Source organism: Empedobacter sp. UBA3239, from assembly GCF_002362875.1.
GTDB lineage: Bacteria > Bacteroidota > Bacteroidia > Flavobacteriales > Weeksellaceae > Empedobacter > Empedobacter falsenii_B.
On the sequence record NZ_DEVJ01000042.1, the window covers coordinates 1 to 57,671 of the forward strand.

The following is a 57,671-nucleotide window of genomic DNA, read 5'->3' on the forward strand; positions in this document are numbered from 1 at the left end:
CGTATTCATCATATGCTTTTTTCCTCTTATAAAATGTGATCTTTTTAACGCCAAAAAATTTATATGCTATAGAGTTATTTCCATATTCTTTGGCATATTTTAGAACTTGTAGTTTTTTACTATAAGTTAAATATGCTGCTATTTCTTTTGTCTTTTTAATCATCATAAAGCTATATTAGTTTTTTACTAATTTAGTCTACGAGGATATGACGTACCCACAATTATACAAAATAAAAAAGGCTCCTAATGGAGCCTTATCTATTTTATTATAGTATGTTATTTCTTTACAGCATCACCTTGTCCACTTCCTGTAACGGTAGCCAAAATGTATTTAAAATAATTACCAATAGACATGGTTTGATACATTTCAGCATCTAACTCGGCTAACTTTTTAGGTGTAGACATATCTACATTATTAATTTGTCCTAAACCAGTAATTCCTGGTAAATAATTAAACACACCTCTTTTCTCACGCTCTGCAATTAATTCTGTTTGATTAAATAAACATGGACGTGCACCAACTAAGCTCATGTCTCCTAAAAATACGTTGATCAATTGAGGTAATTCATCTAATTTAGATTTACGTAAGAATGTTCCAAACTTCGTTACTTGAGCTTGAGAGGCCAAATGTGATGCAACCGATTTGGTATTTACGTCCATTGTTCTAAATTTGATTAGTTTAAATGGTTTTTTACTTTTTCCTACACGTTCTTGTACAAAAATAGGTGAACCCGTATCGAATAAACCGATAATGTATAATATAACTCCTATTGGCCATAAAAATAATAATCCAAAAAATGAAAATAATATATCGAATAATCTTGTCATAATTGTTAGTTATTTGTTAATAATGATTGGTTATTGGTAAAATGCTTATTAGTTACTAATTACTGGTTACTAGTTACTAATTACTGGTTACTAGTCACTCCTCTCTAATTACTCCTCGCAAGTCACTAGCCTCTAGTTCTTATTTTTTATAAATTTTATAAGACCATTTAACATTTTAGCTATTTGTTCTTGCTTTGAAATGAATTGATCTAATTGATTTTTAGTGATAAATTTTAAATTAAAAGCGATTATTAACTGTGTTTCTAATTCTGCTGAACTACCTAATGCAATATATAAAAACTGTATAAATTCTTTATCCGATTGGCGTGCTGCTCCTTCTGCAATATTACTTGGTATAGATACAGAAGCCCTTCTCATTTGACTCGTTAAACCAAATTTTTCTTCTTCAGGAAATTGTTTTGTTACCACGTATATCTCTATAACAAAATCAATCGATAGCCTCCAAACCTCTAAATCTTTATGTTTTTTCATTGATTAATAGTTATTTGTTAATGGTGATTAGTTAATAGTGATTGGTTACTAATTACTTGTCACTGGTGATTGGTTACTAGTAACTACTCCTCCCTAATTACTCCTTACTAGTCACTAATCACTAGCTCCCAGTCTTAAAGCTTTTAATTGTTTTTTGTATCCCTTCCTCAGCCGTTAAAGGTAATTTATCAATCCCTAATGCTAATTTAATTTTTTGGTTAGAGACTACGTAACTCTCAGTTAATTTCTTTACTCGCTCTGAATTTAAAGGAAAGTTAATGACATCCCCACATTTTGCTATTCCTTGAATTAAACCTTTAGGAATTGGTAAAAACTTAGCCTTACGATCTAATGCTTTATTTATGGCTACAATTAATTGGTTTGTTGATAAATATTGATCATCAGCAAAATTATAGATACCAGAAACCACTTCTTTCTTGATTAACATTTCATGCACCAAATACGATAAATTATCAATACTTAGAAATGAACGATTATTTTCGAAATTTACTAAAGGCCATGGAATACCTTTTTCTACGACTTTGTATAAAAGGTTCAAATTTCCTTTGTTACCCTGTCCATGAATCATACATGGACGAATGATGAATAAACGCTTACCTGCTGGTAATTGCTGAGCTAATAAATACTTCTCCGCTTCGTATTTCGATTTTCCGTAAAGTGTTAATGGATTTGGAATAATGTCTTCTTTTACAACCCCATCGGCTGTATCTGCTACTGCCTTTACTGAACTAAAATAAAAGAAATCTTTTACCTCAGATTTTAAAAATTCTTGAAATAACTGAATCGTTAAATCGCGATTTATTTTAAAATATTCAGCTTCTTCAACTGTATTTTCTAAATCATGGGCTTTACCTGCTAAATGAATGATGGCATCTGTAATTGGATTAAATTGATGTACCCAATCTCCTCTTAATGATAAAGATAAAATCGTTATATTTTTTTCTTGTAAATAAACACCTAAATTAGTTCCTACAAAACCTGACGCACCTGTTATTGTTATTTTCATTTATTAATATCCTAGTTTAATATTTATAGTGTCCCAAATTAATTTTTGCTCAAAGTCATTAAGAACAAATTTACGTCCTTCTTCACCGTGATATCTCACTAAATCTCTATCGTTATAATACTTTAATATTGACTCTTCTATACTTTCAGATGTATTTTCTATAAATGTACCTGTTATATTTTCTTTTATTGCTTCTTCACACCCTGTTGCTTTAGTTATTATAACGGGTAACTGCATTGAAGACGCTTCTAAAGATACCGTAGGAAACCCCTCACGGTAAGTTGCTAATATAAATACATCCATTAGCTTAAAATATATTGATGCATCTGGTACATAATCTGTAAAAATAATATTCGGATCGTTTAAAATAGTATTTTTAGTTTCAGCTGTAACACTATCTTTTTCTTCAAATGGACCTACCAATAATAATTTAATATTCTTATTTTGTTTGATATTTTTCCATGCATTAATCAAATCATCAATGCCTTTATCATGTACTATACGTCCAACATATCCAACAATAAAATCTTCTTCTTTAATCTTTAATTTACTTTTTAAAGCCTGTATTTGATTTATATCATAGTTCTCAGGATTAAAACGATTTAATGCATCTATTCCATTACATGTCCCTTTTCTTAAAATTAGATTTTTACGACTGGTATTTAATCTATCTTTTAATGCAATATTTTCAACACCATAACTCACATTTACCACTTGATGTGCAAGACCACCGCTTAAACGTTCAATATTTTTTAAGATAGTTCTTTTAATCCCCTTAGAAGTTTCATATGCAATACCATGACGGTAATAAATACGATGGGGAACATTAGCTATAAATGCAGCAAGCATACCTACCATACCTCCTTTTGGCGTATGCGCTACAACGTAACCAAATTTCTCTTTACGGATATATTTTATCAGTTTATAAATGGCGACTAAATCTTTTAACGGATTTATACTCCTCGTAATTTCAACACTAAAAGGTGTATAGCCAAATTCTTTACTCCATTGTTTTAATTCTAATGATTCTGAACAAGCTAGATGATAATTATTACCCGTTTTTTTATTTAAATAATTAAATTGTTGCCCAAAAAAATGTTTGATAACAAAAGAGATGGTTACAATGTGTAATACTTTTTTATTTTGCATTATAAAAAGTTATTAATTTTTCAACCATAATATTAATATCATATTTTTTAGATTTTTCTAAGCAATTATTTATTGTCTGTTGATATAAATTTGAATCATTTAAATCTAAAATTTTAGAACTTAAATCCTCTACATTACTTGGTTCGAAAAGTAGACCACCACCTTCAACCACTTGTGCTAAACCTTGCACATTAGAAGCAATTAATGGTATTCCACTTGCCATTGCTTCTACAGCGACTAATCCAAACCCTTCCCAATGTGAACTCAGTATAGCAATGTCACACATTTTCATTAAAGGATATACATCATTACGAAGACCTAAAAATGTTACACGATCTTGTAACTCTAATGTTTCAACTAAATCTTCTAAAATTGGTCGTCTAATCCCATTACCGACTAAAAGTAACTTATAATCTTCTGGCAATAACTTTAAAGCTTTAATGACTGTATCTTGATCTTTTTGTTCTCTAAAACCAGCAACCATGATTAATAATTTATCTTCTTGTTTAAAATTAAATGTATCGCGATCATGTTTTACACTTTTAATTACGGTACTTAAATTCACTCCATTTTCTATGACTAAAAGCTTATCATCATTTAAATTCAGTTTTTCTTTTAAAGTAGTCTTAACCTCATTTGTAATACAAATTACGTTATCATAACACGCATAAATTAAATTTTCTATTAATCTAAACTTCTTGTTCTCCAAACGTCGATTCGATGTATTATGTTCCGTAAAAAATAACTTTACTTTTTTAAAGCAAAATAAACGTGCAATAGCTGCAAAATATTGAGCAGGAAATAAATGCACATGAACGACATCATATTTATAGAAATATGGAATTAATTTTAGAATATAAAAAGGATTATAAAATGAATCTCCTAAAGTATTAATCGTACAACAATTTATAGCTTCTAACTCTTTATACAAATGTGTTTTTTCTCCATTTAGTAAAACCACATCAACTTGATACCCTTTTGTTACTAAAAGGGGGACTGTTTCTCGTATAAGCTTTTCAGCACCACCTACACCTAAACTATCTATAATTTGTAATATTCTCAATTTTTATCCTTAATTAAAAAAATTAAACTTAAAGGCAAACCAATTATAGAATATAAACAGTTAACTGATTTCCAATTTTGATAAAAACTATCTTGGTTATATTTTGCAAATCGCCAATAATTAATATTAGCTCTTATTTTATAAAATAAACTAATTGGCATGTTCTGTAATTCTTTGTAAAATAAAACCGAACCTTTCGGAAATTTTTTACGTAATTTAAAACTGTTATCTGACAGTCCTCCCTCTAAATATTCAGCGATATAACAAATCTCTGGAAACCATAACATTTTATATTTTAAACCTATTCTGTTCCAAACTAATCCCTCTGTTAAAAAGCGTTCTTCATCAATTTTAGGAAACGGATATTGTTTCATCACTTTTGTTTTAACGATTTCTGCCATATCGCCTTTAATTTTATATTTGAATCGAAAAGCAAAAACATTAGCTAAGATTGGAGCATTAAAATTATTTGAACCGATCGGAGTTACTTTATCATACCCCTTTCTTAGTGATAAACCAGCTATTGATGAATCATCCTTTATTTTAACATAATTTTGCGTAATAAATTGAATTGCATTCTCTAACAGATAATCATCGCTATCTACAATAAAAAAAAGTTCTCCTTTAGCCAGTTCAACGCCTTTATTTATTGCAATGTGTTTCCCTGCATTATTTTGTTTGTAATAGGTTATAGAGATTAATTTTTCTTTAATAAATTCTCTAACCGTTTCTTCCGTATTATCTATAGATCCATCATCTACTATAATCCATTCAAACGATTTATTAGTTTGATTACTCAAACTTATATATAATCTTTCTAATAATTGAGCTCTATTATAAGCAGGAGTGAAAATTGAAATAACTGACATTAAAAAACAAATTTATTATTTATATACTTTGCTGGTAAATTATAATTTATGACTTTAGCATAATTGCCAACAGCAGTTGCATTTGTAGGAATATTTTTTGTGACAACACTTCCTACTCCAATAGTAATATTATCGCCAATTACAGCTGCTTCTCCTTCATTCGCTCCTATACTTGTGTATTCTGACATATTCACATTATTCCCAATAATTGTAGTTGGATTAATAACAATTGGTCCTGAATGTCCTATATAGAAACCATATCCTATTTTAGTTTTATGACTTATATCAATTTTATATTTTATTCTTTTAATATTTAGAATAACAAAACTTATTTTACTAATAATAAAATTACTATGCTGACATAGTCTAAAATAAACCATATAATTCCCCCCCCTATTAAAAAAATATTGTATTATAAAATTTTTAAGACTAATAGACTTTGTATATCTATATAAGTCTGAATGAATATATTTAATTATTTCTTTAGTATTCATATAATTATTTTAAAATAAAAAACTTTCATAAGGTAAATATCCTTCTCCATTGTCAAATACTAATAATTCTCTTATAAAAACTACTAAACAATAAAGAAATACAAGTAATAATATAAATAATCTATCTCTTTGCTTATAGACACTGATTAAATTTATAATCATTAAAATATATCCTATAATAAAATAACCTTTTACTCTGGCTATAATATTAAAATTATAGAATGCAAATGTTAAACAGTAGAATACTAAGAAAAGAATAAAAATTGTATTAAAATATTTTGTATTACTCTCTATAATCGTTCTTTTTGAAAGAATAATATAATATATAGGAATCATTTCAATAAAATTAAGAACGTTTATTCCTGAGCTACTATTTTCTACATAATTATTTAATTTATCAGAAAACACTTCACCTGGTAGATAATCCGAGATTAAAGTACCGAATAACAAGCCTAAATTTGAAACACCTATAAAAAATGAAGCAATTAATACTAAAACTGCTACTTTATTTGTTATCTTTATTTGGCTTACGTAATAAATAATAATAAAAACTAAAGCACTCGTATGAAATTGACTTGCTAGAATACATAGAAGTAGAAATGGAATCAATTGTCTTTTATCAACAAAACGTAATGCATACCAACAGATTACCATTGCTATTATTTGTCTTTGAGCAGTAAAAAAATAGTATAAATAACCTTTTGCTAAAAAGATTAATACAAATAGAAAATAATATTTCGAATACCTTTTTATTGATAATGACAATAGAAATGAAGTAATAATACCTAATACAAGGAGAAATTCATTAAAACTTAGACCAAGTTCTTTAAAAAAAAAACTTAATACTAAATATCCTTTTTCAAAACTTATTAGATAGAACTCTTCTGTCGTAAAAATACTTGATAGCTCAGTAGGTAAATGCTCAAATGCTAATCTATAAAAATGAGTATCATACCCTCCTAAAGATATAACTCTGCTTCCTGAAAAAATACCAAGCAAAATCATTACTATTACTATTCCATACTTATAATTCTTTTTGAAATAAATATTGTCAAATGCTAATGCTCCTATTGTAAAATATAAAAGGATATAGGGTGTCATTATTATATAGAATTAAAAAAAACTATCCACTTACTATTAATCACATCTTTATGAAAATATTTTACTTTTTGATGTGCATTTTGACTCATTATTAATCTTAATTCTTCATCTTGTATTAATAACTTTATTTTAGCAGCCATTTCATAAATATTAAAATCTTCAATCAAAAAACCATCCACATTATTTGTAATAATATCTGATGGTCCAGATTTACAATTAAAACTAATACAAGGTAAACCATGTGCCATTGCCTCTACTAAAACCATCCCAAATCCTTCAAATCTAGAACTAAGCACGTAAAATGCTGCATTACGGTAATACTCTTGAATATTTGAAGTACTTGGATTAATTTTAATATTTTTAATCTTATGCTGCTCGATAAAATTATCTAGAGAGTCTTTATCTCCATAATCATCCCCTACTATATTTAAAGTCCAGTCAGGATATTCGTTATTTATTTTACTAAAAGCTTCTACTAATAAATCAAATCCTTTTTGAGAAGTTATACGTCCAATAGCTAAAATATTCTTTGTTTTATTTTCATTATATTTTTCAGATTCAAATGGAACAGCATTTGGAATACAAACACAATTTTTGGGATTATATTTTTCCTTTATAATTATCGTTTCTTCCTTCGTCAGCATTACCACATTAACCTTATTATAGAATAATTTTCTTAAATATAAAGACAGCTTATTCATTACCGTTACTGAAAAGTGTTCACAAGATACAATTTCTAAATGTTTTGGTTTGGCTAAATATAAAATATAAGCAGCTAAATAATTTGTACTAATCGCCACAGTATCTTTTGGAAAATTATAAATAGAAAATAATTTTTTTGTACTTTTTAATAATTTATAGTAGTATACAAATTTATTCTCATTATTCTTAACATTTAAATTAATAATATTAATATTAAATTTTTCTAAGTTAAAAACAGGATCTTTTTTTTCAGAAAATAGCACTAATGTAACATTAGCTTTTTTACTTGTTAAAAATTCTATCAGATTAATTAACACCCTTTCCGTACCTGCTAATATATCAAAATGATCGTGATATATTATATAATTTTTTCTTTTTAATTCCATTATTATTAAATAATTTTCAATCTATATTTTACATATAATTTAAGATATAGATTAGCTAATAGGAACATTTTATATTGTAATAATTTTACATAAACACGTTTTATTACATTACTATTATTCATATTACTTAAATCGTATGTATTAGTAAACTTTTTTAAATATTGTAATCTATTTGCTTTATATAAATTTATATTTCTTGGATCGTATATCGTATAAAGTGTTAATGTCATAAATAAAGAAAGACTATTTTTAATTTCATTAATACTTTTTATATCTGTTTTATAAAATTCGCCTATATCCTTATATGTTTTTAAAAGATTGCTTAAAGATTTTTCCATTTCCTCATACGTATAATTTTTAAAAGAAGCAGATTCTTTATGTATTAAGTAAAAATATTTATGCTCTTTAATAAATTTTAGTTTATCTATATGTTTATAATATTCAAGAAAAAAAATTAAATCTTCACCAAATTTAATATCAGATTTAAATTGTAATTGATACTTTTTTATCAGATTTAAATTATAAAGTTTACAAAAAGGAAAACCATTATTTAGAATATTATTCTGAAAAATTTCCCCTAAATCTTTAGTCTTATATTCCTTGTATTTATAATTATCTGTAATTATACTTTTATTATTTTCTACACGTACTAAATCCTGTATTAATAAGGTATTCTGATTTAATTTTTCTTTTAAAAAACTAGATATATACTCCTTATCAATATAATCATCGGCATCAATAAATAATATATATTCTCCTGTAGCTATATTAATCCCATTATTTCTTGTTTTACTAACCCCTTGATTAGCTTGGTTAATAATAATTACACGATGATCTAACTTTTTGTATTTATTGCAAATAGTTAAAGAATTATCTTTTGACCCATCATTAATTAAAATTAATTCTATATTCTCATATGCTTGACTAAGTATAGATGTAATACACTTTTTAATATATTTTTCAGCATTGTAAATTGGAATTACAATTGAAATTTTTATTGAGTTACTCATTTATAAATTTCTTAAAATATTCTAACGAAATATTTTTTTCTTTATTAAGCAAATTATTAACCTTGTTGTAATCTATAGGCTCGCTTAATTTAGAAATTATTTGTGTTTCATCAATTTTATAAAATAAACGATCTTCTAGATCTAATTGCTTTAACAAAGATTGAAATCTTGACATCCCTCTTTTTTTATTTCCTAATGCAATAAACGGCTTGTTAAAAATAATAGAGAATACCATTCCATGAAAAGAGTCTGTAATTACATATTTAGCTGAATAAAAAGATTGTAACCAATCTGGTAAAGATTCAGCTTTTAATCCATCATACTTTTTATAATTTTTGTAGTTTACTTTAAATAGAAATTCTGACGCTAATTCTATAATATTTAAATCTAAGTTTAGCTTAGTTTTAATTTGATTTAATGCTGTTATTTTTTCTGTATCATTATCTAATACATAAGCGTATATATTTTTATGTTGAATATCTTTCAGAGAAAAATTTAAAATATAATCTTCTTTATGTAATAACAATGTTGGATCTATTAAATGTTTTATATCTTTAAGATTAAAATTATCTTTACAAACATCTATACCTGAAGATTCTCTTACTGCTATACCATCAAAAGAATCTAAAGCATTGGTAACATAGGCTGTTTCATTTTTATATTTCCATGTATCAACTCCAAAAGAAGCTGCATACGCAAGCTTTTTAATATCTTTATCTAAGCTATTAAAATCTAGAAACATTAATTTCTTTATATCTCCATAGGCATAATCTAAGCGCCATACTTGGTCACTACCCGTAATCAATACATTAAATTTATTTTCTGCTAAATAATTATTAACATCTTTATATGAATGAAAAAAAGGAGACAAACTTAAATGTTGTTTAAAAAACACCTCAAATTCAATATTCACATTCTTCTTAAAATTCGAATAACGACTTAGTATTAAATCTTTTATTAATGATTTACATTTTGCTTTGATAGAAGAATGAAATTTGTAATCAATTGTTTGAACTTCACAATTAAAATTCTTAATTAAGAATGTTTGCAAAGCATAATTTTGAAGAATGCCACCATAATTATAGTTACGTAATGGAAGTGTGAATATGGCTATTTTCATTTATTAAATTTTTTATTTATCTTATTAAATAAAGCTAATAATTTTAAATGTTTGTACATTTTATTGTTATAGACATCTTTATCCCTAAATTGTTTCCAAATATTTATAGATTGTTTTCGTGTATTTCTTCTACCTAATTGGATAATTTTAACATAGATATTATTATCTTTTTTAAATCTCTTACGATAATATGCTTTTTTACCAATTAAATTATTTCTAAAATATATGGAATCTTGTCTATGCCTAAAACTAGCATTTTGTGATTCTATAACTTTTGATTTGTCTATATTTTCAACAGAAAGAACTTTATTATTTATTCCTTCTTTAATTAAATCATCTGCAAAAGTAGATCTGGTAATAATTATACTATTTCCTAAACCATCATTTTTATATTCTGGTAACCATGCATCGCCCAAAGAAATATCTGCTAATTCAGTTGCAACATCATCACAAAAGTCACACGCATTTGATTTAAATACACCTGTACCCCACATATCTCCAAGTGGACTCATCTTTTGCGTTTTAAAAATATTATCTTTATTAAATGCTCCAAAAGAATAATCTAATGCCGTAGATTTAGCATCTTTAATACGGTATTGCTGATTATAAAATTTATCTTTAATCCCTGCTGATTGACTCAAATAGTCGGTAAAGAATTTACTCTTTAGCCCACCACAAATAATCCCTAGAACAAAAGGTATTTTTTCTTTGTATTGAGGATTATAATGTTGTTTTAAACGAATCGCTTTTACAAAACAAGCTACTCCAGAAACTGCTACTTTTCCTTGTTTTTCATCAATTTCTTTAAATAAACGTTCTAAAGTAACTGGTATATAACGCGTTTTTGATATTTGTTTAATTTGATTAACTTGATTAAACCACTGGTATTGGTAAGTCCCATTGATTTCTTTTACAATAAATAAATGATCTACAATCTTTTTTTCTAATAATTGTTCAAAAATATAGGTAGCAATACCTCCAGATGATGACGTTTCTCTAAATTCATTCGCATATCCTACATATGTATTTTCAAATCGTCCAATTTTTAAATCATTCTGATTTGCTTCAGGAAATATTTGATTTGCTAATATATCTTCGTCTTTTACCTCATCCTCTGGATTTGGATTAAAAGGACATAATTTAATGGCATCCTCATTAAATGAATTATCTAAAGTTGGTACTAAAAAACCTTCCTCATTCCAAATCATTTTTGATGTATTCGATTCTGTTGTGCATAAACCACATCCAACACATAATTCATTCTTTACAATATCTTCTATTTTGTAGCTCACTTGATCAACTTATTTTTAATAATATTTTTTAATAATATATTTTCGTTTTTACTCAATCCAAAACAAAAAATGAATATAATAGTTAGAATTGATATTTCTATTGATTGAATTAGAAAGTTTATTATATCTTGTGTTACCGGATAATTAACCTTAATAAAATATTCAGCACTAAAAGATAAAAAAACAACTAACACTACTCTAAAAAAAATCGTAGTATAATATTTATTAAGATTAATATTTAATACTTTTTTTAGAAAAAACAATCTAAATTGCAATGATAAAATAGAGATTAATATACCTATAACAAATACTGAATAAGAAGAATAACCTAATTTTAATGCTAAATATCCTAAAGGTAAATTAATAAATACCAATACACCCACTACGATTTGATACCATTTTATTTGACCTGTTGCCTGTACTCCTGTCATTAAGGTTCCTGATAAACTATCAATTAAAATTCCAATCAAAGCCAACTGAACAAATGAAGTGGTATATGCTGGTACTTCGTTTAACCATAACCTTAAAATATACTCTGTATTTAATAATATAGGCATTACTAAAAAAAGCATTAAAAAAAATGAAATTTTAGACCCTTGAAAAATTAAATTTTGGGTTTGTACGATATTTCCTTGTGAATATTTTTTTATAATTTGAGGATTAAATGCCATTTGTAAATTTATCGCAAACATATTTACGGCACTTACCACTTGATTAGTTATCCCATAAGCTGCATTAATTACTGTCCCAAAAAATAAATTTAAAACTAAATTTATTCCTTGTCCCTTGGCTACTGCTGCTACATTACCAAATAGATTCCATCCTGAATAACTAATTAACTCTATAAAATAAAGTTTATCATACACAAAATGATATTTGCTTTCTTTAAATTGTTTGCGGCAATAGATTTGATAAAGCATACGAATAATAAAACTTACTACAAATGTTAAAACTGCATAATAAATTAATTTATTATTAGAAATTAGCATTAGGGTAAATACCGTTCCTAATTTTAAAAAAGCTTCTAAAATACTCATATACGCATATACCTTCATACGCTCACGTGCTATAATTAACGCATTATAAGGTACTTGTATAATACTTAATAAAAAGGTTAGAATAGAAAACTGATACACTACATTTACTGCATATGTTTTATCTACTGGAAAAACCATTTTATAATTGACATACCATAAACCTAAAGTTTCTGCTATGATTAAACCTAAAATTGCTATCCCAAAATGAACTGTTAATGTGGCACTAAATGTTTTTTGGAGTTGTTGAAAATCACCTTTCCCAATGTCATGTGCTAAATAGCGTTGAGTTGCAGAAGACATTGCTCCATTGAAAAAACCAATCATGGTTACAATTCCTCCTACTAAATTGTAGATTCCATAATCTGAAACACCTAATTCTTCTAATACAATACGCGAAGTATATAAGGTAATCCCCATTATTAGGAACATCCTTATGTACAGAAACATTGTATTTTTGGCTATTGTTTTATGAGATGACAAAATATTTTATTTTATAATTTTCATCAAATATTCGCCGTACCCACTTTTTTTCAAGGGCTCGGCTATTTTGATTAATTGCTGTTTGTTAATGTACCCCATACGGTAGGCAACCTCTTCTATCGCACCAATTTTCATTCCTTGACGCTCTTCGATAACTTGTACAAACTGCCCAGCTTGCATCAACGAATTAATCGTTCCGGTATCTAACCAAGCTGTTCCACGATTAAAAACACCAACTTTCAACTTTCCTCTTTTCAAGTATTCGGCATTGATATCTGTGATTTCTAATTCGCCACGTGGAGAAGGTTTGATATTTTTTGCAATTTCTACCACATCATTATCATAAAAATACAATCCTGGAACGGCATAATTTGACTTGGGTTCAGTTGGTTTTTCTTCAATTGAAACAACTTCATTTTGCTCGTTAAATTCAACTACTCCGTATCGTTCGGGATCGCTCACCTGATAAGCAAAAACCAAGCCACCATCTGGATCTGCTGAATCTTGTAATAATTTAGACATTCCAGAAGCGTAAAATATATTGTCACCCAAGATTAAGGCTACTTTATCATTTCCAATAAATTCTTCTCCCAAAATAAAGGCTTGTGCCAATCCATCTGGACTTGGTTGTTCTTTATACGAAAATTTACAACCAATTTGAGAGCCATCGCCTAATAATTTTTCGAAATGAGGTAAATCGTGAGGCGTAGAAATAATCAAAATCTCATTAATCCCTGCCAACATTAAGGTTGATAATGGGTAATAAATCATTGGCTTATCATAAACAGGCATCAATTGCTTACTTACCGCCAATGTTAATGGATGTAATCGCGTTCCTGAGCCTCCGGCTAATATAATTCCTTTCATGTTTTTTTTGGTTGTTAAAACGGTTAGATGGTTAGATGGTTAGATGGTTAGATGGTTATATGGTTATATGGTTATATGGTTATATGGTTATATGGTTATATGGCAAAATTAGTCTTTTTAACTTTATCACCTCCTAACCTTTTAACCTTTTAACACCTTTAATGTTATATGGTTAGATGGTTATATGGTTAGATGGTTATATGGTTATATGGTTATATGGCAAAATTAGTCTTTTTAACTTTCTCACCTCCTAACCTTTCTAACCTCTTAACCTTCTAACATCTTAACCTTAAACTCTCCAAACGACTGCGCTTCTTCATCTTTTTCAGAAATAATCATTTTATCCGAAGGGATTTGCCAATCAATATTCAATTCTTGATCTAAAGGATTAACTCCATTTTCTGATGCTTTATTGTATCCATTATCACATTTATAGAAAAAAGTTGCTGAATCAGAAATAACCGAAAAACCATGTAAAAATCCTCTTGGAATAAACAATTGTTTTTTGTTTTCTGCAGATAATTCTACTGCAACTGATTGACCATAGGTTTCAGAGTTTGGACGAACATCAACTGCAACATCTATTACCGCTCCTTCTACCACACGAACTAACTTTGCTTGCGCATGTTCTCCCGCTTGCATATGTAATCCACGAACTACACCGTAAGAAGATTTAGACTGATTATCTTGTACAAAAGTTGGCTTGTATCCCAAAATTTCTTCTATTTTATTTTCGTTATACGACTCAAAGAAATAACCTCTCGAATCTTCAAAAACAGTCGGTTCTAAAATAAAACAACCTTTTAATTTAGTTTCTGTTGCTTTCATTTAATTGTCAATATTGTTTTATAATGTTAATAAAGTTGATAAGGTTATAAAAGGTTGATAAGGTTAGATAGATATAAAAAGGTTAATCTATTCTCAATGATTTAATCAATTTAGAAAGCATACTTTTTATATAATTTATACTCTTTTGAAATTGTATTAAATTACCAATAAATCCTAATCGAAAAGCTATTTCCAGTTGCGTTTCAAGTTCACTTACTGAACCTAGCGCAATATAAAGAAAACGTATAAACTCAGCTTGACTTTGTCGACCTGCTCCTTCTGCAATATTACTTGGAATAGAGACCGCACTCCGCTTCATTTGACTTGTCAATCCGTAAAGTTCTTCTTTAGGGAAAATTTTTACAGTTTCATAAATACAGACGACTAAATCCATAGATTCTTGCCAAACTTTTAATTCTTTATGACTAGCCATATTTTTTAAAGTTTTATATGTGTGGTGGTAAAAAAGGCTTAAGTTGAAATGAGAAAATAGAGAAATGGGGAGAACTAACTTTCTTAACTTTCTTAACTTTCTTAACCTTATAACCTTCTCCTTATTTATACTGTATATCGTAATAATTTTGGTAATCGCCAGAGGTTACATTATCCAACCATTCTTTGTTGGATAAAAACCAATCAATTGTTAGACTCAAACCTTGTTCAAACGTCACACTTGGTTTCCAGCCTAATTCTTCGTTGATTTTAGTTGCATCGATGGCATAACGTAAATCATGTCCTGGACGATCTTTCACAAAGGTGATTAATTGTTCTGAAGTTCCTGCTTCTTTACCCAATTTTTCGTCCATTTGTTTACACAATTCTTTCACCAAATCGATATTTTTCCATTCGTTGAAACCTCCTACATTGTAAGAACCTCCATTTTTTCCTTCATGGAAAACTAAATCAATCGCTTTGGCATGATCGATTACAAATAACCAATCGCGCGTATATTTTCCATCTCCATAAATTGGAAGTGGATTATTATTTAAAATATTATGAATACACAACGGAATCAATTTTTCTGGAAAATGATTTGGTCCGTAATTGTTCGAACAATTCGTTATCACAATTGGTAAACCATAGGTGTCATGATAGGCTCTCACAAAATGATCCGAAGATGCTTTTGAAGCAGAATAGGGCGAATGCGGATCATAAGACGTTTCTTCCGTAAAAAAACCTTCATCTCCTAAAGCGCCAAAAACCTCATCTGTCGAAACATGATGAAAACGTTTTCCTTCAAAATTATTGTTCCAAATTGTTTTTGCAGCATTCAAAAGATTAACCGTACCAATCACATTCGTCATCACAAAATCTAACGGATTTGTAATCGAACGATCTACGTGAGATTCGGCAGCTAAATGGATGACTCCATCTGGTTGATACTGTTCAAAAATCTCTAAAATATGTTTCGCATCCGTAATATCTGCCTTTACAAATGTATAATTAGGCTGATTTTGAATATCTTTTAAATTTTCTAAATTTCCTGCATAGGTCAACGCATCAAGATTGATAATTTTTGTTTCAGGATAGTTTAAGACAAATTCTCTTACAACATGAGAACCGATAAATCCAGCTCCTCCTGTAATTAAAATAGTTTTCATAGTATTTTATAGTCGTTTATCAACTTCTTCTTTAGGCAAAGCCCCTTTTACATCATAAATCACTCCGTTTTCTTTTAAATAATCAGTTAACTGAAGATTTAAAAATTCGTCGTGTGATACTGTTAGAATGATGGCGTCGAATTGGTGAACTGGTGAATTGGTGAACTGGAAAACCTGATCCAATGTATTACAAAAAGTTATTCCGTATTCATGGTTTACCTCATCTGGGTTAGCCCAAGGGTCTAACGTTGTCACCTCTATTCCATATTCTTCTAAAGCATGAATCACATCAATTGCTTTTGAATTTCGTATATCGGGGCAATTTTCTTTAAAGGTAATTCCTAAATTGAGAATTTTTGCGCCTTTTACTTTGATATCGTTATGAATTAATAATTTTACAACCTGAGAAGCTACAAAGGCTCCCATCGAGTCATTCAATCGTCTTGCTGCTAAAATTAATTCAGAATAATATCCAATTTCTTGTGCTTTTTGAGCCAAATAAAATGGATCAACACCGATACAATGTCCACCAACCAAACCTGGTTTGAATGGTAAAAAATTCCATTTTGTTCCAGCAGCTTCCAACACATCATTGGTATCAATATCCATTAGCGAAAAAATCTTCGATAATTCGTTAATAAACGCAATATTGATATCACGTTGCGAATTTTCGATGACTTTCGATGCTTCTGCAACCTTGATTGTCGGTGCTAAATGCGTTCCTGCGACAATTACGGATTGATATAAATCATCAACAATTTTTCCAATTTCTGGCGTTGAACCTGAAGTTACTTTTAAAATTTTCTCAACCGTGTGTTTTTTATCGCCTGGATTAATTCGCTCTGGAGAATATCCCGCATAAAAATCTTGGTTAAACTTCAATCCCGAAGAATGTTCCAATACTGGAATACATTCTTCTTCTGTAACACCTGGATAAACCGTAGATTCATAAATAACAATATCATTTGGTTTCAACACTTTACCTACCGTTTCCGAAGCTTTTTTCAAAGGAGTCAAGTCTGGTCGATTATTTTTGTCTACAGGAGTTGGAACGGTTACGACATAGATATTAGCGTCTTTGATATCGTCTAAATTAGCTGAACAGAATAAACCATGGGTTGGTTGAGCTGTTGAATAGTTTAATTGATTAATTGGATTCTCAGTAACTAAAACTGATTGCAATACTTCATCAGAAACCTCTAATGTTAAGTCGCGTCCTTGGTTTAATTCAGCAATACGTTTCTGATTGATATCAAACCCGACAACAGGGTATTTTGTTGCAAATAATCGAGCCAAAGGTAAACCTACGTAACCTAGACCGATAACTGCTATTTTATGTTGTTGATTCATTTATTATAATATTTTCTGTACCATTGTACAAAGTTATACACTCCTTTGTCAACCGGATAATGAGGATTATAACCAAATTTATCTTTCAACTCTTGGACATCAGCCCATGTTTGATTGACATCTCCTGCTTGCATCGGATACATTTCTAAAATAGCTTTTTCACCTGTTGACTTTTCGATTTCTTTGATAAAATCTATTAATTGAACAGGTTTACTATTTCCTATATTGTATAATTGGTATTTTTCTTTAATATTTTTATCTTCAAGTATTTTGTCAATTCCTTGAATAATATCATCAATGTAAGTGAAATCGCGTGATAAATCACCATGATTAAAAACTTTTAAAGGTTGATGATTCAAAATAGCATCTGTAAACAAAAACATGGCCATATCTGGTCGTCCCCAAGGTCCATAAACGGTAAAAAAACGTAAACCTATGGTTTGGAAATTGTATAAATGACTATACGCATGAGCCATTAGCTCGTTTGCTTTTTTAGTAGCTGCGTATAAACTAATAGGATGATCAACGTTTTGATTTGTTGAAAAAGGAACATCTGAAGAGTTTCCGTAAATACTTGAACTACTTGCGTACAGTAATTTTTTGACGTTATAATTTCGGCAACATTCTAAAATATTTAGAAAACCGACCAAATTACTTTGTCCATAGGCATCAGGATTTTCGATACTATACCGAACACCAGCCTGAGCTGCCATATTAACAACCGCATCAAACGAATATGTTTTAAAAAGTTGAGCCAATGACTCTTTATCTTCTAAATTCATGCGATAGAAAATCATCTTTTCTTCGTATTTAGAAGAAAGAACTTTCTGCCCAAAATTTGAAGCAAATTCTTGATTGATTCCTAATTCTTTTAATCGATCATATTTTAACTGAACAGTGTAATAATCGTTAATGTTATCAATTCCAACAACTTTGATGTTTTTTTCGATTAATTTTTCAGCTAAATGGTAACCTATGAAACCAGCTACACCAGTTATGAATACTGTTTTCATTATTTCTCCTTTTCAGAAGTCGCAACTACTTTTCTTAATCCAGAACTAGAGAAGCGGTGTGTACGCTTGTTGTAGTAAATTTGAATATGATTATCTAAACAATATTGTTTTCCCGTAAAGTCGATATTTCGGTATTCTTCCCCTATAATTCTAACATTTATGGGTAAAGCACTTAACATATCAAACAAATCTTGTTCGGTTTCGTAAGGAATAATTTCGTCGACATATCGACAACCTTCCAATTGAATATAACGCTCTACGATGGATTGTGTAGGGCTATTTTTTGAAGGGTCTACACTTGCAGGATCTGTATTAAGTCCTACAATTAGGTAGTCGCATTGTCTTTTGGCTTCTTCGAGCATCATCACATGACCTGCATGAAGAAGGTCAAATATACCGAATGTAATTCCCGTTGTCATTTTATAATACTATTGTTGGAACGACAAATTTAGGGATTTATATTGAATTAATTATAAGCTTTTATGACATAAAAAAAGCACTCAAATCGAGTGCTAGGTATTTAAATTAATTCAGAATTTCTTTTTTCTAAATGCGTGTAAACATTCTTTACTTCCTGCGAATATTCTTTTTGTAGAATTAAATTCGCTGTTGGGGTATTCACAAAAATAGTATTTTGCAAACCTACAAAAGAAGTATACACATCTGTTCCAATCACCATGTTTCCATTACGATCGACATAATGGCCGTTCATCACAAAATAATCATACAAGGATTCGAAAGAACCTAAATCATTCCAAACAAATTTTGCTGGAACTACTTTTATCTTCTTGCTTCGTTCCATTACGGCATAATCGATACTATTTGATGGAATATTCATTGAAAGTTCTTCGTTCAATTCTCCGTTAATATTTTCTGCCCAAGCAATTTTTGAAGCTTCGTAAATTTCTTTTTCAAATTTCTTTAGTTCTTTCAATAAAACACGTGCTTTGAAACAAAACATTCCACTATTCCACAAAAAATTACCTTGCTCGATAAAATCTTGCGCCGTAATATGATTTGGTTTTTCGCGGAAAGAAAGTACATTATCTCCTTTGTGCTCAATATAGCCATAACCTGTTTCTGGACGAGTTGGATGCACTCCAAATGTGACGATATAGTCATTTTGTGCTAATTCGATTGCTCTATTCATCGCTTCTTGATAGGCTTCCATATCTTCAATCAAATGATCAGATGGTGTCACAATTAGAATATCATCATCCTCAACTGCTAAAGCTGCAAATGCAATTGCCGCTGCAGTATTACGTGGAACAGCCTCTACAATTTTCGTGTATTCAACATTCATTTTATCAAGTACTTCTTGACTTAAATGGTCATTATCTTTATTCCCAATCACCATTAATTTATCAGCAATTGGACGATTTCTCTGAATCGTTAACTCAAATAAAGATTGCCCATTAAACAAAGGTAAATATTGTTTGGGATGACTTTTTCGTGAAAGTGGCCAAAGTCTACTCCCAACACCACCAGATAAGATCACATTATAAATACACATAAATTCTTCTAATTCGAACTCGTAAAGATATTAAAAACTACTATATCATAGCATTCTATTATGATTTTTCTTTTAAACACAAAAAAAGCGTTCAAAAATGAACGCTTTAAAGTATTAGTATTGATTTTATTAAATCATCGAAATACGTAGTGTATTGGTAATTCCTTTCTCAAATGCTGGCATTGCATTTAGATTGATGATATAATCACCATATTCTACATAACCCGCATTTTTCGCCAAGATATTTACTTCAGTTACCGTTTGATCCGTAGATGTATCGCGAGGATCATAATTGATTGCTTTTACTCCCCATAATAGGTTCAACATACGGTTAATACGTTTACTTGGATTGAAAACCAAAATAAATGAATTTGGACGATGTGATGAAATTTGGAACGCTGTATAACCAGAATACGTCAACGTTGCAATTGCTTTCGCTCCTGTATCTTCTGCCATTTTAGCTGCATTGTAACAAACCATATCAGTTACGAAACGTTCGTTTTTGATCTTTGGTTTGTGTTCTGGTACATGTACGTGCTCATCATCTTCGACTGTTTGAAGAATCTTCGTCATTTTCTCGATAACTTGTACAGGATATTGTCCTACAGAAGTTTCTCCAGATAACATTACCGCATCTGCTCCATCAAAAACTGCGTTTGCAACGTCAGAAACTTCCGCACGAGTTGGTGTTAAACTCGAAATCATAGTTTCCATCATTTGTGTTGCAACAATAACTGGCTTACGCGCTAATTTCGCTTTGTCAATTAATTGTTTTTGCGCTTTTGGAACGATTTCAAACGGAACCTCAACTCCTAAATCTCCACGAGCAACCATTAATCCATCCGAAAATTCTAAAATATCATCGATATTTTCTAATGCTTCAGGTTTTTCAATTTTAGAGATAATTGGAATTTTTACTGTTCCATGTTCTTTGATAAAATCAGATAAATCTTTTACATCTTGTCCCGAACGAACGAAAGATAGTGCAAACCAATCGACACGATTTTCGATTGCGAATTTTGCATCTTCTTTATCTTTTTCTGTTAAAGCAGGTAAAGAAATATTGGTATTTGGTAAGTTAACTCCTTTTTTAGAACGTAGCGGACCTCCTTGAATCGTTTCTGCTTTTACAGTATCTGTTCCGTTTGTCTCGATTACTTTGAAGATTAATTTTCCGTCATCAATCAAAATATTTTCTCCCACTTGCACATCTTGCGCAAACTTTTTGTACGTCATAAAAACTTTTTCTTTCGTTCCTACAACATCCTCGTTGGTGAATGTTAAAATTTCTCCTGGATTGATTACGAAATCTTCGTGTTCCATTTTTCCAATACGCAATTTTGGACCTTGTAAATCCGCTAAAATTGCAGTATTGTAGCCATGATCGTTATTTAATTGATGAATTGTTTCAATCTTACGTTTCACATCCGCATAATCTGCGTGCGAAAAGTTGATACGGAACACATCTGTTCCTTTTCTCATCATTTCTAATAAAATCTCTGGACTATCGGTTGCCGGACCTAAAGTCGCAACAATTTTTGTCTTTTTAAGATATTGTCTATCGTAAATCATAATTTTTCCCTTTTTTTATGCACAATATTTTGTTAGAAAACCAATTGATCTGCATTGCTAATCAAATCGATATCTATTTTTTTGATCGTTTTTATAAAATCTTTTTCTACAAATGGTAGTTGAAGATATTGTAGTTCATCTTCCCAACCAGAAATTTTTACTACATAGTTGCAATCCTTGTAATTTGGCACAAGAATAACGCTCCCTTTGAAAAGATTTGATAAATCTACTTCATTTTTTTTAAAATCGTATTGATTTGGCGTATTTTTAATGATATGATAATCTATTTTATTTGCTTCATCTAACCATTGATAGGTTTCGAAAAAATAAGTATGCTCATCTAACCGAATATCCAAATCCTGAATACGCTGAAAACGCGTATCAAAAGTAGAGTTGAGATGGAAAATAAATTGTGTAGAAGTGTTAAAACTAGAATTTACGCCTATGAGATGAAAATCTATCCAATCATCATATAAGAGTAATTCTGCCATGTTTCTAAACTTTTTCTATTTTCTTTTGTAGCGAATAGTACGCACGTTTTGCTGCGCTTTCTTCCGCTTTCTTTTTAGAAGTTCCTCTCCCTTTCGAGATGACTTTATCATTGAGACGGATAACGGATACAAAAACTTGCAAATCTTCTGCATTTTGCTCCTCAAATGTATTGAATCTTATCGTATTTCTCGTTTTTTGACTCCATTCCAAAATCAACGATTTGTGACTTGTAATCGTGTGTTCCAAACGGTCTAAATCCGCATAAGGGTCAATAATTTTGACTTGAATAAATTTTTGTACGGCAGCTATACCTCCATCAACATAAATTGCACCAACCAAAGCTTCCAACATATCACCATTTACGTCTTCACCCAAATTGTTGTGATTGTTCATTGGATCCAAATAATCTAACAAGCCAAGTTGTTTGGAAACGGCATTCAATTGTTTACGCGAAACAATTTTAGAGCGCATTTTTGTCAAATAACCTTCTTGTTGATCGGGCGCTTTGTAGTATAAGTAAATTGCTGCAGAAGCACCAAGTAATGCATCTCCTAAAAACTCTAATCTTTCAAAGTTTATACTGTTTCCATTTTCATCTTTTTTCTGTGCAGATCTGTGGGTAAATGCTTCTTTAAAAACCTCAACATTGCGAGGAGTATAACCCAAAATCGACTTCAAAAATTTCAAAAAAGGATCAGATGAATTTGAATCATCACGATGATTTTTAAAAGAAAATAATTTTTTTAAGAAAGACATTACTTATACTTCTTAAATATCACACAAGCATTGTGACCACCGAAACCAAAAGTATTACTCAATGCATAATCTACATTTTTCTCTTTTGCTTTGTTAAATGTATAATCGATTTTAGGATCAAGATTCTCATCATCCGTAAAATGATTAATTGTTGGTGGAACGATACTGTTATTGATTGCTCCAATAGCCGAAATCGCTTCAACAATCCCTGCACCACCTAATAAGTGACCAGTCATAGATTTTGTTGAATTGATTTGAATATTATAAGCATGTTCTCCAAATAATTTTTGAATTGCTTTAGATTCTGCAATATCACCTAATGGTGTAGATGTTCCGTGCATATTGATATGATCCACGTCTTCTACGCTGATATTGGCATCTAATAAAGCCTCTCTCATCACATTTAATGCGCCTAATCCTTCGGGATGTGGAGCTGTAATATGGTGAGCATCTGCTGTCATTCCTGTTCCTACTAATTCTGCATAAATGGTAGCTCCACGCGCAATAGCATGTTCGTACTCTTCTAACACAATACATCCAGCTCCTTCTCCCATTACAAAACCGTCACGGTCTTTGTCGAATGGTCTTGAAGCAGTTTGTGGATCATCATTTCGTGTAGATAACGCATGTAATGCATTGAAACCTCCAATACTTGATGCTGTAATCGCAGCTTCTGAACCTCCTGTTACAATTGCTTCAGCTTTTCCAAGTCTTAATAACATATAAGCGTCAATAATTGCATTTGTTGAAGAGGCACATGCCGAAACAGTTGTATAATTAGGTCCCATAAGACCAAATTCCATTGAAATATGACCAGGCGTGATATCTGCAATCATCTTAGGGATAAAGAAAGGATTGAAACGTGGTGTTCCATTTCCTGTCGCGTAATTCGAAACTTCTTCTTCAAACGTTTTAATTCCACCGATACCAGATCCCCATATAACGCCGATACGCTCTTTGTTTACATTTGTATCTTCTAAGATTCCACTGTGTTTTATTGCCTCTCTAGCTGCAATAATTCCCAATTGGGCACAACGGTCAATTTTTCTTGCCTCTTTACGATCAAAATGATCTTCGATATTGAAGTTCTTGATCTCACAAGCAAATTGTGTCTTAAAAAGAGTTGCGTCAAAAAGCGTAATAGGCGCAGCGCCACTTACACCATTCACTAATCCATTCCAGTATTCTTGGTATGTATTTCCGATTGGTGTTAGCGCGCCTAAACCTGTTACTACTACTCTTTTTAATTCCATAAAATAGGAACTATTACTTGTTTAAGTCTTCGATGTATGTTACAGCTTGACCTACAGTTGAAATTTTTTCTGCTTGATCGTCTGGAATTTGGATATCAAATTCTTTTTCGAATTCCATGATTAATTCTACTGTGTCTAATGAATCAGCTCCTAAATCGTTAGTGAAACTTGCTTCTAGCGTAACTTCGCTTTCGTCAACTCCTAATTTATCTACGATAATCGCTTTCACTCTTGATGTAATGTCAGACATAATTTTCTAATTTTAATTGTTGTAAACTAGTGCAAAAATATAAAACTTATATTAAATACAAGCTTTTTTTTATATGCATGCATAAGAACTTGGAAATATATGGTGAAAAAACATGCACGAAAACGTTTAAGTGAATGACATAAGTCAAATTTTTTACGCTTCTTTTTATTGTAACTTTGTGCAAAGTTTTTACCTTTAATATTTTAAAATACTATAAAAATCACAAAAATGAGCATAGAATTGGCATCTTACGGAATAAAAAATTCCAAAATTAACTATCAATTATCTCCTGAAGAGCTTACAGAGAAAATGATAGAATTAGCACAGGGAGAAATTACATCTTCTGGAGCAGTAAATATGTTAACCGGAGAATTTACAGGACGTTCTCCTAAAGATCGTTTTATTGTTAAAGACGAAATCACTGCAGAAAACGTTTGGTGGGATGGAAACATCAATATTCCTTTCGATTCTGATAAATTTGACACTTTATACGATAAAGTTGTTGAGCATTTAAGCAACCGCGAAATTTATGTACGTGATGCTTTTGCTTGTGCTGACGATGCATACAAAACAAAAATTAGAGCAATTACAGAAACTCCTGCTGCAAATTTATTTATTTATAACATGTTTATTCGTCCAACAGAAGAAGAATTAAAAAACTTTGGTGATGCTGAATGGACAATTATCAATGCACCAACTTTTGTTGCAGATGCAGACGAAGATGGTACAAGACAACACAATTTCTCTATCTTAAATTTTAAACGTAAAATCGTTTTAAACGGAGGAACTGGTTATACAGGAGAAATGAAAAAAGGTATTTTTTCTGCCTTGAACTTCATCATGCCCGTATTTAGAAATACTTTACCAATGCACTGTTCTGCTAACTCAGGTGAAAACGGAGATACAGCAATGTTCTTTGGATTATCTGGTACAGGAAAAACAACTTTATCGGCAGACAAAAATAGACGTTTAATTGGTGATGATGAACACGGATGGACAGAAGACAATACAGTTTTCAATTTTGAAGGTGGTTGTTACGCAAAAGTTATCAACTTATCTCCAGAAGGTGAGCCAGAAATTTTTGCAGCGATCAAAGACGGAGCTTTATTAGAAAACTGTAAATTAATTCCAGGTACTAACGAGGTTGATTTTACAGATACATCTATCACAGAAAATACACGTGTTTCTTATCCAATTGATTATATCGAAAATATTGCAGTTCCATCTGTAGGAAAAAATCCTAAAAATATTTTCTTCTTATCGTTTGATGCTTACGGAGTTTTCCCTCCAATTGCAAAATTAAACCCAGATCAAGCAGCTTACTTGTTTATCTCTGGATATACATCTAAAGTTGCTGGTACAGAAGCTGGTGTTACAGAGCCTCAAACTACATTTTCTACATGTTTTGGTGCACCATTTATGCCATTACATCCAACAAAATATGCTGAAATGTTGAGCGATAAAGTTGAGAAAACTGGTGTAAATGTTTGGTTAATCAATACAGGTTGGAATGGTAAAAAAGAACGTATGTCGTTAAAAGATACTCGTGCAGTGATCAATGCAGCATTAAATGGAGATTTGGATAACGCAGCGTTTAAAAAGGATCCATACTTCGGATTTGAAGTTCCAGTTGCAATAGATGGTGTTTCATCAGAAAAATTAAATCCTGCAACTTCATTTGCAACAGAAGAAGCGTATGAAGAAAATGCGAAAGTATTGGCAGCTAAATTCAAAGAAAACTTCAAAAAGTTCGAAGAATTTGCGAATGCTGATTTATTAGCTGGAGGACCAACGATTTAAGGTTAAAATTAAATCATATAAATTCTGGATTGCAATTGTAATCCAGAATTTTATTTTGGAGCAAACTTTAATGTTATAAACGGAGATAAAATCAACCCTAATTGACTCGTTTTTAAAGCGCTGAAATTAACTAAAGAAACCACTTTTTTCTTAAAGCCTTTTTTATCAACATCGCAATAAAAACCGTTTTCTATCGTACAGCTAAAATTATATTTTTTTGCCAATTGATGGTAATCAGACAATGGTAATATACGTTCCATCCAACTACCAAAATCGGGTTCACAACAATTATATTGATCAACATCAACCTGCATCACAGCTTGGTTTTGTCGGTAATATTCCAAAAAATCAATCAAGTCCACATAACGCAAACCACGAGATTTAGTTGCTAATAATTCTAATTCCTTTTCTGTTAATTCTGGACCTATTTTCTTTAGATATTCCTTTCTCTTTGGACAGTACTCTTCAATTTCATCTTTCTCCATTAATTTTCTTAATCTTTTCGCTTTAATGAAATTTTTAGGATTAGAAGCTGTTGTAAATAACATTTTTATTGAAGAATTAAGCTGACTGAAATAATTAAACATTTCATCCAAATCATGAATATGTTCTATTGTATCTGTCGAAATCAAATAATCTACTTTGATATTTCTATCCTTGATAAATTGTAACAATTCTTGATAAGATCCTTCAATATAATAATCGGGACCAAAACCTATTTTTTGACTTATTTTCTGAATTGTTGAAACAGAACTCGGATTAAAATCGCAATAAATCACTTTAAATCCTTTTTGTTTTAAATACAGACTTAAAAAACCATGACCACCACCAAAGTCAACAATGTATTCACCTTTAATAGGTGCAAAATTGATCAGTTTTTGCAAAGAATAATCAAACATTTGAAAGTAATAAAATAACGTAGGTTGCATATTTTCGATATAATCTATATTATATTCATTAATTCCTAAATCCTTAAAATTAATCTGATTTATTAATTTTACTACTGATTTTATTTCTTCTGAACAAAAAGTATTTTGATATTGTTGATAAGCATTCATATTACATTTTCAAATAAAATTCTTTTGTTAAATTAATGTAATCTTCGGTATATTGATGACGTTCGACTTCGATGATTAACTCATTTTCAAGGCATTTCTTGTCATGAAAACTAAATTCTAACAACACACGTTTTGTAACTGTTGTCGAATTCCCTTTGATATAAACGACTCTAGATAGTTTTAAAGCGTTTTGAATAGCTATTTCACTAAAACTACCCATTTGATCGTATGGAATTATAAAACTCGCTAATCCGTCTTTGTGTAGTAATTCAGCAGTTTTTTTGATTAATTCTTCAAAAGTCAATGTTTCTTGCTGCCGTGCTTGTTTACGCGCGTCAAAATCAACCGTATCATTCACCACAAAAAAAGGTGGATTACTGACAATCAAATCATATTTTTTATTGGTTGAATAATCTTGAAGCGATGAATTAAAAATGGTTAATCGATCTGAAAAAGGGGCATTATCGAAATTTTCTTTTGCTTGTAAAAAAGCATCGTTATCAATTTCTATTGCATCAATCATAGAATGAGGAAAACGTTGCGCTAACATCAACGAAATTAATCCAGTTCCTGTACCAATATCTAAAATAGTATTTCCACTTTTTAAAGTAGCCCATGCACCAAGTAAAACACCATCTGTGCCTACTTTCATTGCGGTTTTGTCTTGAAAAATTTCGAATTGTTTGAATCGAAAAGGTTTTCTATTCATTGCAAGGAATCAAAATGTAGAATGTTGTACCAACAGAAATTTCAGTTTCGAAACGAATTGTTCCATCATAATCGTCAATAATTTTTTTCACCATTGGCAAACCAATTCCCATTCCACTATTCTTTGTTGTAAACTTTGGAACAAAAATAGAATCTTGTGATTCGACAGGAATTCCATTCCCGTTATCTTGAATGGTTATATGCAAAAAACCATCCACTAAAAACACATCTACTTTAACTTTCGCAATACGAGATTTCGGAATAGATTGAAACGCATTCTTTGTAATATTGGTGATAATTCGATTCAAATATTGTTTATCAAATGTCATCATGATGATGTTGGGAGAATAATTAAATTCGATAAACTCCAATGGAAAAACATATAGCGCATTTTTTATGACGTCTACCACATCAATTTTTGCATCTTTACGAGAAGGCATTTTAGCAAAATCTGAAAAAGCTTCAGCAATCGCAGAGATGGTATCAATTTGTTGCAATAAAATATTAGTTGTTCGCATCGTCTTTTCTTCAAGATTTGGATCATTTACATCAAATTTTCGCATATAATTCTGTAGCATTAATCGCATTGGTGTTAATGGATTCTTGACTTCATGCGCAACTTGTTTCGCAAAATCTCGCCATGCTTCTTCACGTTCTTGCTTAGCTAATAAATCTGATTGTTCCCGCAATCGGTACAACATATCATTATAGGAGTCGACCAGAACTTTTATTTCATCGTTACCATCATAGCGAATAGGCATATTGTTCGCAATAACTTCTGTTTCACGAATACGATCTGCAAACGACCAAAGTTTATTCAGTGTACGTTTTGTAACAAAATAAACCGCTAACGTCCCAAACAAAAGAATAACTCCAAAAGCTAATCCATAACTCCCAATTAAGGTAAACATGTCTCGTTGAAAAAAATCTTGGTTAGATTGATAAGGTAGACAGAGAATAGCAATGTTTTCATTGTAATAATTTTTGATATGACTATAAGACGAATAAAGATTGTTATCATCAGCGGTATCTTTATTCGTTACAATAAAATCATTTGACTTTTGTAGTTTGTCTAATATTTTTTGAGGCAAAACATTATAAGTCGTTGAAACCGGCTGAGTGGTTAAAATTTTATTACCACGTAAATCATAAATTACAATATCGGTTTTATTGATATCACCGATGCGAAGAAAACCATCTTCTAAAATCTCGTGAATATTATCTTTGGTTGCAATTCCAGGATAATTATCCATTTCATAATCTATCGCAGACTCTACCGCTCTAACTTTTCGTTTGAGAATATCTTCGTGATATTGTTTAGTTTGTTCATTGAAATGATTGGCAGTAATCAGCAAGATAGCACCTGCTGTAAATAACAAAATCGTTACCATATAAATGATAATACGAACGGGTAGCGATAGGTTATTTTTTTTTCTAATCATTTTTATTGTTGGAATAATCTTTTGACGTATTTTCCTAAGATATCAAATTCTAAATTCATTGTATCGCCCACTTTCACTTGATTAAGGTTTGTAAACTCCCAAGTGTAGGGAATAATTGCAACCGAAAACTGTCCAACTTTACTGTCTACAACTGTTAAACTAATTCCGTTAAGACAAATCGAACCTTTTTCTACTGTAACATTTCCAGACGATACTTCATCATATTCTACAGTAACAAAAAAGCTACCATTTTGGTTTTCTATCGAAACAACTTTTCCGGTTTGATCTACATGTCCTTGCACAATGTGACCATCGATACGCCCATTGTATTGCAAACATCGTTCTAAATTAATTAAATCTCCGTTTTTTAATGTGTTAAAATTTGTTTTTCGCAAAGTTTCCTCTATAGCAGTAACTTTATAAAGCCCATCTTTGAAATCAACAACCGTTAAACAAACTCCATTATGTGCAACACTTTGATCAATTTTTAATTCATCACAAAAATCAGCCTCAATCCATAAATGTAAATTAGATTGATCTTTTTCCGCTTTAATAAGCTTTCCTACTCCCTCTACTATTCCTGTAAACATGATGTTATTTTTTGTGAAATTAATAATTAAATTAAACTTATAAAATGAAAAAGGGATGATTTTAAAACATCATCCCTTAATTATATAAACGCTGTAATAATTTTTTACTCTACAGTAACAGATTTTGCCAAATTACGAGGCTGATCTACATTCTTACCTAATTTAACGGCAATCCAGTACGATAATAATTGTAATGGAATAGCTGTTAGGATTGGAGAGAATTCTTCTGCTGTTTCTGGAATTACTACGTAATCATCTGCCATAGCAGTTACTTGCTCATCACCATCATTCACAATTGCAATTACTTTAGCACTACGTGATTTAATTTCTTGAATATTAGAAACTACTTTTTCGTAATAACCTTTTTTCGTTGCAATAACAATAACTGGCATATTTTCGTCCAATAAGGCAATTGGTCCGTGCTTCATTTCTGCTGCTGGATAACCTTCTGCATGGATATATGAAATTTCTTTCAATTTTAATGCTCCTTCTAAAGCCGATGGATAGTTGTATCCACGTCCTAAATAAATTGCATTTCTGTTGTCTTTGTATTTTTCTGCGATTTGATCAACAACACCTTCACAGTTGTCTAAAATTTGTTGAACTAAATCTGGAATACGCTCTAATTCACGTGTTAACAATGTAAATTTCTCTGTTGATAATTCACCGTTTTGTTTTCCTAATTTTAAGGCAATCAATGCTAAAATTGTTAACTGAGCCGTAAATGCTTTTGTTGATGCAACACCAATTTCTGGTCCTGCATGCGTATAAGCACCAGCATCTGTAATACGAGCAATAGAAGAACCCACAACATTGTTGATTCCAAAAATGAATGCTCCTTTTTCTTTTGCTAATTTAAGCGCCGCCAATGTATCAGCCGTTTCTCCTGATTGAGAAATTGCAATAACCACATCGTGTTTATTGATGATTGGATTACGGTAACGGAATTCTGATGCATATTCAACTTCTACAGGAATACGAGCGAAATCTTCAATCATGTATTCTGCAACCAAACCTGCGTGATAAGAAGTTCCACAAGCAACAATGATGATACGTTTTGCATTCAAGAATTTTTCTTGATAATCCCAAATACCAGCCATTTTAATAACACCTTCGTCTACTAATAAACGTCCACGCATTGTATCACGAATAGAACGTGGTTGTTCGTTGATTTCTTTTAACATGAAATGCTCGTAACCACCTTTTTCAATCGCTTCAATATTTAATTGTAACTCTTGAACATCTAAAGAAACTGCTTCATTGTTATGGATTGTACGTACATCAACTTCTTTATCTAAAGTAATTGTGGCCATGTCACCATCTTCCAAATAAACCGCATCTTTTGTAAACTCGATAAACGGAGAAGCATCAGAAGCAACGAAAAATTCGTTATCTCCAATACCAATTGCTAATGGAGAACCTAAACGACCTACAACAATTGTATTTGCTTCTTCTTTGTCTAAAACTGCAATCGCATATGCTCCAATCACTTCATTCAAAGCTAAACGAACTGCGTCAGTTAAGTTTAAATTTTGTTCTTCTTGAAATAATTGAATAAAGTTTACTAAAACTTCTGTATCTGTATCACTATGAAAAACGTACCCTTTGTCTTTTAATAATTGTTTGATTGATTCATAATTTTCAATAATTCCGTTATGAACCAATACCAAACGTCCATTATTAGACATATGAGGATGAGAGTTTACATCATTTGGAACACCATGTGTTGCCCAACGTGTATGCCCAATTCCTAAATGAGGTGTTTTATCTAAATTTGCTGATTTATCTTCTAAATCTGAAACTTTTCCTTTTGTTTTTACCAATTCAAAATCGGTACCAGTAGAAAGAACTAAACCTGCACTATCATATCCACGATATTCTAGTCTTTTTAGTCCATTAATAATAATTGGGTACGCTTCGCGATGTCCAATATATCCTACAATTCCACACATAATATTTTATAGTATTTTAGTTAAATTCGTTAAATATAATACGCCCTATTTTTGAGAGTAATATACCAATAATTTCAATTTTTTATCCGCTACTTCCGAATTATTTCCATGTAAAACAATTCTGTATGGATTATAAGCTCTATTATTTTGATAAGGATTTGTACTATTAATCGTAGTTGCATCGCTAACAGATGTTATAAAATTACCTATTGTAATAAACATCGTTTGATCTTTAAACTCATTTCCTTTCTCTAACATGCTTTTTAGATGTTTCGTGATATCAATTGTATAATAATCCGTATCTCCTTTTACAATAGGATTAAAGTGAACTGATGTAGGGTAAGAATTATAGAATTCTAAAACGTCTGCATACAATTCATTTATAACTTTATCATCTTTTTTGTAGTTATTCCAAGCTACTAAATAAGGCGGTTTTGGAAAACTAGTTGAACCATCAATATAGAATTTTAATTTTGCTCCAAGAATCACAATATTACTTTTTGTCATCTCAGATTTTAATTCATCTAATTGCGTTTGTTTGAATTTTAATTTTGCATAATTTCCACTCATTCCGCTTAAATACAATCTTGCATCACCATTCACTTCATCAGGTTTGATTGTAGAATAAGTTGAACCTACTGCATTGTTCACAATTTGAGAAGCAATAATATTGGCATTATTTGCAGTACCAGAATTCCACTGATTTGTCATATCAAAAGCATAAGTAGCACTCAAACGTTCTTTATAATTTGTGTCTGAACTTGTTTTTGCTGTCGGATTTTTGTATGAATAATACATATTCAAGTCAATTTTATTTGGATTAAAATTGACAATAAATCCATTCGATTCTTCAACAGAAAACTCTAAACCTTTGATATTTTCACGAATAAATGTTGCGTAATCAGAAAGCAATCCTGTTTTTGCATTTTTAATAATTTTTTCGTCAAAATAATCTGGATCTAAAGAAACTTTGTAACCAGGAACAACCTCAGAAATATTAGAAGTTCCAGTTTTTAGTTTAACAACTTTTCCTGTTACTGTTTTTCCGATAGTAGCTTTTCCGATTTCTCTTGAATTAACAGAAATTGGAGATTCAAGGCCACTTAATGTTGAAAAATATTTCGTGTCTTTATATAAAACTGTATGAATGTCTTTAATTTTCAACGTCATTGTTAAATCCTTATTCCCATACAAAGAGTCAACTGCATACTTTGTTGTAATTTGGATTGTATCTGTATCTTTTGGTTTCTCTCCTGGTTTAGAAAGATTGATTGTATCTTTAGAAATTGGATCTTTAGTCGTGCTGTAATAAACTGGAATTACCAAATTCACAGAATCTACTTTAGGTTCAGTTCCAAAATCTTGATCTCCAATAGACGAAGGTCTAATTTGTGTATAAAACTTAGAAGATGTAGAACCAAAAATTGGCTCATTGTACACACCAAAAGCTCCATTTTGAAGTACAAACTTATCTGTACGAAGCGTGTCAAAATTGGCATTAAAAGCAATAACATCCAAGGATTTTACATTTCCTTCTGCCTCACCTCCAATCACGTTGTTATCTAATCCTAATGTTTCATTCTCACACGAAACAATTGCTCCCATTCCAATCATCATTGCAACAGACACAGAAAGGACATTCAAAAATTTTTTCATTAATCTAAATAGATTTTAATTAGAGTTCATTACTTCCTCAAGATAGAAGTTGTTGTAAACTTCTTTAGCTTGCTCTTTAGAACAATAGTCTAATAGAGGAATATTTTGTTGGTTGATATAGTTTTTCACATCTTCTGGAATCAAATCTTCCCCTTTCGCAACTGCATCAGCATATTCTAAAGAAGCTTGAATCATCCCTAAATGTGTAGGTTTTTCTAAATATGTTTGTACATCAGCTTCTACTTTATCAAAAGCTAATTTTTTAACTAATTCGTTATCTAATTCTCCTTCAAATCCGTTGTCAAATAAAGAAACAACAACTTTCGCATCTTGAAAGAAAGGATCGTCAGAATAATATTTTTTTAGATACAATGGTACTAAACTAGACATCCAACCCATTACGTGAACAACATCTGGTTTCCAATTTAATTTTTTTACTGTTTCTAAAACTCCTTTTGCGAAGAAAATAGAACGCTCGTCGTTATCAGAAAATAATCCATTATCTTCTCCATAAACTTCTTTACGTTTGAAATATTCTTCGTTATCGATAAAATACACTTGTAGTCTTTCTCCTGGAACAGAAGCGACTTTAATGATTAATGGTTGATCCAAATCATTAATAATCATGTTCATACCTGAAAGTCGTATTACTTCGTGTAATTGGTGTCTTCTTTCGTTAATTGCTCCAAATCTTGGCATAAAGATTCTTACATCTGCGCCACTACTTTGCATGATTTTTGGCAAATCTAATGCTTGTGAAGACATCGGATTTTCAGGAAAGTAAGGTACCATTTCTGTTGTTACATACAATATGCGCTTTCCTTCCATAATTTCTACTCTCTTTTCCTAATGAATAATAAGGCACAAATTTACAAAAAAATGTTGATATATTATTTGCTTATAGTAGCTTTGCAAGATATTAGTTTTTTTTTAACAAATCAGTGTTATGGTTATATTTAACGAAAAGGAAAAATTAACTCCCGCAATCGTCGAGTTAAAAAACCAAAACAAAACCATTGGCTTTATCCCTACAATGGGCGCTTTACACGAAGGTCACATGTCTTTGGTCAAAGCTTCTAAAGCTCAAAACGACTACACAATCGTCAGCATTTTTGTCAATCCAACACAATTTAATAATCCAGAAGATTTAGCAAAATATCCTCGAACTGAGGAAAATGATAAAGAATTGTTAATGAAAAACGGATGTGATTTTGTCTATATGCCTACTGTTGAGGATTTATATGAAACAAATGAAGGTGCAAAACATTACGATTTTGGCACAATAGACCAAGTGATGGAAGGCGCTTCTCGTCCTGGACATTTTGATGGAGTAGCTACAATTGTTTGCAAATTATTCAAAGCAGTTCAACCAACAAGAGCATATTTTGGAGAAAAAGATTTTCAGCAAATTCGTATCATTCAAGAAATGGTAAAACAAGAAAATTTAGATATCGAAATTGTTCCAATGCCAATTCACAGAGCAGATTCTGGTTTAGCATTTAGTTCAAGAAATGCACGTTTATCAACGCAACAAACTTCGGATGCACCACAAATTTATTCAATTTTATCACAAGCTGTAACGCTTAAAAAAGAAGGAAAAGATGTTCCTGAAGTAAAAGCTTTCGTCGAAAATGAATTCAAAAATTCACCTTTCGAATTAGAATATTTTGAAATCACAGATGAAGAAACCTTGTTGTCTATAGAACATTTTTCTGATGCCCAGCATATTCGTGGATTTGTCGTTGCTTATGCAGGCGATGTACGTTTAATCGATAATATTCAGTTTTAATAAAATAGATCAAATCCTTCACTCCAATCGAAAAATATTGGAACGGGTTTTGAAATTTATAAGTTCAATGTAACTTTGCAAAATTATGATGATAGAAGTATTTCACTCTAAAATACATAGAGTTAAGGTAACAGACGCAAAATTAAACTACATCGGAAGTATTACAATCGATGAAGATTTGATAGATGCTGCAAATATGGTAGTTGGTCAAAAAGTACAAATCGTGGTACAAGAGAATGGCGAACGATTTGAAACTTATATTATAAAAGGTAAACGTGGAAGTGGAGAAATTTGTTTAAATGGACCAGCAGCGCGTAAAGTACAAGTAGGTGATACTGTCATTTTAATTACGTATGCGATGATGGAATTTGAAGAAGCCAAAACCTACGAACCAACAATTGTTTTCCCTAACGAGAACAATCGTTTAGATTAAGAAATTAATTTTCAATAATTTATATGAAGAGTAAGATCAAACAATCGCTCTTCTTAATCATTGCTTCATTGTTAGCCGTTTTTTTTGTCGTGGTAACAGTGAAGCAAATTGATTTCGAACGAGTTGCAAAAGTTTTAAAACAAACCAATTATTTTTGGATTTTTGCATCTATGGCAATCAGTATTCTCACATATTGGATACGCGCCGCTCGTTGGAATCTTCTTCTAAAGCCAATGGGCTACAACACACAAACCTCATCTGGTTTTTGGGCTATTGCATTTGCATATTTTATGAATTTGACCATTCCTCGAAGTGGTGAAGTGGCTCGTGCAACAAGTTTCTATAAAATGGAAAAAGTGCCGTTTGAGAAATCTTTCGGAACAGTAGTTTTAGAGCGTGTAATTGACGTTTTATTTTTGGGATTATTTTTCAGTTTAACACTTATTTTCAATTACGAAACATTCCTCAAATTTGTTGAATTAGGAAACAAAGAAAAAGCACATCAACCAACAGCAGAACCTTCTTTCTTAAAATATTACATCGCAATTGGAGTTCTTGTTTTAGGAATTGGATTAATCGCTATTTTCTGGAAAAAAATTAGTCAATTAAAGTTTTTTGAAAAGATTAAAACGTTTCTATTTGGACTTTGGGAAGGTATAAAATCAATCTCAAAATTAGAAAAAAGAGGTTTATTCATTTTTTATTCTTTCGCACTTTGGATTTGTTATTTTTTAATGACTTTTCTTGTTTTCTTCGCTTTTCCGGACACCAAAAATTTTGGAATACCAGAAGGTTTATTCCTATTGATTGCAGGATCTCTAGGAATGATTTTACCAGTTTCAGGCGGTTTGGCTTATCCGTATATTATGTCGATTGCATTTTCGGCTGTTTATCTTGCGAAAGGTGGAGATCAGCATGAAGGACGAGCAATTGGCGATTATTTTGGATTAATTCTTTATATAGCTCAAGTTATATCGATGATTAGTTTTGGATTGATTGCTATTTATAAAATCGCACGAATTCGTCGAGATTCTACACCATAATTTCGCATATAAAAAAGTTTTATTTCTTTATCAATTCCAAATATTTAGGTGCTTGTTCCTCTAAAATTTCTGTGATTTTATCGTATTTATTTTCTTTTACGAGTTTTTCTAATTCAAAATTCGCATAACAATATCGCACATAATCGGTGACTTTATTTTTTGGAATATTCAATGTTTCGATGAAATAATTTGAGGTAAAATAATTCTCTAAATCCTTGATTTTATCTACCTTTTTGAAATATTTATCTACTTTTTTAGCTTCTTTCTTTTGTCCTGAAATCATAGCTATCCAATTAGAAGGATCCAATAATCCATTATTATTCAACATCGAAGAAGCATAAGGATCAATTTTTCTGAAACGCAAATTAGGATCAAAACCCAAGTTCAAATTATCATATAATTCATCTACTTTTCCGTGTTCTAACTTGATGTTATTCTTAAAATTTCTGTCCAACGTATTAATTCGCGCTTCAGCAAGTTCAATCGTTTCAATATTCAAATGAATCGTCAGCATTCCTTTTGCTAAAATATCCGATGTAATTTTGATTTTTCGTTCGATATAAAAATCATGTGTAATCCCCAATTCATCTCCCACAGAAGCTTTAATTGAAAACATTCCGCTCGCATTTGTAAACGTTTTCGCATTCGTCGATTCGTTTGTCACCAAAATATTGTCTACCGCATCTTGCCCAGCAACACCATCATCAATTACCACTTTTCCAGTAATCAAGGTTGTTTGCGCAAAAGAAAATGTGCTTATCAAAACAAAAAATATAACGTATAAAATTTTATTCATTCTTTTGGATTTTTGACAAATAAATAGGTGCTTGTTCTTGTAAAATCTGAGTTATTTTATCGTAATTATTTGCTTTGACCAATTTATCTAATTCAAAATTAATATAACAATACTTTACATATTCACTGACTTTATATTCTGGAATATTCAATGTTTCAATGAAATAATTTGGGGTAAAATAATTCTCCAAATCTTTTATTCTATCTTCTTTTTTGAAATATTCGTACTGATTTTTTTCTCGCTTCCGTTGACCTGAAATCGCAGTAATCCATGCCGCAGGATTCAATAATCCAAAACTTCCAATATTTGAAGTAGCATTAGGATCAATTTTTCTGAAACGCAAATTAGGATCAATTCCTAAATTCAACTGTTTGTACATTTCATCAACTTGGTCATATTTGAGCTTGATATTGTTCTTAAAATTTTTGTCTAACGTATTAATTCTCGCTTCAGCAAGTTCAATCGTTTCAATATTCAAGTGAATTGTCAGCATTCCTTTTGCTAAAATATCCGATGTAATTTTGATTTTTCGTTCAATATAAAAATCATGTGTAATCACCAATTCATCTCCCACAGATGCTTTGATCGAAAACATTCCATTTACATTTGTAAACGTTTTCGCATTCGTCGATTCGTTTGTCACCAAAATATTATCCACCGCATCTTGCCCAGCAACTCCATCATCAATCACCACTTTTCCTGTAAGCAAAGTCGTCTGTGCAAATGTGAAAACGCTCAACAAATTCAATAATAAAATGTATTTTATTCTACTCATTTTTCTTCATTTTTGCTAAATAAATAGGCGCTTGTTCCTCAATTATAAATAAAATTTCATCAAAATTATTATCTCGCAATAATTTCGGAAAATCAAAATTTGAGTAACAATAATCCAAAAACTCGTTTATTTTTCCTTCTGGTATTTTCAAATCATTCACAAAATAATACGTCGTAAAAAATTTATGCAACGCCAATAATTGATCTTCTTTCACAACTTTTATCGGAACTGGATTTTTCATTCGTTTTTTTGGACTTTTAAACACATTTAACAACCCAAGTAAATTAACTCCACCAACTTGTTTAATCGTTCTATTCACTCTTTCCTCATCATATTTAAGATTCAGTTCCGCTTTAAATTCTAGAGAAGTAAAACCCGCTTCATCATTCAGTTTTTCTTGAAATGATTTTTCTTTTCCCAAATTTTTTAGCGAATTTTTATCCAATTTCGAGATATTTGCTTCTTTCAATTCAATCACTTCAATATTTACATGAATCGTCACAAAACCTTTCGCAATCATGCTTTCCGAAACTTTCAATCTTCTTTCTTCGATTCCCGTATGCTTGATTAACAATTCATCATTCAAATTCACATTTATCGAAAATAAGCCAACATTATTCGCTTTTGTTTTGGCTTTTGTCGTTAAGTTTTCAATCAAAGTTCCTTCCAAATCAATAACTTCATCTGCATCATCCACAATAATTTTTCCTGTAATTAAAGTGCTTTGTGCTTGAAGATAACTTGATGAGATGATGAATAAAAAGAATAAAATTTTACTCATGTTCGAGTGATTTTTGATTGATAATTGAAAGATAATTTGGTGCTTGTTCTTCGAAAATTAAAGTGATTTTATCATAATTATTTGCTTTTAAAAGTGGTTCTAACTTAAATTCAACAAAGCAATAATGAATAAAATCAAGAATATTTCCTTTTGGAATTTTCAAATCATGTGCAAAATAATATTCGGTGAAATAATCTTTGAGCTGAATGATTTTATCATATTTATCAAGGTTTTTCTTTTTCAGAAAATGTTTATACGTCTGCACTTCTTTGTCCGAATATTGCTCTATCAAACCCATCACATTTTCATAACGAATGGGAACTCTTAATTTTCGAAGATATTCCGAAGCAAAATAGGCTTTCACCATATCATTTTTAAACTCTTCATTAATACCTAAACTTTTATTGATTTTTTCGCTTTGCGTTTCTTCTTTGCTAATATTTTCTTTCCAATTCTTTTTAAGCGGTTTTATTTTCGTTTCGGATAATTCTATCACTTCAACATTTAGATGAACGTCTATAAAACCCTTTCTAATCATTGATTCAGAAATCTTAAGCTGACGTTCTTCAATTCCAATTTGTTTGAAAAGTAAAACATCGTTTGGCTGAACTCGAATCGAAAAAAAACCTTTTTCATTTGATTTTGTTCGTGCATTTGACGTTAAATTTTCGATTACAAAATCATCAAGATTAACGATTTCATCCGCATTATCTACCATAATTTTCCCCGAAATTAAAGTCGATTGTGCATTGGCAGAAATACAAAAAATATAAAAAAAGCTAAGAAGTAAAGTTCTTTTCATTGGCATTTTAAAATGTGATTAAAAATAATCGAGAAAATAATTGAAAATCAATATTTAACTCAACTTTATCTAAAGTTGATAATTTGTTAAAAAAGTAAATTATTGTTAACGTTTTTGATTATTGTATTAAAATTTTTCACACTTATAACTCCATATCTTGTCGCGATAAAACATTATTTTTGTCTAAATTTGAAGCTATGGCTAAAACAAAAACTACATATTTCTGCCAAAACTGTGGCACGCAAACCGCGCAATGGATGGGACAATGCAAAAGTTGTGGCGAATGGAATACCATTGTTGAAGAAATTGTAGACAAAGGCGACGAAAAAAAATCGTGGAAAGATAAATCGGACAAAAAAGAGAAAACGTTTGCCCTGAATATTCGCGAAATAAATCCATTAGGAGAAATAAGAATTTCAACGAAAAACCAAGAATTAGACCGAGTTTTAGGAGGCGGAATTGTTCCTGGATCAGTGATTTTAGTTGGTGGAGAACCTGGTGTTGGAAAATCGACATTGATGTTGCAAGTTGCCTTAAAGTTAGATACGATTAAAATCTTGTATGTATCTGGAGAAGAATCTGTTTCGCAAGTAAAACTTCGTGCTGAACGAATCGGAATTGAATCGGATCAATGTTTTATTTTACCCGAAACCAATACGCAAAAAATATTTGCTCACGCCAAAGAAATTCAACCTCAACTGATTGTTGTCGATTCTGTACAAACGCTTCAAACCACTTATGTAGAGTCTTCTCCAGGAAGTATTTCGCAAATTCGAGAAACAACTTTTGAGCTAATTCAGTACGCAAAAGAAACCAACACACCGATTATTTTAATTGGTCATATTACGAAAGAAGGTGTGATTGCTGGACCAAAAATCTTAGAACACATGGTAGATGTTGTGTTGCAATTTGAAGGCGATCGCAACCATATTTATCGAATTTTACGTGCAAATAAAAACCGTTTTGGCTCAACTGCCGAAATTGGAATTTATGAAATGCAAGGAGCGGGTTTGCGCGAAGTCACAAATCCGTCAGAAGTATTAATTACCAAAAAAGATGAATTACTAAGCGGAAATGCAATTGCAGCAACTTTAGAAGGTGTTCGCCCGATGTTGATTGAAATTCAAGCTTTGGTTTCTACGGCAGTTTATGGAACTCCACAACGTACTGCTACTGGTTTTGATGCCAAACGATTGAATATGTTGTTGGCAGTTTTAGAAAAACGTGCTGGGTTCAGACTGAATATGAAAGATGTTTTCTTGAATATTACAGGCGGAATTCGAGTGGATGATCCTGCAATTGATTTAGCTGTTATTGCGGCAATTCTTTCGTCAAGCGAAGATTCTGCTGTTCCTGATAATTGTTGTTTTGCGGGAGAGGTTGGGTTGAGTGGAGAAATAAGAGCTGTAAATCGTGTTGAACAACGCATTACCGAAGCTGAAAAATTAGGTTTTGATGCAATTTTTGTCTCAAAATACAATAAAATAAAAGATACAGATTTTGGAATTCGAATCGTTAGAATATCTAAAGTTGAAGATTTATATCGAATGTTATTTCAATAATTTTTATGAAGAATATTTTTAAAATTAGTTTTATCAAAACTATTATTTTCAATTTTGTCTATTTTAAATTTAGTCAAGCAATTAAATTCCCTGTAATAATTAGCTCTAATTTTCGTTTAAAATCTCTCTCTGGTAAGGTTAATATTCCTGAAAATTCTTCTTTTGGGTTGATTAAACTTGGTTTTGGTGATATTTCTATTTTTGACAGAAAATTATCAAAAGGAATTTGGGAAAATAATGGAATAATAAATTTTAAAGGTCGTACAAATATTGGTCATGGTTCAAAAATTTCTGTAGGAATAGAAGGTAAATTAACTTTTGGAGAAAATTTTAATATTACTGCTGAATCATCTATTGTTTGTTATAATGAGGTCTCTTTTGGTCATAATTGTTTGTTATCATGGGACATACTTATTATGGATACTGATTTTCATAAAATTTACAACCAAAATAATGAAATGATTAATCCTGACAAATCTGTAAAAATTGGTCATGATGTTTGGGTTTGTAACAAAGTTCAAATTCTGAAAGGTGTATTAATTGCTGATGGATGTATTGTTGGAAGTAATACTGTTGTAAGTAAGTCTTTACCAATAAAAAATGCCATATACAGTGGGAATATAAATTCTCCTATTAAAGAAAATATTTCTTGGAAAATTTAACACATTGATTAATCATAATTTTCATATTTTTAGACAAATAAAAACACTCTAATTATGGATTATTCATATCAATCTAATCAAGATTTTAATCAACCACAACAATCTTCTTTTGAAGAAATTAAACCGAAACCAGAAAATAACCTTGTCTTGGCCATCATCGGAACTATTTTAGGGCTTTGTTCTCCTTGTTGCATCGGTACTATTGTAGGTATTATTGCAATTGTTTTTGCAAATCAAGTGAATACAAAACACAATATTGGCGATTATACAGGTGCTGAACAAGCAGCTAAGAATTCTAAATTATTAGCTTATGTTGCAATTGGTTTAGGCGTAATTGGTGTTATTATCAATGTTGTGATGTTAATTACAGGAGGTATGGATGCTTATATGGAGCAATATAAAAGTATTTTAGAAAGCTCTAACGGAAATTAATCATATGATAAAACGGATTTTGGTTTATGGATTAGCTACGCTTTTGCCAATTTTGGTAATCGTCTATTTTTATAGTTATTACAGCAACCAAAGTCCGTTTTCTATCAAATGTATGTTTCATGAAATAACAGGTTTATGGTGTCCTGGCTGTGGTGGTCAACGTGCTTTTTCCTTGCTTGTTAACGGGCATTTTTTACAATCGTTACGCTACAATCTTATTTTGCCTTTTGCACTTTACATTTGTGTACAATTGTATTATGCGATTGTTGAAAATATTTTTTTAGGAAAACCAATGTCAGGCAAATTACATCTTCCCGAAAGTTTTGCTAGAAATTTCTTAATCTTCCTTTTGGTTTATTCTATTTTGAGAAACATTCCTCTTTCACCTTTTATATATTTGGCACCAGAAAGTTAGAAAATATGGGATTAGATACAGTTGAATTAATCATGGAATTTGAAAATCATTTCAATATTCGTTTTAAAGATGAAGATATTCAGCAAATAAGTCGAGTTGGGGAAATTTCAAACCTAATTTGTCAAATGATTGATATTACTTCCGAAAACAAAGAAGAATTTAATTCACTTTATACTTTATTTCAGGATTATTTTGGAAATCATATTCAACTAGCAGATAAAATATCAAATTACTTACAAATAAATAACTTTCAAGATTTAAGCAATTTTTTAAATCTAAAAATTAAAAATTATTCTAATATTTTAAAATATATTTTCTTAGATTATCATTTTATTAAATGGGAAGAACTTACTGTTGAAGAGTTTATCAATGCAATTTTAATTACAAATTGTAAACATCTTTTTGATAACAATTCACCTAAAACTCAATATCAAGTTTATTTAATTGTAGGAAGTATTATTTTGGACAGAATAGGTTGTCCAGTTTATGACATACAACCATACGCAAGTATTACGAGAAATTTGCGAATTGACTAAATAAAAAAAATCAGAGAACTATTCCTCTGATTTCTTATTTACTGTTCGTGGATTTTGACGCTCCTCGCCTTCTTTCAATTCTCCTCGACGTATTCTATTTTTGTCCGAATCTTTATCATCATTTGGTAAAGAAACGGGTTGATTTGCCTCTCCTAAAACCCATGTTTCGGTCGCATCCCACATCGCTCTAATTTTGATTGGCTCTGGATACAAATAAATTGGTTCGGGTTGTTTACCTGATAAATAATCGCCTGTATCCCATTTTCCATTTTCGTTTTCATCAACCAATAAGCGGAACAAATATTCTCCTGGCTCAATAAAATTGAACTCAAAATAGTTTTTATTTGCTGGATTATAGATTTCTTCAATCACTGTAAAATCTTTATCAGTCTTTAAAAACTGTAAAATAAATGGTTTGGATGGTGTATTTTGAAGCGTTAATTTCAAATGTCCGAAATCGCCTCGTGTTCCCATTTTTATAGGATATGCAAGTGTATCATTCTTCTCTCCCAACACATCTGTCAATGCATTTGGATAGAGATTTACTTCAAATTTTTCGTCTAAATTTTTCTCAAAAGCAAAATTCAAGTTCTGTGCATTCACTGTATCAATCGAAACTTTGAATGGAATTGAAACCGTATCCTTAAATACATAAATTTTAGATAAATCTAATGATTTTATTGGTGCATTTGCCTGAATTTTAAATGGTTTATTTGGTGCTAATTTTTGATCATTTAATGCTTTAAATTCTAATTTTCGTTCTGTATTCGATTTTGAATATAATGCACTTACTTCATCTATTTGATCTTTATGTTGAACCTTGAAATTCAATTTTGCGCTTCTTCCTGTAATGGTATCAACCTTTGGATTGAACCAAAAATTAATCGAATCTTGTTTTGGAAACTTCTGAATATAAGCCGTTTTAAATTCTTTCCCAACCGGCGTTATCGTAACATCATCCGTTGCACCTGTCGTTTTAAAAACAATTAAACCTTCTTGTTTAAAACTCGCTTCAGGTTTACGATAAGCTGGTTTTTGATTGAATAAATTCAAGTTGATTTGTTGATTCGAATTCAGCTCAATTGGTTCGTTATGAAAAGCCAAACGCTCTTTCCCATAATCGTACATCACATTTTCTACCATATCCTCAAAAGCAATTAATTTATATTTGCCCGAAGCCAAATAATTTAATTGATATTCTCCTTTATCATTGGCTCTCGCAATGTAATATGGTTTCTTTTGCAGAATGATACTGTCTTTGTATGCACTATCAACTTTATATAGCCCGACCAATATCTTTTCTGGCCCTTTGAAATCATAAGACGAATTTACACGACCTGTTACCTTCAACGAATCAATAAAACTACCTGTCGAAAAAACATATTGAAAGTTTGACAACTTATTATTTTCATTAAAATCTTGAATCGCATCTCCAAAATTGAAACTATATGTCGTATTTGGCAACAATGGTTCTTGAAATTTAATCGAAATATATTTCTTCGCTAAAGCTTGCGGCGTCACAATTGGCGGAATTTGAAACGATGGCGAAACAACCACATTTTTACTGTATTCTTTCAGAAGAATATACTCATCAAAGTTGATTGTAGCCTCTTGCAAATTAAGATCTACATTCGTAGCCAATGTATCTGGATCAGCTTTTAGGAAAACTGGCGGAGTTTCATCTTTAGGTCCTCCCGTTGGTGAACCTTGTCTTGCACAAGAAATAACCGTCAAAATGGTTAACATCAAAAGCGAAAAACGTGTCGTCTTATTCATGGGCGCAAGTTAAGAAAAAGCTTGTTATTAAGCACAAGCAATGGTAATTACACTTATCTTAAAATTTTCTGAAAGATTAAACTTTTTTATTGCCGATGCAATTGTTGCACCAGTTGTTAAGACATCATCAATCAAAATATAATGTCCAGGTTTAAGATTTGGATTGATTTCAAACGCATCTTTCAAGTTATCCAATCGGTGTTTTTTGTCTTCATTTACTTGAGATGAATTGTATTTAGTTCGGATTAATCCATCCGAAAAATAATTTATCTGGTTGATTTCTGCCAACGTTCGTGCAAAATTTTCTACTTGATTGTAGCCTCTTGTTTTCAATCGTTTTGAATGCAATGGAATCGGAATAATTCCGTCATAATCACTCAAATCAAACTTAATCATCTGCGCTAAATCAATTCCAATTTCTGGGCGATTTCTATATTTCATTTCATGTAAAATAGCTTGCGTGGTGTTATGATGTTTAAATTCTAACAAAGAAAAAGCGTTTTCAACTTCGCAAAAATTTCTCAATTTATCATAAGCTCGATTATTTTGATCGAAATTAAAATGTGTGAAAACGAGTTTTGTTGAACACGAAACACACAGAAATTGCGAAGCTTGAATGACGTCTTGGCAATCCAAACAACGCATCGGAAAAAATAAATCAACCAAAGAATTTACGATTGTTTTGATTTCCATTACCTTTGCAAATTAAAGTTTAGTACTAAATTTAATGAAAATCATTCGACTTACAAAAGCTTTTACGTTCGAAACTGCACATGCATTGCATGGTTATGACGGAAAGTGTAAAAATATACATGGGCATTCGTACAAATTATTTGTAACTGTGAAAGGAACACCTTCTGAAGACACAACCGATGTGAAACTTGGAATGGTGATGGATTTTGGGGATTTGAAAAAAATTGTGAACAAAGAAATTGTTGATCTTTTTGATCACGCTATTTTATTGAACGAAAATTCACCTCACAAAATATTAGGTGAAAAATTATTAGCAGAAGGACACAATGTTGTTTTTACAGATTATCAACCGTCTGCTGAAAACATGATTTTGTGGATTGTGGATAAAATCAAACCTCTTTTACCAGCGAATATCGATTTGGTTGCTTTGAAATTACACGAAACTGAAAATTCTTATGCAGAATGGTTAGCGGAGGACAACCAATAAACATTCAGTTAGAACCTGGTAAAAAAGCCTATTTTTCTTCGGATCATCATTTTGGTGCTCCGAATGAAAAAGATAGTTTGGTGCGCGAAAAATTGTTTGTAAAATGGCTTGACGAAATAAAAGACGATTGTGGTGTTTTGTTTTTGATTGGCGATTTATTCGATTTTTGGTTCGAATATAAACATGTTGTTCCAAAAGGATTTGTGCGTGTTTTAGGAAAATTAGCCGAAATTTCTGATCGCGGAATTCCAATTTATTTCTTTGTTGGAAACCATGATTTATGGATGAAAGATTATTTGGAAGAACAAATAAACGCAATTGTTTTTCGAGATAAGCAGGATTTTATCATCAATGGAAAAGAATTTTTTATTGTACATGGAGATGGAAAAGGACCTGGTGATAAAGGCTACAAACGCATGAAAAAGGTTTTTACAAACAAAGTTTGTCAATTCCTTTTTTATCTACTTCATCCCGATTTGGCAATGTGGTTGGGAATTACAGCTTCGCGAAAAAATAAAATGATTTCAGGAGACGAAGATGTTAATTTCTTAGGCGTTGACAACGAATGGTTAATCATGTATAGCCGCAAGCAATTGCATCGAAAATACTACGATTATCTAGTTTACGGACATCGACATTTACCAATGGAAATTGCTATAGGCAAAGCACGTCACATCAATCTTGGCGATTGGATTAACTACTTTACTTATGGTGTTTTTGATGGAAAAGAATTCGAATTAAAAACTTACCTCCGTAATCAAGGAGAAGAATCTCGGGATTCTATCATAAAAATTATAAATTAGCAAGCAAATCATAAAAACCCAAAGAAATGCCTCTTTTAGCCATTCTATTTTGGGTTTGCTTTCGCTAAAGTATCTTGTCAACATCAACATAATGCTAAAACCTAAAAAAGCAAGATAAGCATCGTTATTTCCTCCGTAAAGAATATACGTAATCAGCATTGTTCCAAACATAAAATGCATCAACAAAAAGATACGTTTCTTTTGTGCTGTCAATTTATTCACATTCTTGAAATGATTGATAATTGAATAAATTAGAATAATTGCAATTGGAACTAAAAACAATTGTTTCCATTCGAAATGCACCATTGTAAACATTAATTGTTCTTTATAAAAATCGAACATAAAGTAATAATCGAGCAGAAAACTAACTTGAGCAACGATTAATATTGGAAGAATAAATCCTAGAAAACCAAGAATAGGAATTTTTGGTTCTACAACTCTTAAAGTCAAGAAATAAGTAAAAACTACAATTCCTAAGAAAATAAGTGGTGGACTTAATAAAATTGCAAAACTCATAAAAACGCCAATATCAAAAGCATTATATGTATCATTTTTTTCTGACTCAAAATAGAGTAATTGCACTGTTACATAAGTCACAAGCAACAAACTTCCAGCAATTCGATAATCTGATAAACCTGCAATAAAAGGCATTATCCACAAAATATAAGTAAACGTTGGATAGGAAGAAGTCGAAATTAAATCATTTGTATTGTCGATATACCCTACAAAAGCAATCGTCAAAATTGTCAGGACTACGCCTAATTTTTCTAAATTACTCAGATCAATACTGTTAAAATTAGTAACTCCAAGTAACGTAAACAGCACAATGATAAAAATCTGTATAAAAAAATTCCTTTTGTCAAGTAGATTAACCAACATTTTATTAACTTTGATGCAAATTAAGCAATAAACTAGAATATGGGAGTTATAACTGATTTATTTTTTGCGATTGGTGATATTTTCAAATGGACTTTTGAAAACTTATTATCTCCAATTGGTGTTATCTTTGGATGGTTATTTACATTCATCGGATGCGCATTACTGGGATGGTGGTTATATAAAATCGCTAGCTTTGGAACCGAAAATGAAAAAAGATACGAAAGATAATTTATCTTATATTGTATAAAATATATTTTCGAATTAATTCGAAAAACCTCTTATAAAATTTATAAGAGGTTTTTTTATAGGACTACAATAATATATTAAAAATATCGTTTTAAATACTCACGTAAAATAATATTATAGAATGTCAAATACTAATTTTGATAAAGAACTAGATTTAAATAATATAATCACTTCATTTAGAAAAAATATTCAATCTTGCATATATAATTTTATAAATATTATATTCACTAATATATTAAAAGTATTAATCTTAATTATTTTAGGTATTGGTATAGGGGTTTTTCTTAATCATTACTTTACTAAACGAGTTTCAAAACTTATTGTTTTATCAAACAATAATAGTGTTGAGTACTTATATTCAAAAATTCAAAATTTACAATCTAATCTTAGCGATCCAAAAGCCAAGAAGTTTGTTATGAACATTAATCATGTTGAGATTACACCAATTGTAGATGTATATAAATTTACTGGAGCGAGGGAAAGTAATCTAGAAACCTTAAAAATGTATGCTGAGGATGGAGATATCATGAAAATGACAGAGGATAAGAATTTCATTAAAAATTATGACTCACATATTATTTCAATCAGTAATGGAAAAAATTTAGTTAGTGAAAAAACGATTAATGAGATCATTCATTATTTAAATAATGACCTTTTTTACAAAGAGTTATTAAAAATTTCTAAAGAAAATTATTTAAATAAAATTAAGCAAAATGAATTGTTAATTCAACAAATAGACATATTAATTGCTAAGTATAATACACAAGACAATAAAGGAGGACAACTTCTATATAATAATGAAAATTTACAATTAAATGATTTACTAAAAACAAAGGTTGATTTATTTAATGAAAATAATAATATTAAAATAAAATTAGTCGAAACAAAAAATACGATTAATTTATTGTCTTATGATTTGAATACCATCGTAAAACCAAAAGTAAATTTTATTTTATTCCTACCTATTTTATTACTATTTTTTTACTTTACGTTTATTTACATTTCGTTATTTTATAAAAACTTTAAAGAAACAACAGTCGCACAAAATTAATATATAATACAATGAATACTAAAAGATTAGTTATACTAGCTTCTTTTTTCTTAGCAACATACTCTTGTAATGATAAGAAAGAAAGATCAAAAGAATCAGATGGTTCAACAGAAGCTGCAGCCATTGTGCCTGGAATAAAAGTAACTGTTAATGCAATTGTTCCTCAATCAGATACGTTACAAATATATTACAGGTTGAATCCTACAGAAGATTATATCTCAAAACAATCTGTTAATGCAATTGTAAATGGAAGTGATTCTGCACAAAATATAATTTTTAACATTCCTGGCAATGATAAAATTACTGATTTTAGATTAGACATTGGAAATAATAAAAATCAGGGAAATATTCAATTCAAAAGTTTCAGAATGGAGTTAAACGGGAAATCATTCGTCACAAATGATACTATGTTTATTCAATACTTCAATCCTAATGATCAAATTGAATACGACAGAAAAACTTCCACAGCTAAAATAGTAAAAGGAAAGTCGGAGACTTACGATCCTCTGTTTATCCCAAGAGCACCCCTTAGTGAAGAAATTAACAAATTGTACAAATAATATTGACCTCCTGATGGAGGTTTTATTTTATGCGAAATAATAATAAAAAATTAGCAAAAAATGCTTCTTACTTAATAATCGTACAGCTTGTAAATCTTGCTTTACCATTTATTTCTTTACCTATAATTTCTCGAATTTTAGGCGTTGAGAATTTTGGTCTAATTAATTATGCAATAGCCTTTGTTAATTATTTTATTTTGTTAATAGATTATAGTTTTAATTTTACTGCAACTAGGCTAGTCATACAAAAATTGGATAAACCAAAAGAAGTTGAGAAGATTTTTAATCAAATACTTTCTACTAAAATTGTTTTATTTTTAATATCAACCTGTTTGTTCCTCATTATTATATACCTCGTTGAGCTTAATCACACTACAAAAATATTAATGAGTATAACATTTTTATATACAATTTCTACTGTTTTGAATAATAACTGGATGTACCAAGCTTTCCAAAATTTAAGTAAAGTAGCAATTTTTAGTCTTATAAATAAATTAACGTTTACAATATTAATATTATATTTCGTTCAGAAAAAAGACGATTTAATTATTTATTCTCTTATTTATAGCCTTACAGCTATTATAACTTCTGCCTTATCGTTTTACTACATTGTCAAAAATTATTCAATAAAATTTTCCTTTGTACGTGTAAAGGAAATATTGAACATTTTACAGAAAGAACATCTCGTTTTTCTTTCTCTCATCGTCATAAGTTGTTATACAACATCTAATATTATCATTTTAGGCATTACATCTTCAGCAACTGAAATAGGCTTATTTAGTTCTTCTGAAAAGATAATTGTCTTAATTACTACTATTCTAAATATTTCCTTTTCCCAAGCATTGTACCCTTATATTACCCAATCTTTTAATACAAGTAAAGAATTAGGAATCAACAAAGTTCAAAAGATTCTTCCCATCACAACCTCAATGGTTGCCATCTGTTGCTGCTTTACATTTATTCTTTCAGATTTTATTGTAAACATCCTGTATGGAACAGAATTTACTTCTGCAATCTTTTTAATTAAAGTCATGATAATAATCCCTATATTTATTAGCTTTAGTAATATGTTTGGTATACAGCTAATGTTAAATTTAAAATTAGATAAACAATTATTAATAATTACTTGTATAGGAGCATTTTTAGGAATTACATCAAACTTTATCTTAAGCAGTAAATTTCATGCGCTAGGAACATGTATTAGTTGGATTATTTCTGAATTCTTTATAACATTATTCATGTATATAATTTTAAGAAAGAATGGTATAAATCCTATTAATCTAAACTACTATCATCCGGCTTTTATCAAAACACAATTTAAAAGTTTATTGATGACTATTGTAAAAAAATGAATTAATATATCATGAAAAAAATTTTAATTGTTGGCGCTGGTTTTTCAGGAGCTGTCGTTGCAGAAAGATTATCACAACAAGCAAATTATAAAATACTGATCTTAGAATCTAGAGATCATATTGGAGGAAATTGTTATACAGAAAGAGATTCTGAAACAAATATTATGGAGCATAAATATGGTCCCCACATTTTTAATACGGATAATAAACATGTCTGGGACTATATTCAAAATTTCTGCAAAATGAAGCCTTTTGTTAATAGAGTAAAGTCTATTTATAATGGTAATGTATATTCATTACCTATTAATTTGCATACTATAAATCAATATTATAACAAAACGTTAAGTCCTGTAGAAGCTAAATTGTTTATTGAAAAAATTGCTGACAGATCAATTGAGAATCCATCAAATTTTGAAGAACAAGCGCTCAAATTTATTGGGAAAGACCTTTATAAAGCCTTTTTTTATGGTTATACAAAGAAACAATGGGGGTGTGAACCAAAGGATTTACCTGCTTCCATCTTAAAAAGATTACCCGTTCGATTTAATTACGATGATAACTACTACACAAATCCATATCAAGGAATTCCAAAAGACGGCTATACATCCATTTTTGAAAAAATGCTTACTCATCCAAGCATAGAAATTAAAACAAATACAAATTTTAATACAACTGATGATTATTCTGATTTCGATACAATCATATACACAGGTCCAATAGATGCATACTTTAATTTCAAACATGGGCGTTTATCATACCGAACTGTAGAATTTGAAAAACATATAACAACAGGAGATTATCAGGGAAATGCTGTCATCAATTATGCTGACCCTGAAGTTCCTTTTACAAGAATACACGAGCATAAACATTTTACTCCATGGGAAAGTCATGAAAAAACCATCTACTTTAAAGAATACAGCAAAGAAACCGGAGTAAACGATATTCCTTATTATCCAAAACGATTGAGTGATGATCTTCAAAAATTAGAATTGTACCAAGCCGAAATTGAAGAATTAAAAAATATCCATTTCATTGGAAGATTAGCTACATATCGTTATATGGATATGCATCAAGTGATTAAAGAAGCGTTGGATTTAAGTGAATTATTAATTAAAAATGGATAAAATAACAATATATACTGTTACACATAAGCAAGCACCTATTGTAGAAAATGATGTGTATAGACCTATACAGGTAGGAAGAAAAATTAATACAACCTTACCAGAATATATTGGAGATGATACTGGCGAAAATATTTCAAGTAAGAACCCTAATTTCTGCGAACTAACAGCTTTCTATTGGATTTGGAAAAATGATAAAGATTCTGATATCATTGGAATATCACATTATCGTCGATATTTTGATTTTAATTCGGCAAAACTTCAAAAACACATTACAGAAATTAGTAAAGACGATTCTAAAAAAGGTTTAAAACATATTTTTGAAGAAGCAAATACTAAGCAGATCATTTTATCCTTATTGCACAAGTATGACATTATTGTACCGCAAAAAAAACTTTGCAAAATAAATAGAATAACTCCAGCGTCCCTTGCTATGGATTACAAATTTACTCATCTTATAGAAGATTATAACATTATGATTGATGTTTTAAATGATCTTTTCGGAAATGATTTTGATTATGATATGTATTTCCGTAGACATTACTTTATCATCCATTACAATATGTTAATTGCAAAAAAGCAAGTTTTTATTGATTATTGTGAATGGTTATTTAAAATAATGGATGAATTAGAAAAAAGAATTCATATCAGCAGCTATACTTATCAAGCAAGAGTTTTTGGGTTTCTTTCTGAACGATTATTTACGCTTTACCTTCATCAAAAAAAATTAAAAACAAAGCACTTACCCATCTTATTTATTAACAATATATAAAATAATTATGTCGATATTATTATCTGTGATAATTGTAAACTATAACGGAAAAGATTATTTGGATAACTGTATACAATCAATTTATAACCAATTTTCTACCAAAAATATTGAAATTATAATTGTTGACAATAATTCTACAGATCAATCCGTTGCATTTATAAAGAATAGGTATAAGGATATTGTTTTAATAGAATCTAAACAAAATTTAGGTTTTGGAAAAGGAAATAATCTAGGTGTCAAAAATGCACAAGGTAAATACATTTTGTTACTGAATAATGACACCATACTTTTAGATAAAATCGATGATTGTATAACATATTTAGAAGATAATCATGACGTTGGTGTAATCGGAATAAATATGCTAAATGCGAAAAAAGAGTATTTACTAGCTGCAGGTAATTTTCCGAACGTTTTGAATTTAATAAGATTTAAAAAGCTTTTTAAATCAACTCCTGAATTTATTTCTGGAAATTTTTCTCAAAAATATTATGATGTCGATTGGTTAACTGGTTCTTTTTTAATGATGAAAAAAAATGTATATCAACAAATTAATGGATTTGATGAAGATTATTTTATGTATGTAGAAGACATTGACATTTGCAAAAAAATAGCTTCCATTAATTTAAAACGAATATTTATTGCGAACAAGAGTTACATCCATTTTGTTGGTTTTAACAGAGAAAAAAATAAATTTATTATAGAGGGGCTTAAGATATACATCAAGAAACATCATAAAAACTTTTTTGAGAATAGAATCCTTTCTTGTGCACTCATTTTGAGTAAAGTAATTAAATTTATTAAAAAGTAACAACAATATGTTTAAAAGGATATATCAAAATTTATTATTAAAATTTGGAAAGAATTATAAGCTAGATCCAAATATACCAGATCAATTAATCATTCAATTTTTACTGAATCGTCTAATCATGATTTTAAGAGGAATGATTATTTTAAGAAAAAAAACTTTTGTAGGTAAAAATTGTGTGTTTTTAAATAAAAAAGGGTTAAAGCTTGGAAAAAATATCACTTTTGAAGATTATGTAAAAATTGATGGATTTGCAAAAGAGAATGTAATTATAGGAAACAACTGTAAAATAGGAAAATTTTCATCAATTAGTTGTACAAGCCACATGTCCAAATATGGAAAAGGAATAATAATAGGAGATAACACATCATGTGGACAATTTTCAGAATTTGGCTCTGCCGGAGGTATTGTTATAGGTAATGATGTTATTATGGGGTCTTATATCAGTTTTCATTCGGAAAATCATAATTTTGACAACTCGAGTCTATTAATTAGAGAACAAGGCGTAACATCTAAAGGAATCGTTTTGGGGAACAATATTTGGGTCGGTGCAAAAGTAACTTTTTTAGACGGTGCAAAAGTAGGGAGTAATTGTGTGATTGCAGCAGGAGCTGTTGTGAACAAAGAATTTCCTGATGATGTTATTATTGGAGGTATTCCTGCAAAAATTATAAAGCAAATCAATTAAAACATGTCTACAATTAGAATCAATAATTTATTCACTCAAATTGCCTTTATTATCTATCTATTTGCAAGTAAGTATTTGTTTCTTGAACTATCTTATTTGATCGGATGTTTTTTTTTAATCATTTCCATATTGATTTATAAAAAAATAAATCAAACTATATTATTTACTGTTCTAGGGCTTATTACTATTGTTTGTATTGGTCTAATTTCTGGACTCCTGAATGATAACATTATACCGACGAAAGCATATTTGAAAGACTTTGTCTATTTTACAAAGCCAATTATTGTTCTAACGACCTCATTTATTTTAATAAAAAATACTTCTGACATTACTTTTTTTTCAAAAGCAATTATCTATTTTGCTATAATCACAGCTATTATTCATTTACTCGGTGTTTTATTTTATATTCCACAAATTGGATTTAGTGTCGCAGGATTAAGAAGTAGATTAGGATTAGGAAATAACATTGAAGTTTTTGCTTTTATTTTACTTTTAATCAATGATAAAAATTCTATTCTTTATGTTAATATTAAGAATAAATTGATCTTAATATTAATTTTATTTTTCTCTATCGCTTTCTATTTTTCACGTACTGATTTTATATTGTTAATCATTTTATGGATTGGCTTAAAAGGATATTATCGCCCTAAACTAAAAACTTTTTCCTTTTTAGCAATTTTCATCATTTTCACCAGTGTATTATTTTATTCATTAAGTTTTGTAAATGTTTCATATAAAAATCAAAATGGTATAAATTCTTTTATCTACAAAATAAAAAATACACCTAATGAAATGTTTCAATCCAAAATTGATAAAAATGATTTACGAGATTTATGGCACAATTGGCGCGCTTATGAGGCAAAAATGGCAATTGATCAGACCAATGGATTTAGAAATCAAATGATTGGTAATGGATTTGGCTCTTTAGTAGATTTAAAAATTGAAGCGGAATTAGGCGAGAGAATTAGGCGAATACCTATTCTTCACAACGGTTATATTTATATCTATTTTAAAACAGGTTATCTAGGCATTATTGCATATATCATGATTTTTATTCACCTGTTTATGATTGGTTTTATAAAAAAAGACAGTGAAAAGGAGCTACACTATTTTATAGCCTCACTAAGTTTATGTATATTTTTCACAACATTTGTAATTACTGGAATATATAATTCTTTTGATTTATTGCTCTTATATCTTGGAGGTATTCTCGCTCTTTACAGTAAAACTAAGTCTCTTGTAAAAGCTTAGAGGGATATCTAATAATGAAATCCTTCCGATATTTACAGATCAATTATTGTCAACTAAAATCACTTAAAAAATCAATAAATCTTGAAAATACTACTCCTATGCAATAGAGAATGTAACTCAACAGCAGATGCTTCCCATGTATATTTTTTAGATATTTCTGATTTTATTGATTTTAAATCAGATTGATTGTTCATAACAAATTCTTCAAAAATAGAAGATAATTTCTCCGTGTTAAAATCAATTAAATATGTTTTAAACATTCCAAAATCACTCAGGGCTGTTGCATTATTACATAATACTGGAATTTCAGCAGCTCCAGCTTCTAAAGGAGGTATACCAAAACCTTCGCATAAAGATGGATAAACAAAAAAGTCCGCCGCTTTATAAATATCAACTAAAAATTCGTTTTCTATTTGTTCAAAGTACTTAATTTTATTTTTTATAGAATGATCTAGAGAATTAAAATAAGTAGAAAACTCATCTGCTTCTAAAGACTTTTTTCCAACAAAAACTAATTGATACTCTTGATTTACTTTTTTAGTATTAACGAAAAGTTTTAATAATTGTAATTGATTTTTTCGAGGTTCTATCCTACTTACATAAAGGATATACTTCTTGATTTTATATTTGTCCTCTATAATTTTTTGGACCTGTGATTTATTATAATTCTTTAAAAATTTTTCATTTACTCCATTTGGAGTCGTATAAATATCTTCAAGATTTAAATTAAAATGAGTTGAAATTCTTTTTTTAGAATATTCGGAAACGGTTAATAAGAGATCACATTTTTTTGCGCTCCAGCCAAACAATATTCTTCTTGATAATCGATAAAAAAAAGGAAAATCTTTTTTAAAATCTAAAAATAAAACATCATGAATGGTATTGATGTATTTACATTTTTGATTAGCTTTTCTAAAAGGTATAATGTACTGAAAATGCATATAATCATAATTCCTTGATAATTCTGCATATTCAGTAAACATACGTTTCCATTTGTTTTTCTCTTTAAAGACATAAAAACCTATCGTTGGAAAATCTCTGAATTCATTTTTTAATTCATCCGTCAAATCATCTATTCCATAAGTTATTTTTATACTTTTATCTAAAACTGATAATGCTTTATACAACTCGGTGATATATGTTCTTGTTCCCTGATATTCTCTATTTAGCAAATATCCATCAACAAATATTTTCATTCTTTAAACTTATTCTGCTAAACTATGACATTTTATTTAAACTCTTCTTTTTATCATTATTCTACTTTATAAAATTTACTTACTTTTATACACTTTTATACATAAAAATGACTAAAATAGCGATCTTTGGAACAAGAGGAATTCCGAATTACCATGGTGGATTTGAACAATTTGCAGAATTTTTTGCCGTTTATTTAGCCAATAAAGGAGAGGA

The 57,671-nt window shown here is 30.1% G+C and carries 62 protein-coding genes (1 of these 62 running past the window's edge); 21 read left to right on the top strand and 41 right to left on the bottom strand.

What is annotated here, in order from left to right; genetic code table 11:
• Positions 1–276: 276 nt before the first annotated feature.
• The 26 genes from B4G36_RS05625 to B4G36_RS05750 all read right to left on the bottom strand — a co-directional run bounded on the left by B4G36_RS05625 (position 277) and on the right by B4G36_RS05750 (position 24,545).
• On the bottom strand, positions 277–828 hold the full coding sequence (locus tag B4G36_RS05625; RefSeq protein ID WP_291062617.1) for a sugar transferase: 552 nt from the start codon (positions 826–828) through the stop codon (positions 277–279).
• Positions 829–960: 132 nt separating this feature from the next.
• Positions 961–1,320 (bottom strand): four helix bundle protein, encoded by a 360-nt coding sequence (locus B4G36_RS05630; protein WP_291062619.1) that lies wholly within the window; start codon positions 1,318–1,320, stop codon positions 961–963.
• Positions 1,321–1,441: 121 nt separating this feature from the next.
• Complete coding sequence (locus tag B4G36_RS05635) at positions 1,442–2,347, bottom strand: NAD-dependent epimerase/dehydratase family protein (protein WP_291062621.1); 906 nt, start codon at positions 2,345–2,347, stop codon at positions 1,442–1,444.
• Between the two features lie 3 nt (positions 2,348–2,350).
• Positions 2,351–3,496: a glycosyltransferase family 4 protein gene (locus B4G36_RS05640; protein WP_291062623.1), complete on the bottom strand. Its 1,146-nt coding sequence runs from the start codon at positions 3,494–3,496 to the stop codon at positions 2,351–2,353.
• The gene (locus B4G36_RS05645; protein WP_291062625.1) at positions 3,486–4,559 is read right to left on the bottom strand and encodes a glycosyltransferase; all 1,074 of its coding nucleotides are present in this window, start codon (positions 4,557–4,559) and stop codon (positions 3,486–3,488) included. The genes B4G36_RS05640 and B4G36_RS05645 overlap by 11 nt, the downstream gene beginning before the upstream one ends.
• A complete protein-coding gene (locus tag B4G36_RS05650; protein ID WP_291062627.1) occupies positions 4,556–5,428 on the bottom strand; it encodes a glycosyltransferase family 2 protein in 873 nt (290 codons plus the stop codon). Before B4G36_RS05650 ends, B4G36_RS05645 begins: the two co-directional genes overlap by 4 nt.
• A complete protein-coding gene (locus B4G36_RS05655) occupies positions 5,428–5,922 on the bottom strand; it encodes a hypothetical protein (protein ID WP_291062629.1) in 495 nt (164 codons plus the stop codon). The genes B4G36_RS05650 and B4G36_RS05655 overlap by 1 nt, the downstream gene beginning before the upstream one ends.
• Positions 5,923–5,931: 9 nt before the next feature.
• Complete coding sequence (locus B4G36_RS05660) at positions 5,932–7,023, bottom strand: EpsG family protein (RefSeq protein WP_291062631.1); 1,092 nt, start codon at positions 7,021–7,023, stop codon at positions 5,932–5,934.
• Between the two features lie 2 nt (positions 7,024–7,025).
• Positions 7,026–8,111: a glycosyltransferase family 4 protein gene (locus tag B4G36_RS05665; RefSeq protein WP_291062632.1), complete on the bottom strand. Its 1,086-nt coding sequence runs from the start codon at positions 8,109–8,111 to the stop codon at positions 7,026–7,028.
• Positions 8,112–8,116: 5 nt separating this feature from the next.
• The gene (locus B4G36_RS05670) at positions 8,117–9,121 is read right to left on the bottom strand and encodes a glycosyltransferase family 2 protein (protein WP_291062634.1); all 1,005 of its coding nucleotides are present in this window, start codon (positions 9,119–9,121) and stop codon (positions 8,117–8,119) included.
• Positions 9,114–10,241 carry a polysaccharide pyruvyl transferase family protein gene (locus B4G36_RS05675; RefSeq protein WP_291062636.1) on the bottom strand — a complete coding sequence of 376 codons (1,128 nt, stop codon included), beginning with the start codon at positions 10,239–10,241 and terminating at the stop codon, positions 9,114–9,116. The genes B4G36_RS05670 and B4G36_RS05675 overlap by 8 nt, the downstream gene beginning before the upstream one ends.
• On the bottom strand, positions 10,238–11,449 hold the full coding sequence (locus tag B4G36_RS05680; RefSeq protein ID WP_291062638.1) for a Coenzyme F420 hydrogenase/dehydrogenase, beta subunit C-terminal domain: 1,212 nt from the start codon (positions 11,447–11,449) through the stop codon (positions 10,238–10,240). Before B4G36_RS05680 ends, B4G36_RS05675 begins: the two co-directional genes overlap by 4 nt.
• An 80-nt stretch (positions 11,450–11,529) precedes the next feature.
• Positions 11,530–13,017, bottom strand: coding sequence for an MATE family efflux transporter (locus B4G36_RS05685; protein ID WP_349676931.1), 1,488 nt, complete (start codon positions 13,015–13,017; stop codon positions 11,530–11,532).
• 39 nt (positions 13,018–13,056) lie between these two features.
• Positions 13,057–13,917, bottom strand: a complete 861-nt coding sequence (rfbA, locus tag B4G36_RS05690) for a glucose-1-phosphate thymidylyltransferase RfbA (RefSeq protein WP_291062642.1) — start codon at positions 13,915–13,917, stop codon at positions 13,057–13,059.
• Positions 13,918–14,184: 267 nt separating this feature from the next.
• The gene (gene rfbC / locus B4G36_RS05695) at positions 14,185–14,745 is read right to left on the bottom strand and encodes a dTDP-4-dehydrorhamnose 3,5-epimerase (RefSeq protein ID WP_291062644.1); all 561 of its coding nucleotides are present in this window, start codon (positions 14,743–14,745) and stop codon (positions 14,185–14,187) included.
• 82 nt (positions 14,746–14,827) lie between these two features.
• Positions 14,828–15,178 (bottom strand): four helix bundle protein, encoded by a 351-nt coding sequence (locus B4G36_RS05700; protein ID WP_114998499.1) that lies wholly within the window; start codon positions 15,176–15,178, stop codon positions 14,828–14,830.
• Positions 15,179–15,299: 121 nt separating this feature from the next.
• Complete coding sequence (gene rfbB, locus B4G36_RS05705; protein ID WP_291062647.1) at positions 15,300–16,346, bottom strand: dTDP-glucose 4,6-dehydratase; 1,047 nt, start codon at positions 16,344–16,346, stop codon at positions 15,300–15,302.
• 6 nt (positions 16,347–16,352) lie between these two features.
• The gene (locus B4G36_RS05710) at positions 16,353–17,696 is read right to left on the bottom strand and encodes a nucleotide sugar dehydrogenase (RefSeq protein WP_291062649.1); all 1,344 of its coding nucleotides are present in this window, start codon (positions 17,694–17,696) and stop codon (positions 16,353–16,355) included.
• Positions 17,693–18,709: an NAD-dependent epimerase/dehydratase family protein gene (locus B4G36_RS05715; protein WP_291062651.1), complete on the bottom strand. Its 1,017-nt coding sequence runs from the start codon at positions 18,707–18,709 to the stop codon at positions 17,693–17,695. Before B4G36_RS05715 ends, B4G36_RS05710 begins: the two co-directional genes overlap by 4 nt.
• Positions 18,709–19,128, bottom strand: coding sequence for an adenylyltransferase/cytidyltransferase family protein (locus B4G36_RS05720; protein ID WP_188319460.1), 420 nt, complete (start codon positions 19,126–19,128; stop codon positions 18,709–18,711). Before B4G36_RS05720 ends, B4G36_RS05715 begins: the two co-directional genes overlap by 1 nt.
• Before the next feature lie 101 nt (positions 19,129–19,229).
• Complete coding sequence (locus B4G36_RS05725; protein ID WP_291062653.1) at positions 19,230–20,222, bottom strand: mannose-1-phosphate guanylyltransferase; 993 nt, start codon at positions 20,220–20,222, stop codon at positions 19,230–19,232.
• Between the two features lie 129 nt (positions 20,223–20,351).
• Positions 20,352–21,794, bottom strand: a complete 1,443-nt coding sequence (gene pyk / locus B4G36_RS05730; RefSeq protein WP_291062654.1) for a pyruvate kinase — start codon at positions 21,792–21,794, stop codon at positions 20,352–20,354.
• A gap of 32 nt (positions 21,795–21,826) precedes the next feature.
• Positions 21,827–22,285 (bottom strand): IPExxxVDY family protein, encoded by a 459-nt coding sequence (locus tag B4G36_RS05735; RefSeq protein WP_114998513.1) that lies wholly within the window; start codon positions 22,283–22,285, stop codon positions 21,827–21,829.
• 4 nt (positions 22,286–22,289) lie between these two features.
• On the bottom strand, positions 22,290–23,042 hold the full coding sequence (gene rnc, locus B4G36_RS05740; protein WP_291062656.1) for a ribonuclease III: 753 nt from the start codon (positions 23,040–23,042) through the stop codon (positions 22,290–22,292).
• On the bottom strand, positions 23,042–24,295 hold the full coding sequence (gene fabF / locus B4G36_RS05745; RefSeq protein WP_114998517.1) for a beta-ketoacyl-ACP synthase II: 1,254 nt from the start codon (positions 24,293–24,295) through the stop codon (positions 23,042–23,044). Before fabF ends, rnc begins: the two co-directional genes overlap by 1 nt.
• A 13-nt stretch (positions 24,296–24,308) precedes the next feature.
• Complete coding sequence (locus B4G36_RS05750; protein ID WP_038336002.1) at positions 24,309–24,545, bottom strand: acyl carrier protein; 237 nt, start codon at positions 24,543–24,545, stop codon at positions 24,309–24,311.
• 228 nt (positions 24,546–24,773) lie between these two features.
• On the opposite strand from B4G36_RS05750, the gene pckA reads away from it, so the two are divergent.
• Positions 24,774–26,345, top strand: coding sequence for a phosphoenolpyruvate carboxykinase (ATP) (gene pckA, locus B4G36_RS05755; protein ID WP_291062658.1), 1,572 nt, complete (start codon positions 24,774–24,776; stop codon positions 26,343–26,345).
• Between the two features lie 50 nt (positions 26,346–26,395).
• Here the strand turns inward: pckA and B4G36_RS05760 are convergent, their stop codons facing one another.
• The 7 genes from B4G36_RS05760 to B4G36_RS05790 form a co-directional block, all read right to left on the bottom strand.
• A complete protein-coding gene (locus B4G36_RS05760; RefSeq protein ID WP_188319451.1) occupies positions 26,396–27,403 on the bottom strand; it encodes a class I SAM-dependent methyltransferase in 1,008 nt (335 codons plus the stop codon).
• 1 nt (position 27,404) lies between these two features.
• Complete coding sequence (locus B4G36_RS05765; protein ID WP_291062661.1) at positions 27,405–28,055, bottom strand: tRNA1(Val) (adenine(37)-N6)-methyltransferase; 651 nt, start codon at positions 28,053–28,055, stop codon at positions 27,405–27,407.
• Between the two features lie 49 nt (positions 28,056–28,104).
• Positions 28,105–29,553, bottom strand: a complete 1,449-nt coding sequence (locus B4G36_RS05770; protein ID WP_291062663.1) for a sensor histidine kinase — start codon at positions 29,551–29,553, stop codon at positions 28,105–28,107.
• 2 nt (positions 29,554–29,555) lie between these two features.
• Complete coding sequence (locus tag B4G36_RS05775; RefSeq protein WP_291062665.1) at positions 29,556–30,143, bottom strand: riboflavin synthase; 588 nt, start codon at positions 30,141–30,143, stop codon at positions 29,556–29,558.
• Positions 30,144–30,247: 104 nt separating this feature from the next.
• Positions 30,248–32,095, bottom strand: coding sequence for a glutamine--fructose-6-phosphate transaminase (isomerizing) (gene glmS / locus B4G36_RS05780; protein WP_291062667.1), 1,848 nt, complete (start codon positions 32,093–32,095; stop codon positions 30,248–30,250).
• Positions 32,096–32,140: 45 nt separating this feature from the next.
• The gene (locus B4G36_RS05785; RefSeq protein ID WP_291062669.1) at positions 32,141–33,751 is read right to left on the bottom strand and encodes a DUF4270 family protein; all 1,611 of its coding nucleotides are present in this window, start codon (positions 33,749–33,751) and stop codon (positions 32,141–32,143) included.
• 15 nt (positions 33,752–33,766) lie between these two features.
• Positions 33,767–34,579, bottom strand: coding sequence for a glycogen/starch synthase (locus B4G36_RS05790; protein ID WP_291062671.1), 813 nt, complete (start codon positions 34,577–34,579; stop codon positions 33,767–33,769).
• A 118-nt stretch (positions 34,580–34,697) separates the two neighbouring features.
• On the opposite strand from B4G36_RS05790, the gene panC reads away from it, so the two are divergent.
• The 3 genes from panC (at position 34,698) to B4G36_RS05805 (ending at position 37,016) form a co-directional block, all read left to right on the top strand.
• Entirely contained in the window at positions 34,698–35,540 is an 843-nt protein-coding gene (gene panC / locus B4G36_RS05795; RefSeq protein ID WP_291062674.1) for a pantoate--beta-alanine ligase, read from the top strand.
• 85 nt (positions 35,541–35,625) lie between these two features.
• Positions 35,626–35,973 (top strand): aspartate 1-decarboxylase, encoded by a 348-nt coding sequence (panD, locus tag B4G36_RS05800; RefSeq protein ID WP_291062676.1) that lies wholly within the window; start codon positions 35,626–35,628, stop codon positions 35,971–35,973.
• 23 nt (positions 35,974–35,996) lie between these two features.
• A complete protein-coding gene (locus tag B4G36_RS05805) occupies positions 35,997–37,016 on the top strand; it encodes a lysylphosphatidylglycerol synthase transmembrane domain-containing protein (RefSeq protein WP_291062678.1) in 1,020 nt (339 codons plus the stop codon).
• A 19-nt stretch (positions 37,017–37,035) separates the two neighbouring features.
• Here B4G36_RS05805 and B4G36_RS05810 read toward each other — a convergent pair whose 3' ends face one another.
• Genes B4G36_RS05810 through B4G36_RS05825 form a run of 4 tightly spaced genes read right to left on the bottom strand, consistent with a single transcriptional unit; the run spans position 37,036 to position 40,170 of the window.
• Positions 37,036–37,812 (bottom strand): hypothetical protein, encoded by a 777-nt coding sequence (locus B4G36_RS05810; protein WP_291062680.1) that lies wholly within the window; start codon positions 37,810–37,812, stop codon positions 37,036–37,038.
• On the bottom strand, positions 37,805–38,587 hold the full coding sequence (locus tag B4G36_RS05815) for a hypothetical protein (RefSeq protein WP_291062682.1): 783 nt from the start codon (positions 38,585–38,587) through the stop codon (positions 37,805–37,807). The genes B4G36_RS05810 and B4G36_RS05815 overlap by 8 nt, the downstream gene beginning before the upstream one ends.
• Positions 38,580–39,368, bottom strand: a complete 789-nt coding sequence (locus B4G36_RS05820) for a hypothetical protein (protein ID WP_291062685.1) — start codon at positions 39,366–39,368, stop codon at positions 38,580–38,582. Before B4G36_RS05820 ends, B4G36_RS05815 begins: the two co-directional genes overlap by 8 nt.
• Positions 39,361–40,170, bottom strand: coding sequence for a hypothetical protein (locus B4G36_RS05825; protein ID WP_291062687.1), 810 nt, complete (start codon positions 40,168–40,170; stop codon positions 39,361–39,363). The genes B4G36_RS05820 and B4G36_RS05825 overlap by 8 nt, the downstream gene beginning before the upstream one ends.
• A gap of 197 nt (positions 40,171–40,367) precedes the next feature.
• Between B4G36_RS05825 and radA the strand changes: the two genes are divergently transcribed.
• The 5 genes from radA to B4G36_RS05850 are packed head-to-tail and all read left to right on the top strand — an operon-like array spanning position 40,368 to position 43,777.
• Positions 40,368–41,732, top strand: a complete 1,365-nt coding sequence (radA, locus tag B4G36_RS05830) for a DNA repair protein RadA (protein ID WP_125349136.1) — start codon at positions 40,368–40,370, stop codon at positions 41,730–41,732.
• A 5-nt stretch (positions 41,733–41,737) separates the two neighbouring features.
• Positions 41,738–42,394: an acyltransferase gene (locus B4G36_RS05835; RefSeq protein WP_291062689.1), complete on the top strand. Its 657-nt coding sequence runs from the start codon at positions 41,738–41,740 to the stop codon at positions 42,392–42,394.
• A gap of 54 nt (positions 42,395–42,448) precedes the next feature.
• Positions 42,449–42,826 (top strand): CD225/dispanin family protein, encoded by a 378-nt coding sequence (locus tag B4G36_RS05840; RefSeq protein ID WP_291062690.1) that lies wholly within the window; start codon positions 42,449–42,451, stop codon positions 42,824–42,826.
• 4 nt (positions 42,827–42,830) lie between these two features.
• The gene (locus tag B4G36_RS05845; protein ID WP_291062692.1) at positions 42,831–43,241 is read left to right on the top strand and encodes a DUF2752 domain-containing protein; all 411 of its coding nucleotides are present in this window, start codon (positions 42,831–42,833) and stop codon (positions 43,239–43,241) included.
• Positions 43,242–43,246: 5 nt separating this feature from the next.
• Positions 43,247–43,777, top strand: a complete 531-nt coding sequence (locus tag B4G36_RS05850; RefSeq protein WP_291062694.1) for a hypothetical protein — start codon at positions 43,247–43,249, stop codon at positions 43,775–43,777.
• 18 nt (positions 43,778–43,795) lie between these two features.
• Here B4G36_RS05850 and B4G36_RS05855 read toward each other — a convergent pair whose 3' ends face one another.
• Positions 43,796–45,553, bottom strand: coding sequence for an Ig-like domain-containing protein (locus tag B4G36_RS05855; RefSeq protein WP_291062696.1), 1,758 nt, complete (start codon positions 45,551–45,553; stop codon positions 43,796–43,798).
• Between the two features lie 27 nt (positions 45,554–45,580).
• A complete protein-coding gene (locus B4G36_RS05860) occupies positions 45,581–46,246 on the bottom strand; it encodes a ComF family protein (RefSeq protein WP_286495686.1) in 666 nt (221 codons plus the stop codon).
• A gap of 34 nt (positions 46,247–46,280) precedes the next feature.
• On the opposite strand from B4G36_RS05860, the gene queD reads away from it, so the two are divergent.
• Together queD and B4G36_RS05870 are read left to right on the top strand one after the other, a co-directional pair.
• Positions 46,281–46,733: a 6-carboxytetrahydropterin synthase QueD gene (gene queD, locus B4G36_RS05865; RefSeq protein WP_221854031.1), complete on the top strand. Its 453-nt coding sequence runs from the start codon at positions 46,281–46,283 to the stop codon at positions 46,731–46,733.
• Positions 46,709–47,536, top strand: coding sequence for a UDP-2,3-diacylglucosamine diphosphatase (locus tag B4G36_RS05870; RefSeq protein ID WP_291062699.1), 828 nt, complete (start codon positions 46,709–46,711; stop codon positions 47,534–47,536). The genes queD and B4G36_RS05870 overlap by 25 nt, the downstream gene beginning before the upstream one ends.
• Here the strand turns inward: B4G36_RS05870 and B4G36_RS05875 are convergent.
• Positions 47,471–48,361, bottom strand: coding sequence for a DUF6427 family protein (locus B4G36_RS05875; protein ID WP_291062701.1), 891 nt, complete (start codon positions 48,359–48,361; stop codon positions 47,471–47,473). The two genes, B4G36_RS05870 and B4G36_RS05875, sit on opposite strands and share 66 nt — an antisense overlap.
• A 93-nt stretch (positions 48,362–48,454) precedes the next feature.
• Here B4G36_RS05875 and B4G36_RS05880 point away from each other — a divergent pair, with 93 nt between their 5' ends.
• The 9 genes from B4G36_RS05880 (at position 48,455) to B4G36_RS05920 (ending at position 56,261) form a co-directional block, all read left to right on the top strand.
• The gene (locus B4G36_RS05880; protein WP_286486631.1) at positions 48,455–48,643 is read left to right on the top strand and encodes a hypothetical protein; all 189 of its coding nucleotides are present in this window, start codon (positions 48,455–48,457) and stop codon (positions 48,641–48,643) included.
• Between the two features lie 139 nt (positions 48,644–48,782).
• Positions 48,783–49,712 carry a hypothetical protein gene (locus tag B4G36_RS05885; protein ID WP_291062702.1) on the top strand — a complete coding sequence of 310 codons (930 nt, stop codon included), beginning with the start codon at positions 48,783–48,785 and terminating at the stop codon, positions 49,710–49,712.
• An 11-nt stretch (positions 49,713–49,723) separates the two neighbouring features.
• The gene (locus B4G36_RS05890; RefSeq protein WP_159154756.1) at positions 49,724–50,272 is read left to right on the top strand and encodes a hypothetical protein; all 549 of its coding nucleotides are present in this window, start codon (positions 49,724–49,726) and stop codon (positions 50,270–50,272) included.
• A gap of 29 nt (positions 50,273–50,301) precedes the next feature.
• Positions 50,302–51,624, top strand: a complete 1,323-nt coding sequence (locus B4G36_RS05895) for a flippase (RefSeq protein WP_159154757.1) — start codon at positions 50,302–50,304, stop codon at positions 51,622–51,624.
• Between the two features lie 11 nt (positions 51,625–51,635).
• Positions 51,636–52,748: a UDP-galactopyranose mutase gene (gene glf / locus B4G36_RS05900; protein WP_291062706.1), complete on the top strand. Its 1,113-nt coding sequence runs from the start codon at positions 51,636–51,638 to the stop codon at positions 52,746–52,748.
• Positions 52,741–53,517: a DUF4422 domain-containing protein gene (locus B4G36_RS05905; RefSeq protein ID WP_159154759.1), complete on the top strand. Its 777-nt coding sequence runs from the start codon at positions 52,741–52,743 to the stop codon at positions 53,515–53,517. Before glf ends, B4G36_RS05905 begins: the two co-directional genes overlap by 8 nt.
• A gap of 25 nt (positions 53,518–53,542) precedes the next feature.
• Entirely contained in the window at positions 53,543–54,325 is a 783-nt protein-coding gene (locus tag B4G36_RS05910; RefSeq protein ID WP_291062708.1) for a glycosyltransferase family 2 protein, read from the top strand.
• A 7-nt stretch (positions 54,326–54,332) separates the two neighbouring features.
• A complete protein-coding gene (locus B4G36_RS05915) occupies positions 54,333–55,010 on the top strand; it encodes an acyltransferase (RefSeq protein WP_291062710.1) in 678 nt (225 codons plus the stop codon).
• 3 nt (positions 55,011–55,013) lie between these two features.
• On the top strand, positions 55,014–56,261 hold the full coding sequence (locus B4G36_RS05920; protein WP_159154762.1) for an O-antigen ligase family protein: 1,248 nt from the start codon (positions 55,014–55,016) through the stop codon (positions 56,259–56,261).
• 71 nt (positions 56,262–56,332) lie between these two features.
• Here the strand turns inward: B4G36_RS05920 and B4G36_RS05925 are convergent, their stop codons facing one another.
• Positions 56,333–57,457: a glycosyltransferase family 4 protein gene (locus tag B4G36_RS05925; protein WP_159154763.1), complete on the bottom strand. Its 1,125-nt coding sequence runs from the start codon at positions 57,455–57,457 to the stop codon at positions 56,333–56,335.
• A 107-nt stretch (positions 57,458–57,564) separates the two neighbouring features.
• Here B4G36_RS05925 and B4G36_RS05930 point away from each other — a divergent pair, with 107 nt between their 5' ends.
• Positions 57,565–57,671, top strand: the start of a protein-coding gene (locus B4G36_RS05930; protein WP_159154764.1) for a DUF1972 domain-containing protein. Its footprint extends 976 nt past the window's final position; 107 of the gene's 1,083 nt are visible here — the first part of the coding sequence; its start codon is at positions 57,565–57,567; the stop codon falls past the right edge of the window.

What these genes read in the sequence shown, in the direction of transcription:
- B4G36_RS05625 (WP_291062617.1), bottom strand. Translation starts at nt 828, where the DNA reads ATGACAAGATTATTCGATATATTATTTTCATTTTTTGGATTATTATTT.
- B4G36_RS05630 (WP_291062619.1), bottom strand. Translation starts at nt 1,320, where the DNA reads ATGAAAAAACATAAAGATTTAGAGGTTTGGAGGCTATCGATTGATTTT.
- B4G36_RS05635 (WP_291062621.1), bottom strand. Translation starts at nt 2,347, where the DNA reads ATGAAAATAACAATAACAGGTGCGTCAGGTTTTGTAGGAACTAATTTA.
- B4G36_RS05640 (WP_291062623.1), bottom strand. Translation starts at nt 3,496, where the DNA reads ATGCAAAATAAAAAAGTATTACACATTGTAACCATCTCTTTTGTTATC.
- B4G36_RS05650 (WP_291062627.1), bottom strand. Translation starts at nt 5,428, where the DNA reads ATGTCAGTTATTTCAATTTTCACTCCTGCTTATAATAGAGCTCAATTA.
- B4G36_RS05655 (WP_291062629.1), bottom strand. Translation starts at nt 5,922, where the DNA reads ATGAATACTAAAGAAATAATTAAATATATTCATTCAGACTTATATAGA.
- B4G36_RS05660 (WP_291062631.1), bottom strand. Translation starts at nt 7,023, where the DNA reads ATGACACCCTATATCCTTTTATATTTTACAATAGGAGCATTAGCATTT.
- B4G36_RS05665 (WP_291062632.1), bottom strand. Translation starts at nt 8,111, where the DNA reads ATGGAATTAAAAAGAAAAAATTATATAATATATCACGATCATTTTGAT.
- B4G36_RS05670 (WP_291062634.1), bottom strand. Translation starts at nt 9,121, where the DNA reads ATGAGTAACTCAATAAAAATTTCAATTGTAATTCCAATTTACAATGCT.
- B4G36_RS05675 (WP_291062636.1), bottom strand. Translation starts at nt 10,241, where the DNA reads ATGAAAATAGCCATATTCACACTTCCATTACGTAACTATAATTATGGT.
- B4G36_RS05680 (WP_291062638.1), bottom strand. Translation starts at nt 11,449, where the DNA reads ATGATTTGGAATGAGGAAGGTTTTTTAGTACCAACTTTAGATAATTCA.
- B4G36_RS05685 (WP_349676931.1), bottom strand. Translation starts at nt 13,017, where the DNA reads ATGTTTCTGTACATAAGGATGTTCCTAATAATGGGGATTACCTTATAT.
- rfbA (WP_291062642.1), bottom strand. Translation starts at nt 13,917, where the DNA reads ATGAAAGGAATTATATTAGCCGGAGGCTCAGGAACGCGATTACATCCA.
- rfbC (WP_291062644.1), bottom strand. Translation starts at nt 14,745, where the DNA reads ATGAAAGCAACAGAAACTAAATTAAAAGGTTGTTTTATTTTAGAACCG.
- B4G36_RS05700 (WP_114998499.1), bottom strand. Translation starts at nt 15,178, where the DNA reads ATGGCTAGTCATAAAGAATTAAAAGTTTGGCAAGAATCTATGGATTTA.
- rfbB (WP_291062647.1), bottom strand. Translation starts at nt 16,346, where the DNA reads ATGAAAACTATTTTAATTACAGGAGGAGCTGGATTTATCGGTTCTCAT.
- B4G36_RS05710 (WP_291062649.1), bottom strand. Translation starts at nt 17,696, where the DNA reads ATGAATCAACAACATAAAATAGCAGTTATCGGTCTAGGTTACGTAGGT.
- B4G36_RS05715 (WP_291062651.1), bottom strand. Translation starts at nt 18,709, where the DNA reads ATGAAAACAGTATTCATAACTGGTGTAGCTGGTTTCATAGGTTACCAT.
- B4G36_RS05720 (WP_188319460.1), bottom strand. Translation starts at nt 19,128, where the DNA reads ATGACAACGGGAATTACATTCGGTATATTTGACCTTCTTCATGCAGGT.
- B4G36_RS05725 (WP_291062653.1), bottom strand. Translation starts at nt 20,222, where the DNA reads ATGTGTATTTATAATGTGATCTTATCTGGTGGTGTTGGGAGTAGACTT.
- pyk (WP_291062654.1), bottom strand. Translation starts at nt 21,794, where the DNA reads ATGATTTACGATAGACAATATCTTAAAAAGACAAAAATTGTTGCGACT.
- B4G36_RS05735 (WP_114998513.1), bottom strand. Translation starts at nt 22,285, where the DNA reads ATGGCAGAATTACTCTTATATGATGATTGGATAGATTTTCATCTCATA.
- rnc (WP_291062656.1), bottom strand. Translation starts at nt 23,042, where the DNA reads ATGTCTTTCTTAAAAAAATTATTTTCTTTTAAAAATCATCGTGATGAT.
- fabF (WP_114998517.1), bottom strand. Translation starts at nt 24,295, where the DNA reads ATGGAATTAAAAAGAGTAGTAGTAACAGGTTTAGGCGCGCTAACACCA.
- B4G36_RS05750 (WP_038336002.1), bottom strand. Translation starts at nt 24,545, where the DNA reads ATGTCTGACATTACATCAAGAGTGAAAGCGATTATCGTAGATAAATTA.
- pckA (WP_291062658.1), top strand. Translation starts at nt 24,774, where the DNA reads ATGAGCATAGAATTGGCATCTTACGGAATAAAAAATTCCAAAATTAAC.
- B4G36_RS05760 (WP_188319451.1), bottom strand. Translation starts at nt 27,403, where the DNA reads ATGAATGCTTATCAACAATATCAAAATACTTTTTGTTCAGAAGAAATA.
- B4G36_RS05765 (WP_291062661.1), bottom strand. Translation starts at nt 28,055, where the DNA reads ATGAAAGTAGGCACAGATGGTGTTTTACTTGGTGCATGGGCTACTTTA.
- B4G36_RS05770 (WP_291062663.1), bottom strand. Translation starts at nt 29,553, where the DNA reads ATGATTAGAAAAAAAAATAACCTATCGCTACCCGTTCGTATTATCATT.
- B4G36_RS05775 (WP_291062665.1), bottom strand. Translation starts at nt 30,143, where the DNA reads ATGTTTACAGGAATAGTAGAGGGAGTAGGAAAGCTTATTAAAGCGGAA.
- glmS (WP_291062667.1), bottom strand. Translation starts at nt 32,095, where the DNA reads ATGTGTGGAATTGTAGGATATATTGGACATCGCGAAGCGTACCCAATT.
- B4G36_RS05785 (WP_291062669.1), bottom strand. Translation starts at nt 33,751, where the DNA reads ATGAAAAAATTTTTGAATGTCCTTTCTGTGTCTGTTGCAATGATGATT.
- B4G36_RS05790 (WP_291062671.1), bottom strand. Translation starts at nt 34,579, where the DNA reads ATGGAAGGAAAGCGCATATTGTATGTAACAACAGAAATGGTACCTTAC.
- panC (WP_291062674.1), top strand. Translation starts at nt 34,698, where the DNA reads ATGGTTATATTTAACGAAAAGGAAAAATTAACTCCCGCAATCGTCGAG.
- panD (WP_291062676.1), top strand. Translation starts at nt 35,626, where the DNA reads ATGATGATAGAAGTATTTCACTCTAAAATACATAGAGTTAAGGTAACA.
- B4G36_RS05805 (WP_291062678.1), top strand. Translation starts at nt 35,997, where the DNA reads ATGAAGAGTAAGATCAAACAATCGCTCTTCTTAATCATTGCTTCATTG.
- B4G36_RS05810 (WP_291062680.1), bottom strand. Translation starts at nt 37,812, where the DNA reads ATGAATAAAATTTTATACGTTATATTTTTTGTTTTGATAAGCACATTT.
- B4G36_RS05815 (WP_291062682.1), bottom strand. Translation starts at nt 38,587, where the DNA reads ATGAGTAGAATAAAATACATTTTATTATTGAATTTGTTGAGCGTTTTC.
- B4G36_RS05820 (WP_291062685.1), bottom strand. Translation starts at nt 39,368, where the DNA reads ATGAGTAAAATTTTATTCTTTTTATTCATCATCTCATCAAGTTATCTT.
- B4G36_RS05825 (WP_291062687.1), bottom strand. Translation starts at nt 40,170, where the DNA reads ATGAAAAGAACTTTACTTCTTAGCTTTTTTTATATTTTTTGTATTTCT.
- radA (WP_125349136.1), top strand. Translation starts at nt 40,368, where the DNA reads ATGGCTAAAACAAAAACTACATATTTCTGCCAAAACTGTGGCACGCAA.
- B4G36_RS05835 (WP_291062689.1), top strand. Translation starts at nt 41,738, where the DNA reads ATGAAGAATATTTTTAAAATTAGTTTTATCAAAACTATTATTTTCAAT.
- B4G36_RS05840 (WP_291062690.1), top strand. Translation starts at nt 42,449, where the DNA reads ATGGATTATTCATATCAATCTAATCAAGATTTTAATCAACCACAACAA.
- B4G36_RS05845 (WP_291062692.1), top strand. Translation starts at nt 42,831, where the DNA reads ATGATAAAACGGATTTTGGTTTATGGATTAGCTACGCTTTTGCCAATT.
- B4G36_RS05850 (WP_291062694.1), top strand. Translation starts at nt 43,247, where the DNA reads ATGGGATTAGATACAGTTGAATTAATCATGGAATTTGAAAATCATTTC.
- B4G36_RS05855 (WP_291062696.1), bottom strand. Translation starts at nt 45,553, where the DNA reads ATGAATAAGACGACACGTTTTTCGCTTTTGATGTTAACCATTTTGACG.
- B4G36_RS05860 (WP_286495686.1), bottom strand. Translation starts at nt 46,246, where the DNA reads ATGGAAATCAAAACAATCGTAAATTCTTTGGTTGATTTATTTTTTCCG.
- queD (WP_221854031.1), top strand. Translation starts at nt 46,281, where the DNA reads ATGAAAATCATTCGACTTACAAAAGCTTTTACGTTCGAAACTGCACAT.
- B4G36_RS05870 (WP_291062699.1), top strand. Translation starts at nt 46,709, where the DNA reads ATGGTTAGCGGAGGACAACCAATAAACATTCAGTTAGAACCTGGTAAA.
- B4G36_RS05880 (WP_286486631.1), top strand. Translation starts at nt 48,455, where the DNA reads ATGGGAGTTATAACTGATTTATTTTTTGCGATTGGTGATATTTTCAAA.
- B4G36_RS05885 (WP_291062702.1), top strand. Translation starts at nt 48,783, where the DNA reads ATGTCAAATACTAATTTTGATAAAGAACTAGATTTAAATAATATAATC.
- B4G36_RS05890 (WP_159154756.1), top strand. Translation starts at nt 49,724, where the DNA reads ATGAATACTAAAAGATTAGTTATACTAGCTTCTTTTTTCTTAGCAACA.
- B4G36_RS05895 (WP_159154757.1), top strand. Translation starts at nt 50,302, where the DNA reads ATGCGAAATAATAATAAAAAATTAGCAAAAAATGCTTCTTACTTAATA.
- glf (WP_291062706.1), top strand. Translation starts at nt 51,636, where the DNA reads ATGAAAAAAATTTTAATTGTTGGCGCTGGTTTTTCAGGAGCTGTCGTT.
- B4G36_RS05905 (WP_159154759.1), top strand. Translation starts at nt 52,741, where the DNA reads ATGGATAAAATAACAATATATACTGTTACACATAAGCAAGCACCTATT.
- B4G36_RS05915 (WP_291062710.1), top strand. Translation starts at nt 54,333, where the DNA reads ATGTTTAAAAGGATATATCAAAATTTATTATTAAAATTTGGAAAGAAT.
- B4G36_RS05920 (WP_159154762.1), top strand. Translation starts at nt 55,014, where the DNA reads ATGTCTACAATTAGAATCAATAATTTATTCACTCAAATTGCCTTTATT.
- B4G36_RS05925 (WP_159154763.1), bottom strand. Translation starts at nt 57,457, where the DNA reads ATGAAAATATTTGTTGATGGATATTTGCTAAATAGAGAATATCAGGGA.